The organism is Corynebacterium sp. HMSC072G08, from assembly GCF_001809185.1.
In the GTDB taxonomy this organism is placed as follows: Bacteria; Actinomycetota; Actinomycetes; order Mycobacteriales; family Mycobacteriaceae; genus Corynebacterium; species Corynebacterium phoceense.
In genome coordinates, this window is sequence record NZ_KV796416.1 from 1 (window position 1) to 48906 (window position 48906).

At 63.8% G+C, this 48906-nt stretch carries 55 protein-coding genes and 3 tRNA genes; 25 read left to right on the forward strand and 33 right to left on the reverse strand.

From position 1 onward, the window contains the following. From HMPREF2559_RS04520 to HMPREF2559_RS04540, 5 genes are all read right to left on the reverse strand, one after another. The coding region (locus tag HMPREF2559_RS04520; RefSeq protein WP_070539716.1) for a tartrate dehydrogenase at positions 1-1046 on the reverse strand (1046 nt) is incomplete at its 3' end. Positions 1047-1055: 9 nt separating this feature from the next. Next, complete coding sequence (locus HMPREF2559_RS04525) at positions 1056-1358, reverse strand: DUF202 domain-containing protein (RefSeq protein WP_066485979.1); 303 nt, start codon at positions 1356-1358, stop codon at positions 1056-1058. Then, on the reverse strand, positions 1351-1719 hold the full coding sequence (locus tag HMPREF2559_RS04530) for a YidH family protein (protein WP_066485977.1): 369 nt from the start codon (positions 1717-1719) through the stop codon (positions 1351-1353). Before HMPREF2559_RS04530 ends, HMPREF2559_RS04525 begins: the two co-directional genes overlap by 8 nt. A gap of 118 nt (positions 1720-1837) precedes the next feature. Then, entirely contained in the window at positions 1838-2515 is a 678-nt protein-coding gene (locus HMPREF2559_RS04535) for a potassium channel family protein (RefSeq protein WP_070539677.1), read from the reverse strand. Then, positions 2508-3809: a TrkH family potassium uptake protein gene (locus HMPREF2559_RS04540; protein ID WP_210387028.1), complete on the reverse strand. Its 1302-nt coding sequence runs from the start codon at positions 3807-3809 to the stop codon at positions 2508-2510. The genes HMPREF2559_RS04535 and HMPREF2559_RS04540 overlap by 8 nt, the downstream gene beginning before the upstream one ends. Positions 3810-4113: 304 nt before the next feature. Between HMPREF2559_RS04540 and HMPREF2559_RS04545 the strand changes: the two genes are divergently transcribed. Next, the gene (locus HMPREF2559_RS04545; RefSeq protein ID WP_070539681.1) at positions 4114-4365 is read left to right on the forward strand and encodes a hypothetical protein; all 252 of its coding nucleotides are present in this window, start codon (positions 4114-4116) and stop codon (positions 4363-4365) included. A gap of 563 nt (positions 4366-4928) precedes the next feature. Here the strand turns inward: HMPREF2559_RS04545 and HMPREF2559_RS04550 are convergent. From HMPREF2559_RS04550 to HMPREF2559_RS04565, 5 genes are all read right to left on the reverse strand, one after another. After that, positions 4929-6194: a hypothetical protein gene (locus HMPREF2559_RS04550; protein ID WP_083297774.1), complete on the reverse strand. Its 1266-nt coding sequence runs from the start codon at positions 6192-6194 to the stop codon at positions 4929-4931. A gap of 13 nt (positions 6195-6207) precedes the next feature. Then, a complete protein-coding gene (locus HMPREF2559_RS13485) occupies positions 6208-6435 on the reverse strand; it encodes a helix-turn-helix domain-containing protein (RefSeq protein ID WP_083297775.1) in 228 nt (75 codons plus the stop codon). Positions 6436-6664: 229 nt separating this feature from the next. Next, entirely contained in the window at positions 6665-7090 is a 426-nt protein-coding gene (locus HMPREF2559_RS04555; RefSeq protein ID WP_070539685.1) for a hypothetical protein, read from the reverse strand. After that, a complete protein-coding gene (locus tag HMPREF2559_RS04560; RefSeq protein WP_070539688.1) occupies positions 7083-8366 on the reverse strand; it encodes a tyrosine-type recombinase/integrase in 1284 nt (427 codons plus the stop codon). Before HMPREF2559_RS04560 ends, HMPREF2559_RS04555 begins: the two co-directional genes overlap by 8 nt. A 169-nt stretch (positions 8367-8535) precedes the next feature. Then, positions 8536-8624: transfer RNA gene (locus tag HMPREF2559_RS04565), tRNA-Ser, on the reverse strand. A 138-nt stretch (positions 8625-8762) separates the two neighbouring features. Here HMPREF2559_RS04565 and HMPREF2559_RS04570 point away from each other — a divergent pair. The 3 genes from HMPREF2559_RS04570 to HMPREF2559_RS04580 are packed head-to-tail and all read left to right on the forward strand — an operon-like array spanning position 8763 to position 11970. After that, positions 8763-10430, forward strand: a complete 1668-nt coding sequence (locus tag HMPREF2559_RS04570) for an alpha-keto acid decarboxylase family protein (RefSeq protein WP_066513225.1) — start codon at positions 8763-8765, stop codon at positions 10428-10430. A gap of 34 nt (positions 10431-10464) precedes the next feature. Then, the gene (gene hisC / locus HMPREF2559_RS04575; protein ID WP_066485951.1) at positions 10465-11481 is read left to right on the forward strand and encodes a histidinol-phosphate transaminase; all 1017 of its coding nucleotides are present in this window, start codon (positions 10465-10467) and stop codon (positions 11479-11481) included. A 51-nt stretch (positions 11482-11532) separates the two neighbouring features. Continuing rightward, positions 11533-11970: a phage holin family protein gene (locus HMPREF2559_RS04580; protein ID WP_066485946.1), complete on the forward strand. Its 438-nt coding sequence runs from the start codon at positions 11533-11535 to the stop codon at positions 11968-11970. Here the strand turns inward: HMPREF2559_RS04580 and HMPREF2559_RS04585 are convergent. Further along, positions 11967-12224 carry a MoaD/ThiS family protein gene (locus HMPREF2559_RS04585; protein WP_066485938.1) on the reverse strand — a complete coding sequence of 86 codons (258 nt, stop codon included), beginning with the start codon at positions 12222-12224 and terminating at the stop codon, positions 11967-11969. The two genes, HMPREF2559_RS04580 and HMPREF2559_RS04585, sit on opposite strands and share 4 nt — an antisense overlap. A gap of 107 nt (positions 12225-12331) precedes the next feature. On the opposite strand from HMPREF2559_RS04585, the gene glp reads away from it, so the two are divergent. From glp to HMPREF2559_RS12960, 5 genes are read left to right on the forward strand one after another with little or no spacing between them, the layout of a single operon-like run. Continuing rightward, on the forward strand, positions 12332-13495 hold the full coding sequence (gene glp / locus HMPREF2559_RS04590; protein ID WP_070539690.1) for a molybdopterin molybdotransferase MoeA: 1164 nt from the start codon (positions 12332-12334) through the stop codon (positions 13493-13495). Further along, positions 13495-13965, forward strand: a complete 471-nt coding sequence (locus HMPREF2559_RS04595) for a MogA/MoaB family molybdenum cofactor biosynthesis protein (protein ID WP_070539692.1) — start codon at positions 13495-13497, stop codon at positions 13963-13965. Before glp ends, HMPREF2559_RS04595 begins: the two co-directional genes overlap by 1 nt. Beyond that, positions 13955-14413, forward strand: coding sequence for a molybdenum cofactor biosynthesis protein MoaE (locus HMPREF2559_RS04600; protein WP_070539694.1), 459 nt, complete (start codon positions 13955-13957; stop codon positions 14411-14413). The genes HMPREF2559_RS04595 and HMPREF2559_RS04600 overlap by 11 nt, the downstream gene beginning before the upstream one ends. Continuing rightward, positions 14410-15411 (forward strand): ThiF family adenylyltransferase, encoded by a 1002-nt coding sequence (locus HMPREF2559_RS04605; protein WP_070539696.1) that lies wholly within the window; start codon positions 14410-14412, stop codon positions 15409-15411. The genes HMPREF2559_RS04600 and HMPREF2559_RS04605 overlap by 4 nt, the downstream gene beginning before the upstream one ends. Before the next feature lie 55 nt (positions 15412-15466). After that, entirely contained in the window at positions 15467-15604 is a 138-nt protein-coding gene (locus HMPREF2559_RS12960) for a hypothetical protein (RefSeq protein ID WP_168162231.1), read from the forward strand. A gap of 47 nt (positions 15605-15651) precedes the next feature. Here HMPREF2559_RS12960 and HMPREF2559_RS04610 read toward each other — a convergent pair whose 3' ends face one another. The 4 genes from HMPREF2559_RS04610 to HMPREF2559_RS04625 all read right to left on the reverse strand — a co-directional run bounded on the left by HMPREF2559_RS04610 (position 15652) and on the right by HMPREF2559_RS04625 (position 17440). Next, entirely contained in the window at positions 15652-16593 is a 942-nt protein-coding gene (locus tag HMPREF2559_RS04610) for a cation diffusion facilitator family transporter (RefSeq protein ID WP_070539698.1), read from the reverse strand. 2 nt (positions 16594-16595) lie between these two features. After that, positions 16596-16985: an ArsR/SmtB family transcription factor gene (locus HMPREF2559_RS04615; RefSeq protein WP_066513237.1), complete on the reverse strand. Its 390-nt coding sequence runs from the start codon at positions 16983-16985 to the stop codon at positions 16596-16598. A 140-nt stretch (positions 16986-17125) separates the two neighbouring features. Next, positions 17126-17199 (reverse strand) — tRNA-Cys (locus HMPREF2559_RS04620). Between the two features lie 153 nt (positions 17200-17352). Next, positions 17353-17440 (reverse strand) — tRNA-Ser (locus HMPREF2559_RS04625). A gap of 430 nt (positions 17441-17870) precedes the next feature. Here HMPREF2559_RS04625 and HMPREF2559_RS04635 point away from each other — a divergent pair. Then, a complete protein-coding gene (locus HMPREF2559_RS04635; protein WP_070539700.1) occupies positions 17871-18833 on the forward strand; it encodes an NAD(P)H-quinone oxidoreductase in 963 nt (320 codons plus the stop codon). Positions 18834-18844: 11 nt separating this feature from the next. Here HMPREF2559_RS04635 and HMPREF2559_RS04640 read toward each other — a convergent pair whose 3' ends face one another. Beyond that, positions 18845-20092, reverse strand: a complete 1248-nt coding sequence (locus HMPREF2559_RS04640; RefSeq protein WP_066485898.1) for an aminotransferase class V-fold PLP-dependent enzyme — start codon at positions 20090-20092, stop codon at positions 18845-18847. A gap of 173 nt (positions 20093-20265) precedes the next feature. Between HMPREF2559_RS04640 and HMPREF2559_RS04645 the strand changes: the two genes are divergently transcribed. The 5 genes from HMPREF2559_RS04645 (at position 20266) to HMPREF2559_RS04665 (ending at position 24241) form a co-directional block, all read left to right on the forward strand. Beyond that, positions 20266-21114, forward strand: a complete 849-nt coding sequence (locus HMPREF2559_RS04645; protein ID WP_231724999.1) for a galactan export ABC transporter permease subunit Wzm/RfbD — start codon at positions 20266-20268, stop codon at positions 21112-21114. A gap of 12 nt (positions 21115-21126) precedes the next feature. Beyond that, the gene (locus HMPREF2559_RS04650; protein ID WP_066485888.1) at positions 21127-21939 is read left to right on the forward strand and encodes a galactan export ABC transporter ATP-binding subunit Wzt/RfbE; all 813 of its coding nucleotides are present in this window, start codon (positions 21127-21129) and stop codon (positions 21937-21939) included. Positions 21940-22241: 302 nt separating this feature from the next. Then, positions 22242-22625 (forward strand): hypothetical protein, encoded by a 384-nt coding sequence (locus HMPREF2559_RS04655; protein WP_066485886.1) that lies wholly within the window; start codon positions 22242-22244, stop codon positions 22623-22625. 111 nt (positions 22626-22736) lie between these two features. Next, positions 22737-23186: a hypothetical protein gene (locus tag HMPREF2559_RS04660; RefSeq protein WP_070539703.1), complete on the forward strand. Its 450-nt coding sequence runs from the start codon at positions 22737-22739 to the stop codon at positions 23184-23186. A gap of 131 nt (positions 23187-23317) precedes the next feature. Then, positions 23318-24241 carry a galactofuranosyltransferase GlfT1 gene (locus HMPREF2559_RS04665; protein WP_181734619.1) on the forward strand — a complete coding sequence of 308 codons (924 nt, stop codon included), beginning with the start codon at positions 23318-23320 and terminating at the stop codon, positions 24239-24241. A gap of 64 nt (positions 24242-24305) precedes the next feature. Here the strand turns inward: HMPREF2559_RS04665 and HMPREF2559_RS04670 are convergent, their stop codons facing one another. The 6 genes from HMPREF2559_RS04670 to HMPREF2559_RS04695 all read right to left on the reverse strand — a co-directional run bounded on the left by HMPREF2559_RS04670 (position 24306) and on the right by HMPREF2559_RS04695 (position 32733). After that, on the reverse strand, positions 24306-27713 hold the full coding sequence (locus HMPREF2559_RS04670; RefSeq protein WP_066486073.1) for an arabinosyltransferase domain-containing protein: 3408 nt from the start codon (positions 27711-27713) through the stop codon (positions 24306-24308). A gap of 87 nt (positions 27714-27800) precedes the next feature. Further along, positions 27801-28025, reverse strand: a complete 225-nt coding sequence (locus HMPREF2559_RS04675; RefSeq protein WP_066485878.1) for a hypothetical protein — start codon at positions 28023-28025, stop codon at positions 27801-27803. 9 nt (positions 28026-28034) lie between these two features. Next, a complete protein-coding gene (locus HMPREF2559_RS04680; protein WP_083297776.1) occupies positions 28035-30026 on the reverse strand; it encodes a galactan 5-O-arabinofuranosyltransferase in 1992 nt (663 codons plus the stop codon). A 98-nt stretch (positions 30027-30124) separates the two neighbouring features. Beyond that, entirely contained in the window at positions 30125-30886 is a 762-nt protein-coding gene (locus HMPREF2559_RS04685) for a decaprenylphospho-beta-D-erythro-pentofuranosid-2-ulose 2-reductase (protein WP_066485875.1), read from the reverse strand. Between the two features lie 29 nt (positions 30887-30915). Then, the gene (locus tag HMPREF2559_RS04690) at positions 30916-32331 is read right to left on the reverse strand and encodes a decaprenylphosphoryl-beta-D-ribose oxidase (RefSeq protein ID WP_070539704.1); all 1416 of its coding nucleotides are present in this window, start codon (positions 32329-32331) and stop codon (positions 30916-30918) included. Positions 32332-32454: 123 nt separating this feature from the next. Beyond that, positions 32455-32733: a hypothetical protein gene (locus HMPREF2559_RS04695; RefSeq protein WP_066485863.1), complete on the reverse strand. Its 279-nt coding sequence runs from the start codon at positions 32731-32733 to the stop codon at positions 32455-32457. Positions 32734-32752: 19 nt separating this feature from the next. Here HMPREF2559_RS04695 and HMPREF2559_RS04700 point away from each other — a divergent pair, with 19 nt between their 5' ends. Genes HMPREF2559_RS04700 through HMPREF2559_RS04715 form a run of 4 tightly spaced genes read left to right on the forward strand, consistent with a single transcriptional unit; the run spans position 32753 to position 35143 of the window. Beyond that, the gene (locus HMPREF2559_RS04700; protein ID WP_066485861.1) at positions 32753-33217 is read left to right on the forward strand and encodes a hypothetical protein; all 465 of its coding nucleotides are present in this window, start codon (positions 32753-32755) and stop codon (positions 33215-33217) included. A gap of 52 nt (positions 33218-33269) precedes the next feature. After that, positions 33270-34145: a plasmid pRiA4b ORF-3 family protein gene (locus tag HMPREF2559_RS04705; RefSeq protein WP_066485859.1), complete on the forward strand. Its 876-nt coding sequence runs from the start codon at positions 33270-33272 to the stop codon at positions 34143-34145. A 35-nt stretch (positions 34146-34180) separates the two neighbouring features. Continuing rightward, a complete protein-coding gene (locus HMPREF2559_RS04710; protein WP_371325675.1) occupies positions 34181-34669 on the forward strand; it encodes a GtrA family protein in 489 nt (162 codons plus the stop codon). A gap of 15 nt (positions 34670-34684) precedes the next feature. Further along, on the forward strand, positions 34685-35143 hold the full coding sequence (locus HMPREF2559_RS04715) for a GtrA family protein (protein WP_066485857.1): 459 nt from the start codon (positions 34685-34687) through the stop codon (positions 35141-35143). 128 nt (positions 35144-35271) lie between these two features. Here HMPREF2559_RS04715 and HMPREF2559_RS04720 read toward each other — a convergent pair whose 3' ends face one another. Then, positions 35272-36138, reverse strand: coding sequence for an alpha/beta hydrolase (locus tag HMPREF2559_RS04720; protein WP_066485855.1), 867 nt, complete (start codon positions 36136-36138; stop codon positions 35272-35274). Positions 36139-36177: 39 nt separating this feature from the next. Here HMPREF2559_RS04720 and HMPREF2559_RS04725 point away from each other — a divergent pair, with 39 nt between their 5' ends. Continuing rightward, positions 36178-36711: a CG0192 family protein gene (locus HMPREF2559_RS04725; protein ID WP_066485852.1), complete on the forward strand. Its 534-nt coding sequence runs from the start codon at positions 36178-36180 to the stop codon at positions 36709-36711. Here the strand turns inward: HMPREF2559_RS04725 and HMPREF2559_RS04730 are convergent. Next, complete coding sequence (locus HMPREF2559_RS04730; RefSeq protein ID WP_083297777.1) at positions 36708-38255, reverse strand: CotH kinase family protein; 1548 nt, start codon at positions 38253-38255, stop codon at positions 36708-36710. The genes HMPREF2559_RS04725 and HMPREF2559_RS04730 overlap by 4 nt on opposite strands. Before the next feature lie 537 nt (positions 38256-38792). Next, positions 38793-40724, reverse strand: coding sequence for a M13 family metallopeptidase (locus HMPREF2559_RS04735; RefSeq protein WP_070539706.1), 1932 nt, complete (start codon positions 40722-40724; stop codon positions 38793-38795). A gap of 32 nt (positions 40725-40756) precedes the next feature. Between HMPREF2559_RS04735 and HMPREF2559_RS04740 the strand changes: the two genes are divergently transcribed. The 5 genes from HMPREF2559_RS04740 to HMPREF2559_RS04760 are packed head-to-tail and all read left to right on the forward strand — an operon-like array spanning position 40757 to position 44104. Next, positions 40757-41353: a hypothetical protein gene (locus HMPREF2559_RS04740; protein ID WP_070539708.1), complete on the forward strand. Its 597-nt coding sequence runs from the start codon at positions 40757-40759 to the stop codon at positions 41351-41353. Then, on the forward strand, positions 41350-42195 hold the full coding sequence (locus HMPREF2559_RS04745) for a PrsW family intramembrane metalloprotease (protein WP_070539710.1): 846 nt from the start codon (positions 41350-41352) through the stop codon (positions 42193-42195). Before HMPREF2559_RS04740 ends, HMPREF2559_RS04745 begins: the two co-directional genes overlap by 4 nt. A gap of 10 nt (positions 42196-42205) precedes the next feature. After that, positions 42206-42922 (forward strand): acetolactate decarboxylase, encoded by a 717-nt coding sequence (gene budA, locus HMPREF2559_RS04750; RefSeq protein WP_066485834.1) that lies wholly within the window; start codon positions 42206-42208, stop codon positions 42920-42922. Positions 42923-42964: 42 nt separating this feature from the next. After that, on the forward strand, positions 42965-43837 hold the full coding sequence (locus HMPREF2559_RS04755) for a shikimate 5-dehydrogenase (protein WP_083297778.1): 873 nt from the start codon (positions 42965-42967) through the stop codon (positions 43835-43837). A gap of 15 nt (positions 43838-43852) precedes the next feature. Then, positions 43853-44104, forward strand: a complete 252-nt coding sequence (locus HMPREF2559_RS04760) for a hypothetical protein (RefSeq protein ID WP_066485831.1) — start codon at positions 43853-43855, stop codon at positions 44102-44104. On the opposite strand, the gene HMPREF2559_RS04765 is transcribed toward HMPREF2559_RS04760, so the two are convergent. From HMPREF2559_RS04765 to HMPREF2559_RS04800, 8 genes are all read right to left on the reverse strand, one after another. After that, on the reverse strand, positions 44101-44988 hold the full coding sequence (locus HMPREF2559_RS04765) for a hypothetical protein (protein WP_070539712.1): 888 nt from the start codon (positions 44986-44988) through the stop codon (positions 44101-44103). The genes HMPREF2559_RS04760 and HMPREF2559_RS04765 overlap by 4 nt on opposite strands. 10 nt (positions 44989-44998) lie before the next feature. After that, complete coding sequence (locus HMPREF2559_RS04770) at positions 44999-45391, reverse strand: MGMT family protein (protein ID WP_309473694.1); 393 nt, start codon at positions 45389-45391, stop codon at positions 44999-45001. Continuing rightward, positions 45381-46211, reverse strand: coding sequence for a VOC family protein (locus HMPREF2559_RS04775; RefSeq protein WP_066485816.1), 831 nt, complete (start codon positions 46209-46211; stop codon positions 45381-45383). The genes HMPREF2559_RS04770 and HMPREF2559_RS04775 overlap by 11 nt, the downstream gene beginning before the upstream one ends. Next, a complete protein-coding gene (locus tag HMPREF2559_RS04780; protein ID WP_066485813.1) occupies positions 46211-46498 on the reverse strand; it encodes an RNA-binding S4 domain-containing protein in 288 nt (95 codons plus the stop codon). Before HMPREF2559_RS04780 ends, HMPREF2559_RS04775 begins: the two co-directional genes overlap by 1 nt. A gap of 122 nt (positions 46499-46620) precedes the next feature. Continuing rightward, positions 46621-46950: a YbjQ family protein gene (locus HMPREF2559_RS04785; protein ID WP_066485805.1), complete on the reverse strand. Its 330-nt coding sequence runs from the start codon at positions 46948-46950 to the stop codon at positions 46621-46623. Further along, positions 46947-47162: a hypothetical protein gene (locus HMPREF2559_RS04790; RefSeq protein WP_066485799.1), complete on the reverse strand. Its 216-nt coding sequence runs from the start codon at positions 47160-47162 to the stop codon at positions 46947-46949. Before HMPREF2559_RS04790 ends, HMPREF2559_RS04785 begins: the two co-directional genes overlap by 4 nt. After that, a complete protein-coding gene (locus HMPREF2559_RS04795; RefSeq protein WP_066485791.1) occupies positions 47162-47884 on the reverse strand; it encodes an SDR family oxidoreductase in 723 nt (240 codons plus the stop codon). The genes HMPREF2559_RS04790 and HMPREF2559_RS04795 overlap by 1 nt, the downstream gene beginning before the upstream one ends. Positions 47885-47962: 78 nt before the next feature. After that, on the reverse strand, positions 47963-48655 hold the full coding sequence (locus HMPREF2559_RS04800) for an alpha-ketoglutarate-dependent dioxygenase AlkB family protein (protein WP_066485782.1): 693 nt from the start codon (positions 48653-48655) through the stop codon (positions 47963-47965). Between the last annotated feature and the right edge of the window lie 251 nt (positions 48656-48906).

Genomic DNA, 48906 nt, shown 5'->3' on the forward strand with positions numbered 1-48906 from the left:
AAATCAATGCACTCTAAAACCGGAAGAGCCCCCATATCGGGCGTCAAACCCTGGCCCTCGGCGAGGACGGACTCGAAGGCCGCGATGACGGCATCGGCAGCCTCGCGCTCGCCGAGGTGATCGAGCATCATCGCGCCGGCCCAAATCTGGCCGATGGGATTGGCAATCCCCTGGCCAGCGATGTCTGGGGCCGATCCGTGGACGGGCTCGAAGAGGGAGGGGAACTCGCCCGTGGGATTGATATTGCCTGACGGCGCGATGCCAATGGTGCCGGTGCAGGCCGGGCCGAGATCGGACAAAATGTCACCGAAGAGGTTGGAGGCGACCACCACGTCGAAGCGGTCCGGGTGCATGACGAACTGGGCCGTGAGGATGTCGATGTGATATTTATCCACGCTTATTTCCGGGTAATTCTCCGCCATGGCTTCAACGCGGGAATCCCAATACGGCATGGTGATGGCAATGCCATTCGATTTCGTCGCGGACGTGAGATGCTTGGCGTCGCGACGCTGCGCGAGATCGAAGGCGTATTTCAAGACGCGGTCGACGCCAGTGCGGGTCATGACAGTTTCCTGGATGACGGTCTCGCGATCCGTGTCCGGGAACATCGTGCCGCCCACGGAGGAGTATTCGCCTTCGGTGTTCTCGCGCACGACCCAGAAATCGATATCGCCGGGCTCACGGCCTGCGAGCGGCGAGGGCACGCCGGCGAGTAGCTTCACCGGACGCAGATTGATGTACTGATCGAACTCGCGGCGGAACTGGAGGAGCGAACCCCAGAGGCTCACATGATCAGGGACGACATCCGGCCAGCCTACGGCACCGAAGTAGATGGCGTCACAACCACCCAGCTGCGCCTTCCAATCGTCCGGCAACATCTTTCCGGTGCGCTGGTAGTACTCCGCCGAGGACCAATCGAACTCGGTGAACTCGATCTCCAGGTCGAATTTTTCAGCCGCCGCGCGCAGGACGCGCAGGCCTTCGGGCATAACTTCGGTGCCGATTCCATCACCGGCGATAACAGCAATCGTGTACATGCGCCCCATTGTGCCCGCTTACAGCGAGACCAGGCCAAGCAGTGCCAACCCCACCGTCAACCCCGCGAGCCCCGCCAAGGTTCCCGCCCCCGGCAGACCCTCACCCGCCGCGAGTCGGCGGTCCACGGCACCGGCGCGCGCCCGCGCAGCGAGATACAGGCCGCCCGCGGCAATGGCGACGAGGACGAGCGCCCACGAGACCGCGAACCCCGCCGCGCGCAGCGTAAGCAGCAGCGCGCCGACCGCCGCGAGCGCCGTGCGCTGCCACGACAGGCGGGTGCGCTCCGGTTGCAGGCCAGCATCAAAGAGCGCGCTAGGCACGGGTTTCTCCGTACAGCAGGATGCCCGCGATGACGAGGACGGCGAGGATCAACACCGGTAGCGCGAAGCTGCCCGGCAGCGGTGTTCCCTCACGCATGGCACGCTCGCAACGCGCCCAGTGCAACCACGCGGCTACCGGCAGCACGAGCGCCGCGATGAGCATGACGACGCTCACCGCGCCGGTCACGCGGTCCGGCAAGTCGAGCTCGAAGGCGCGCAACGCCACGCCGCCAGCAATGAACGCGAGCGCCGTGCGCGTCCACGCGAGGAACGTCCGTTCATTGGCCAGGCTAAAGCGCGGGTCCGGCTCCTCGCCACGCCCGTAGACGGCGCGCGGGAAACGCTTGTCAGGGTTGCTCATGCCCCGCAGTCTAACGCGGCAGACAGGCGTGCGCCCCGCAGGCCATCGATCGACCGCAGGGCGCACAGGAAGCGGTATCCCCACCACTGGCCGGTCGAGTTGTAGCCGGCGCCGCAGCTTATCCTTCCGTGAACTTCTCCAACGCCGCCGGCGAGCCCGCCGCCACGATGAGGTCGTTCGCCGTGAGCTCGCGGCCATCAGTAAGCGGCAGCCACCGCCCCAGCGTGCGCACGGAGACCAGCTGCACCTTGTACTCGCGCAGCACCTTGGCCAGGTCGAGCGGCGTGCCCTGCACGCACGCGGGCGGCACGAGCTTGGTCACGCCGTAGTCCTGCGCGATCTCCGCAAAATCCTCGAAGCGGCCGGACAGGAGGTGCGCGATGCGCCGACCGGTATCGCGTTCTGGGCGGATGACGTGATGGACACCGATTTTGAGCAGGATGCGCGCGTGCGCCTCCGAGTCTGCCTTCGCCCACACGTCGCGCACGCCCAGCTCCACCAAATTCGAGGCCGTCAAGATAGAGGCCTCCACGTCCGAGCCGATGGCGACAACGGCCCGCTCGACCTCGTCGATGCCGAGCTGCGTGAGCACGGCGGCATCGGAAGTATCTGCCTGGACGGTCTGCGTGAGCTCGGGCGCCATCTCGCGCACCAACTTGTCCGAAGCGTCGATGCCGAGCACCTCCACGCCATGGTCCATGAGCTCGCGGGCCAACGCGTGGCCGAAGCGGCCGAGGCCCACGACCACGACGGGTGCGATGTCGATGGTCTTCCGGGAACCAAAAATATTAACCAATGAAGGGCCTTTCCTCGGGGTAGCTAAAGCGCTGCGTGACCGCGCGCGCGGCGAGCGCCGCGATGAGTGTGGTGGGGCCGACGCGGCCCAGATACATAATGAAACACAGGATAATTTGGGACGGCGCACTCAGCGACGCGGTAATGCCGGTGGACAAGCCCACCGTCGCAAACGCGGAGGTCACCTCCAGCATGACCTGGTCCGCGGTGAACTGCGGGTCGAAGGCGCGCAACAGGCCCACGCCCACCGCAATGACGGCGATTCCGAAGAATGCCAGCACCAGCGCTTGGCGCACCGCCGCAGTGGGGATGCGCCGGTGTCCGATGGCGACGTCATCACGGCCGCGAAATTCCGCCACCATCGCCGCAAGGAGCACACACGCCGTCGTGACCTTGATGCCGCCGGCCGTACCCGCCGAGCCGCCGCCGATGTACATAAGGACATCCGTCCCCATGAGCGTCACCGGGTGCGCCTGGCCATAATCAATCGCATTGAAGCCCGCCGTGCGCGGCGAGACCGCCATGAAGAAAGCATTGAGCAGCCGCTGCCCCGCCGGCATCCCCGCCAGGACGCCCCGGCTTTCCGATGCCCACATGAACGCCGTCCCCCCCACGACCAGCACCGCAGATGCCCACAAGGTCATGCGCGCGGTCACCGATGCATGGTGGACGCGTGCGCGCACCGTAAGCCGCGCGCGGACGCGGCGCAGGAACTCCGCGTGAACCGGATAGCCGAGACCGCCGCCGATGATCGCCGCCGCCAGCGGCAGCAGAATCCACGGGTCCGCGGCAAAACCCACGAGATTATCCGAGTACGTGGAAAAACCCGCGTTATTGAATGCGGAGACCGCGTGAAACGTGCCTTCCCACACCGCCTGCGGCCCGGTCCAGCCGTAGTGCACCATGCCGCGCACACCCACGACGAGCGCCACGGCCGCCTCCGCCGCGAAAGTGAAGAGAAAGGTAAACGTGAGCGTGCGCCGAATGCCGCCTTCGACGATGGGGCGTCCCTCCGCCGCGCCCGCGGCACGCGCCTTGAGGCTCACCCGCCCGGTAAGCAGCATGCCCGACAGCGACGCGAGCGACATGATGCCCAAACCGCCCAGCTGGATGAGCGCCAGGATGACGCACTGGCCGAAATGTGTCCAGTACGAACCGGTGTCCTCAACGATGAGCCCGGTGAGCGACACCGCCGAGGTCGCCGTAAAAAATGCCGGAAGAAACGGCGTCCAGTGCGGCACATGCGCCGAGATGGGCAACATGAGCAACAGCGTGCCCGTCAAGATGAGAGCCATAAACCCGACCGCGGTGAGCCGCGCGGGTCCAAGCCACGAGATTTTCACCAGCCGATCCTAACCCCAGCGCGTTCCCGCCGCCTAGTTATGTGACGCAGTTTCCTCGACGCGCGTGGCGCCTTGGCCCACACATGCGATAACCCCCGGCGAGAACCGGGGGTTGAGTGGCGGAGACGAGAGGATTACGCAACTAAAACCGTGTTTAGGCAGGTCATGGCATGTTTCCGAGGATAGTTAGGGAAGGTAATTCCCTTAACTTTCCCTTCATACCCCCACTTTCACCCCAACCGGAAGGATTATCACCATGACGAACACCACGGCGCGCCGGGAAGTTTCATCGCCCATCATTCTAGTTAGCGACGCGGCGGCGTTCCCCGCGCTCAACTCCGAGACCGTCAACGCCATGATGGAGGAGTTGGGCGCGGCTACCATCGTCACGTTAGACAGCTTGGACGGTGACACGATCTGTGACCTGCCCAACGGCAACTTCATTCGTGACGCGGTGTTGATTGGCTACTTGGCAGGAATCAAGGCAAAGAGCACCGATAGGGCCTAAACCCGGCGCGATATATGGCCGTTTAAGGCGATGGAGGGACGTAGGGCATACCCTTACCCCCTTCAACGCTTTAGACGGCTTCAGCGCTTTTCTGGCCTATCTGTACCACCCATGACAGCCAATGCCTTCACTATCAGAAACTAGGATCCCGTACAGACAGCGGGTTGCCCTATGGGTTCGTGCGCAAAAGTACCAGGGCAGGGGATCGGGGGCAGGGGGTGGTCTCATGGAAATGCCCGCCGCCTTCAGTGGGAAGGTGCGACGGGTAGGGCATGGTGGCGCGCCGGGAAGTGGTGACAGTGCAACCCGGCGCAGGGGATGGTTCCGATTCATGGTTTGAATTTTTTGGAAATTCCGAATTTTGCAATCCCGCCCGGGCAGACTTTGCAGTAACAGGGTGTCCAAGTTGTCCAAGTGTCCAAGCCAAGGTTAGGGGCTGTTTTCCGTGTCCAAGTTGGACAATTGCGGGTTGTACAGGTTGGACGGCGGTTGGACGCACGAAAATACCCGCCCACCTGCACTTGTACGGGTTGGACGGGTTGGACACTGCGGTACGCCGGGAACTATGCCGGGGGACTATCAGGGAAGTTAATTCCCCTTTGTGGATACTTCTTCCCGTTGACGATGGATAGACGTATTACGTCCTGTTCTGCCAGTTCGTCAATCATGGAGTCAAACATCTTTCGTTGGTCATGACGCACGGAGTTCGTGCGGTACTCCGAGAGCGTTTGCAGTTCGTCGCCTTCCCAGCTGTCGTCACTTCCCCACAGGTAGTTAATGAAGTTGCGGTATAGCCGTTTACGCCGGGTCACGTCACGTGCGTCAGCCCTATCTTCTTCCCATTGTGCGTACTCCATAGCCCGTTGAGCTGTCATGTTATTAAAGTGTTGGACAACCCCGGCGCGCACTGTATCCGAGTAGTCCAACAGTGCCCCGGCGCGCTCCCAATCGTTAACCTTTACATTCGTTCGCGAGTCCAACAGGGCGAAACCTGCCGCGATCCTAATGCGCATGAGATTACGGTGGCCGCGTCCATCTTCACTACCTCCATACTTCAATTGCTCGTTCATGATTGCCCGCGTTTCGTTGATAGCTCGTTGCGGGAAGGTAAAGCCCTTCGTTTGAATATCTTTTGGAATCACAATGTCGTCCAGCTCAACAGGTTGTGCTCCATCGTCAAATTCGTCAGGGCGAGTGGGGTCAAGGACTTCAGTCCATAGGAATCTATGTGCAAGACCATCGTCAACCTGTGAGTCCACTAGAACTTGGGCTTTATCCGGTTGAACACCTACCATCAGGCACCCGACGTAACTGTTTGGGGGGACTTCGTCAACGGCTCCACGGTTCGTTGTTCCAAGCCGATTACCTGAAAATACTTTCATTAGCATTTGGCGAGTAGTGGCACCTTGCCGCCCCATAAGCGTTTCAAGGAATCCGATCTCCGAGTCCTGAAATATCACGCCACGATCTATTGGACTACCTTCAGATAGGAAGGCTGTCATAATTCCTTCACCCGATCCCGGCGCGTAGTACAGCGGTTCCCAAGGTTGCCCATTCCAGGTTGCCCTAATGCCTTCCTCGACTAAATTCATGGCCCTGTCTTTGCCGCTACCAGGCTTGGCGTAAAGGGCTAAGAACATGTTGGGGACAGTGTTACCCGCCCCGGCGCTTATCGGCGTTCCAGGGGGCACACAGGCAAGTATTTTGATAAGGCTAGAGACCAGGAAGGGCACGGGTTGAACAAAGTTCTGTCGTGCGTAAGTGTGCATGCGCTTCAAGTGGTCATTGTTGTCAAACAGCTTGGTCTCAAGTTCGATCCACTTCTCCATCGTGAGTACGGACTTACTTTGCACGGGTCTCACCTGCCCAACGGTTCGTCGCGGTGGACTCCATGAAGGAATCAATATCCGATAGTTTCAGGCGTAGGGCACGCGGTGACGGCCTGTAAGCGGGAAGGTGTTGTTGTGCGATCCATCGTCGGATCGTTCGTGGGCTTACCCCCACATAATCGGCGGCTTCATTCAAGGACACGTAGGCCTTGGACGGCGCGGTAATGGTTGCGGTAGACATATTGGTTACTCCCAATCACGCCCATAATTGGGCATGCGTAGATAGGGCCACAATTGGCCCGTGAACTACGAACAGTCGGTTGACTGTATCGGGTAGTGGAGTCTCTACCATCCCCCGTGTTTGCTACTGCACCTCCCGTAGGGTGTCTGGCCTAGCTTCGGTCGAACGGGTTGCACTCACTAGGCAGCACACAATGGATCTTAAACCATTCAACGATGGGTTGCAATAGTTACTTTCTGAGAATGCGGCGTAATCGGTTGACTTCAATCTCATGTATCCCGGCACACACTAGCTTCACAAAGACTTCATGTAGTTCTTCTTTGGTGGCGCTGAACTGTGGGAAGGTGTAAACCGTCATTGCGGTGTCAACAATCCAATTGGGAACATGCCCGCCCCTAGGGTTGTCTTTATGCCACTGTTCAAGTGCCTGTTTACCTTCGTCTGTTAGCTCCGTCGCCCCGGTAATATTCCCAGACTTAGACACCATAGATAGCATGCTAAACCGTTGATAGGCGTTCTGTGGGGAAGGATTATTAACCATGAACCGCCCCAACTTACGACCCTTGTTATCCACGATAAAGACGACTGGCAACGTGCCTTTGCCCCGGCGTACAGCCTTCTCCAGCTCACTATCACGCCATGACCAATTACTCATTGTCACCCTCCAACGTGTTAGCTACCTTCTCCATCAAAGACGTTGTGCGTTCCGCTCGAACACTCATATACGCGTCCATAATCGTGTCGTAATCGTCCTGCCCTAACAACTGCCCAATCTCTTTGAGGTGGGCACCCTGTTCTGCCAAGCGGGTAATCAACCAACGACGGCCCGCGTGCGGGTGAATTGCAGGATTAGCCCCGGCCTTTGCTACCGCGCGTTGAAGGGCAGATCTGTAAGACGTGTCCAAAAGCATGTTGCCCGTTGACGTTGTGGTTAACAGGCGCGCCGGGAAGTTGCCACGTTTACCGTGCATATCAAAGCGCAATACGGTGTCATTATCGCTTACGTACTTCTCCAAGTGGTCAAGGAAGTAGGGAACATCAGTAGCCATGATGGGGATAGTCCTAAACCCGGCCTTTGTCTTTGGTGTCTGAACCATCATGTAGTTATGACCATCGTCTGTTATGCGTTGGGCGTTCTGTTCCACGGTGACAGTCACGGAGGGCATAGACGCGCCTTCACGCAGGGTTACCGTGACGTGGCGTGTCTCCAAGGCCAAGGCTTCACCAATGCGCAACCCGTGGTGCAATATCAGCGACGTAAGCACCCTGTATCGCGCCGGGATAGCGTCCAGGATGTCGGTTATCTCTTTGTCCGTAGGCAGGTACTTCTCTTTGGGGATCGGAACATGGCTAGCGCCACGAACAGATACGGGGTTAGTGGGGATTAGCTCACGTTCAACGGCTTCAGCGCACGCGGCCTTCAGGCGTTTGTAGGCTTGCATACTCACATTCGCGCCCTGCTCCGAGTAGTTGCGACGTAGACCATCCCACCATCGGTGAACATCGGCCTTTGTAAGCTCTACCAGCTTCACGTCTTTGAGGAACGTAACATCAGGATCATTAGCGCCACGGCCATAGGGGGCCGTTATGCGCACCTTCACCACGCGGCGGTAGTTCTGCATGGTGGACGGCTTTAGAGGATTAACCCGGCGCGTTAAACCGTCATGGAAGGTGTTTAACCATTCACCAACGGTAACAGCGGCTGTCTGTTGGGCCTTCTTTCGTTGTGCGGGTGGTGTCCAGGTGTCAAGGTCGATAAGGCGGCGTTCATCGGATAACCAACCATCAGCGTCAATACGCGTAGGGAAGGAATGTCCCGGCGTATGACGGGCACCATCAGGGCCTAGGTAATCGGCGTAGAACCGCTTACCCTTTTTGGCTACCTTGCCAAAGTCGCGCGGTGAACGGCGCTTCTTTTTCGTGGTGGTCATGGTGGTGTCTCCATTCAAGGGAAGGCGGGAAGGTAATTCCCTTAACTTTCCCTTCATTGCGTCATTTTGTGGCTATACCTGTCACTATATGACAAAATGGATTATGCCGTTGACCAGCCCAGACAAAGCAAAACCCCCGGTGAACATTCACCAGGGGAAATGCAAGTTGCGGAGACGAGAGGATTTGAACCTCCGGACCTACGCAAGTAAGTCAACTCCTTAGCAGGGAGCCCCATTCGGCCGCTCTGGCACGTCTCCAGATACTCGAAAGTATCACACGGAGACTTTACCTGAGGGCCGCCCCTGCACACAAAAGAGCGCACACAAAAGACCGCCCCCTTTATGTCAACGCGTCATAATAGACGGCAGCACTCACCGTCTCGAAAGGAGCACTGCATGCAGACAACCGTGGGCGAATTCCTCCTCCGCCGTCTCAAAGACATTGGCATTACCGAAGTCATCGGCGTGCCTGGCGATTTTAACCTGAGCTTTTTGGAACAGCTGCGCGACGCAGAAGGCATCCGTTTCGTGGGCGCCTGCAACGAGCTCAACGCGGCGTATGCGGCGGATGGCTATGCTCGCTCGCGCGGCGTCGGCGCGCTTCTTACCACGTACGGCGTGGGTGAGCTCTCCGCTCTCAACGGCATTGCGGGCTCGCGCGCGGAGCACATCCCGGTCGTCTCCATCGGCGGCGCCCCACCGCAGTACGCCACGGAGTTCCGCTGGAACCTCCACCACTCCCTCGCGGATGGCGACTTCGCGAATATGCTCGAGGCCATCGCGCCGTTCACGGAGGTCGCCGTGCGCGTCTCCCCCATGAACGCCGTTGAGGAAATCGATCGCGCGCTGCGCACCTGTCTGCGTGAGAAGCGCCCCGTCCACATCCAGCTCCCCTCGGACATCACGCATCTCACCATCGAGGCTCCCGATGCCCCGCTCGACACCTCCCTGCCCGCCTCCGACCCCGAGCGCCTCGAGGCCGCGGCCGCACGCATCCTCGAGGTCCTCGCCCGCGCCGAGCACCCACTCCTCCTTATTGACCAGGACGCGGACCGCCACGGTTTTACCGAGCCCCTCCTGCGCCTGGCGGAGAAGGCACAGATTCCTTTCGCCCAGATGTCCTCCGGCAAGGCCCTCCTGCCCGAGAATCATCCGCTCTTCATCGGCACCTACAACGGCGCGGCCTCGGCGCCCGGCGTCAAGGACCGCGTCGAGCACTCGGACTTCCTGGTGACCACGAACCCGCGCTTCATCGAGGTCAACTCCGGTTCGTTCACGCACGAGCTTGACCACGCGCTCGTGGTTAACCTCGGTGACCAGCACGCCAGCGTTGACGGCGAGTACTTCGTGGGGCTCACCACCCGCGAACTTATCGATGCCCTCATCGACCGCGCCCCCGAGCGTCCCGCCACCCCGCGCGAGCCCGCCCCGACCACGAGCGCCGCCGCGCCTACCGGTCCGCTCACGCAGGCCGAGCTGTGGCCGCGCATGGCACGTTTCCTCCGCGCGGACGACGTGGTCATCGCCGAGGCCGGCACCTCGCATATCGGCCTGAGCGCCCAGCAGCTGCCCGCGAACGTCAAGTACATCAACTCGCCCATCTGGGGCTCCATCGGCTTTACCCTGCCCGCGACGCTCGGCTCTCAGCTTGCTGAGCCGGGCCGCCGCCACGTCCTCTTCATCGGCGACGGTTCCTTCCAGCTCACCGCCCAGGAGCTGTCCACCATCCTGCGCGAGGAACTCAATCCCATCATCGTACTCATGAATAACCGCGGCTACACCATCGAGCGCTACATCCTGGGCATGGAGGACGAGTACAACGACATCCAGAACTGGTCGTACGGCGCGCTGCCGCAGGTCTTCAAGCCGGATACGACGATGAAGTCCTACTCCGCGCAGACCTTCGAGGAACTCGAGGAGGCGCTCGCCGCCATCGAGTCCTCGGATGCCGGCGCGTTCCTCGAGCTGCACCTTCCGCCTGCCGATGCCCCCGCCGGCCTCAAGGCCTTCGGCCCGCTCACCGCCGAATTCGACTACGGCCCGCGCGGACCCCGTAACCCGTAAGCCGTAACCGCACCTAACCACTAGAGTGATAGAAATGATTCGCCCTGACCTTTCCTCCCTCCCCGCCTACGTCCCCGGCAAGCGCCAGGAAGACGCCCTCAAGCTCTCCTCCAACGAGGCCACGCAGCCGCCGCTGCCCGCCGCCGTCGACGCCATGGCCGCAGCTGCCGCCGGCGCGAACCGCTACCCGGACATGGGCGCCGTTGCCATCCGCGAGGCCCTCGCCGAGCACCTCGGCGTCGCCTTCGAGCAGGTTGCCGTGGGCACCGGCTCCTCCGCGCTGTGCCAGCAGCTCGTCCAGGTCACCTGCACCGACGGCGACGAGGTCGTCTTTCCGTGGCGTTCCTTCGAGGCCTACCCCATTTTCGCCCAGGTCCACGGCGCCACCCCGGTCGCCATCCCGCTCAAGGACGAGGGCGTGGATCTGGAGGCCATGGCCGCCGCGATCACCGACCGCACACGCCTGATCTTCATCTGCAACCCGAATAACCCGTCCGGCTCCATCGTGACCCGCGCCGAGTTCGCTGAGTTCATGGCCAAGGTCCCGGCCGAGATCACCGTCGCCCTCGACGAGGCGTACACCGAGTACCTGCGCGCCGAGGACACCCCGCTGGCCACCGAGGAAATCGCGAAGTACCCCAACCTCGTGGGTCTGCGCACCTTCTCCAAGGCCTACGGCCTGGCCGGCCTGCGCATCGGCTACGCCTTCGGCCAGCCGGAGATGATCGAGGCCCTCAACAAGGTGGCGATCCCGTTCTCCGTGAACTCCGTGGCCCAGGCTGGCGCTCTCGCCTCCCTCGCCGCGCAGGATGAGCTGAAGCAGCGCACCGATACCGCCGTCGTCGAGCGCCAGCGCGTCATCGAGGCCACCGGCGCGTACCCCTCCGAGGCCAACTTCGTGTGGCTGCCGGGCGAGACCCCAGAACTCGCCGCCGCGCTCGCCGAGCAGGGCGTGCTCGTGCGTTCCTTCCCCGAAGGCATCCGCATCACGGTGACGACCCCGGAGGAGACCGATCAGCTCCTCGCCGCGTGGAAGGCCGTCCGCGGCTAGTCTGCGCGTTTTCTCAGGCGGTCCGCAGGGACGGCCGGTAGTGTCACACCCATGAAAGCCCTGTGGAACTTCGCACTCAACGTCATCGCCGTCGCCCTCGCCTTATGGGTCGTTGTCTCTTTCGTCCCCGGCATCGACATCGTGCCGCCCGCGCTCACTCCGGGCGAGCCAGGCATCGGGTCGACCAATGAGGCGGGCTCCTCGTCGACGTTCCTCGCCGTCGCGGCCGTCTTCGTTCTCGTCAACGCCGTCATCACGCCGGTGCTGCGGTTCCTCGGCGCACCCCTCACCTGCGCCACACTCGGATTGTTCGCGCTCGTCATCAATGGCGCGGCGCTGCTCATCACGGAGTGGGCATTTAACTCCCTCGATACCTCGCTGGGTCACCTCGACATCGACGGCTGGCTGCCCGCCATCCTCGGCGCGATCGTGCTCGGGCTCGTCTCAGGCGTGGTGAATTTCTTCACAAGCCCGCTGCGGGCGCGCTAGCCGCCGGCGAAGGGCGGGAGGATATCCACGCGCGCGGCGCCGTCGAGGACGGCGTCGCGTTCGGCGTTTTTGCCGTCGATGAGGAAAGTACACCGCTCGAGGACCTGCGCAAGCGTCATGCCCGCCTCGGTGGTGCCGGTATGCGCGGCCGCGAGGGCATCGAGAAGCTCGCCCAGGGAGGCTGCGGGCTCCGCAGACTCCTGGGCGGTACCGGCGGCGGCGCGGGCCGCGGCAAAGTAATGAATCTCAAGCATGCACCCCACTATGCCAGCCGAGAACACGCGAGAAAAAGCCTAGACTTGTAGAAGATGTGTCCCCACCGGGGTTTCACCCACGGATCCCCCTTGTACAAGGAGTTGCCATGCGCACGTACGAAGAACACTTGAGCGCCGTCCGCGCCGTCGTCACCGCACCGAACGTCGTCACGCGTTCCCTGCTGGAGGCCGATGGCATGGTCCTGGCCAAGTCCATCAACGCGACCTACAACTCCCCGCGCTTCGATAACTCCCAGATGGATGGCTACGCCATCACGGACCCGGCTGGCGGCACGCTCACTGTGGGTGCCACGGTCGCCGCGGGTGACACGGCTGCGACACCGCTCAAGGAGGGCATCGCCACCCCGATCATGACCGGCGCCAAGGTGCCGGAGGGCACCAAGGCCATCGTGCCGGTGGAATTCTGCGAGCCGTCCACCTTCGTCGAACAAGGCGGCACCGTCACCATCCCGGCCGTCAAGGAAGGCCAGTACATCCGTAAGGCCGGCTCTGACGTCGAGGAAGGCAAGCTGCTCATCCCCGGCGGCACGCGCCTGCTCCCGGCCGCTATCTCCGCGCTCGCTGGCCAGGGCTACACCGAGGTCGAGGTGTACGCCCCCGCCCGCATCGTCGTCGTCACCGGCGGCGCCGAGATCGGCACCGCCAACCTGGCTGCCGGCCAGATTCCGGACTCCAACGGCCCGATGATCGCCGCGCTGTGCAAGGAGTACGGCATCGAGGTCGTCGCCTACGTACGCACCAACGATGACCCGGGCATCCTGCGCTCCGATCTGGAAGGCGTCGTGCGTCTCTACCAGCCGGACGCCATCGTCACCTCCGGAGGCGTCTCCCACGGCAAATTCGAGGTCGTGCGCCAGGTCTTCGAGGACAACGGCTGGTTCGGCCACGTCGCTCAGCAGCCCGGCGGCCCGCAGGGCCTCGCCCACTTGGGCGATGTTCCGGTCATCTGCCTGCCCGGTAACCCGGTCTCCACGCTTGTGAGCTTCCGTCTCTACGTCGGTCCGGTCCTCGGCCACTCGCGCCCGCCGTATATCTCGCGCATCATGCAGGACGTGGACGGCCTCGAGTCCCGCGACCAGTTCCGCCGCGGTGTGCTCTCCCACTCGCCGGAGGGCATGGGCCAGGCCGAGCTTCTCCCGGGTGCAGGTTCCCACCTCATTTCCCAGGCTATGTCCGCCACCGCCCTTATCCGCATCCCCGCTGGCGCGCACCTCAAGGCCGGCGATCCAGTTGAGGTCTTCCCCATCTAATGGCACGCACCGGAATCGTTATCGTCGCCTCCACCCGCGCCGCCGCGGGCACGTATGAGGACCGCTCCGGCCCCATCGCCGTCGAGTTCCTGCGCGCGCAGGGCCTGGAGTGCGCCGATGCCTCCGTGGTTCCCGACGCAGACATTCGCGCCGCTGTCGACCAGGCTTTCGCCGAGAACCCCGCGGTGATCCTCACCTCGGGTGGCACGGGGCTCAGCCCCGATGACCAGACGGTCGAGGCCCTCGAAGCCCACCTCGAGCGAACCTTGCCGGGAATTGCCCACGCGTTCTACGCGGCATCGGCAAGCGTGCCCACCGCCCCACTCTCGCGCACCGTCGCGGGCACGCGCGGGACGACCTTCGCCATGGCACTGCCCGGCTCGACGGGTGGGGTCAAGGACGGCGTCAAGGTGCTGGAGCCTATCCTGGGACACATCATTGAACAGCTCGAAGGGAAGCATGAGCACTGATCCACAGTACGTAGCAGAGCACACCGGCCTGGTCATCGACGCTTTTATGACGAACGAGACCATCGACACGGCCGCGGCAGTCGCCGCGACCGTAACGCCTGCCATGGGCGCGACCGTCACTTTCGACGGCATCGTGCGCAACCATGACGGCGGGCGCGGCGGCGTCGAACTGCTCACCTACACTGCGCACCCCAGCGCGGACGCGGAAATCAAACGCGTCGCCGCTGAGGTCATCAGCTCCCATCCCCACGCCCGCCTGTGGTGCGCGCACCGCACGGGCGATTTGCGCGTCGGGGACTCAGCCTTTGTGGTTGTCGCCGCCGCCGCGCACCGTGCTGACGCGTTCCATGCCGCCGAGGACTGCGCCAACCGCGTCAAAGCCGAGGTGCCCATCTGGAAAGAGCAACGCCACGCTGACGGCTCCGTCAACTGGGTAGGTCTCGAATGAGCGTCCGCTATGCCCGGCAGGAGGCCCTCTGGGGCGAGGAAGGCCAGGCCAAGCTTGCCCGTGCCACCGTCGCGGTCATCGGCGCCGGGGGTCTCGGCTCCCCCGCGCTGCTTTACCTCGCCGGCGCCGGCGTAGGCCGCGTCCTTCTCTTCGACGATGACGAGGTCTCCCTGTCCAACCTGCAGCGCCAGGTCATCCATGCCACGCCGGACGTGGGACGCCCGAAGACCTCATCCGCGGCCGAAAAAATCGCCGCGCTCAACCCCGCCGTCACAGTCGAGACCTTCGGCCGCCTCGAGTCCGCTACCGCGCTCGAACAGCTGCGTGGCGCGGATGTCATCCTCGATGGCACTGACAACTTCGACGCGCGCTACCTATCCTCCTGGGCCGCCCACGAACTGGGCATTCCCCATATCTGGGCCTCCATCCTGGGCTTCGACGCGCAGCTGTCCGTCTTCTGGTCTGGCCACGGCCCCGTCTACGAAGACGTCTTCCCCGAGGCCCCCGCGCCCGGCTCCGTGCCGTCGTGCTCGCAGGCGGGCGTGCTCGGCCCCGTCGTGGGCATCGTCGGCTCCGCCATGGCCCTCGAGGCCCTCAAAATCATCACCGGCGTCGGCGAGCCCCTCGTGGGCAAGCTCGGCTACTTCGACGCCCTGTCCGGCACGTGGGAGTACATCCCGTTGGTCACCTCGGGCACCGTACCCACCCAGCCTGACGATGCCCCCGAAGTCCGCGCCGTTCCCCTCGGCACCCGTCTGATCGACGTGCGCACCGCCGAGGAACGCGAGCACTCCGTCATCCCCGGCGCGGAGCACTTCCTGCTCGACCGCATCGTCGACGGCGAGAACCCCGACCTCGACCCCGACGAATACGCGGTCATCCACTGCGCCTCCGGCATCCGCTCCGCCCAGGCCGTGGCCCTCCTGCGCGAGCGCGGCTTCACCAACGTCGTCTCGCTGCGCGGCGGAATCAACGCCTGGCTAGAACAGAATTCTTAGTGGCCAACACCGTTATCTACCGGTAGCGTCGCTAGCGCGCGAAAGGAATACCGCGATGACCACCTCCGCAGCACCGCTCGTCGTAACCGCCCGCACGTGGTACGGCAGTGGGGACCTCATTATCGATGAGGACAACGCCACGAGTACCCCACGCCTCGAGGACGCTGAATATCGATCCCCACATACACACTAGGCAGCACTAGGCGCCCCCGCCCGGTACGAGCCCGGGGGGCGCTGCGTTCAGTAGTGCTTGCTGACTTCCGGTTCATGTTCGGCAATGTGCTCGGTCTCGATCTGGAAGGTCGAGTGATGAACGGAGACCTCGAAGTGTCCTGCAACGCAGTCTTTGATCTCTTGGAGCATCTGGGCGGCATGACCGTCGGTAAAGCACTCGTCGTCGACGACGACGTGGGCGGTCAGGGTCGGTAAGCCGGTCGCCACAGTGGAGGCGTGCAGATCATGGACATCCTGAACGTGGTCGAGTTCGAGGATGTGTGAGCGGACTTTGTCGAGGTCGAGGCCCTTAGGAGTGAACTCCATGAGGACGCCGATAGTCTCACGCATCAGCTTGAACGCGCGAGGCACGATCAGGCTGGCGATGAACAGTCCGGCGATGGCGTCGGCCTGCGTGAACCCGGTCGTGGCGATCACGATCGCCGCGATGATCACTCCGAGTGAGCCGAGGGCGTCGTTGAGGACTTCGAGGAACGCGGCACGCATGTTGAAGTTCGAACCGCGGCTGGAGGCGAGGACGGTGATGGCGATGGTGTTCGCGACCAGGCCGATAATGCCGAAGATCAGCAGTTCGCTTGCGGGCACCTCCGGCGGCTCGAACAGTCGCCGGATGCCTTCGATGGCGGCGTACGTGCCCAGCACCAGCAGCAGTGCCGACTGCCCGAGGGCTGCGATCACCTCGATACGCCGGAACCCCCAGGTGCGCTTGGCGTTAGCGGGTTTGAGCATCAGCGTCCCGGCAATCAGTGCAACCAGCAGGCCGAAGGCATCGGTGATGGCATGGGCGGTGTCGGTCAGCAGTGCGAGGCTGCCGGTGATGACCGAGCCGATGGCCTGGGCAACGACGATCATCGCGGTGATCGAGAATGCGATCCAGAGTTTCTTGCGGAAATCTCCAGGGTGCCCGTTCTCGCTGGCGGCGGGGCCGTGATTGTGTCCTGCCCCCATATCTACTTCTTCTCCGTATCTGTCGCGTGGTGGATATGTGGGAGTCGCAGGTGCGTGCAGTGCAGGGCCTGCGTGCCGGTGGCATCGAGGAGGCATTCAGCAGCGGCGATGAGGGTACGCAGGAGCTCGGGCTGTGTCAGCGAGTACCAGGTGGAGCGCCCTTCCGGGCGCATCGTCACCAGGCCGCACTCAACGAGAAAGCCGACATGTTTGCTCACCGTAGACTGGGCCAGGCCCATGTGCTCGACCAGATCGCGGACCCGGTGCTCACCCGAGGCGAGGTGCTGCACGATCGCCAACCTCGTCGGTTCTGCAAATGCTTGGAATAGGTGGGCGTATGCTGCCGTCGCCACCTCGTCGAGGGTTGCCCCGTCCTGTTGCTTCATAGCCATATGGCGATTATATCGCCCGATGACGATATTATCGAGTGTGATCTGTCGCTCGATGCGAAATGAAGCTCAGAGGTCTCGGCGTGCCTGAGGGTGGACTGCCAGCCGCCTGCGACGCGTGCCCTATTGGACTCAGCGGAAAGTGGAGGTGCCTACGGGACTCGAACCCGTGTCAAAGGTTTTGCAGACCGCTGCCTATCCTCTCGGCCAAGGCACCAAGTCGCCGGAACGGGAAGAAAATTCCCTTAACTTTCCCTTCATTACGTCATTTTGTGGCTATACCTGTCCCCAAATGACAAAATGGATTATGCCGTTGACCAGCCTAGACAAAGCAAAACCCCCGGTGGATAGCCACCAGGGGAAATGATATTGGCGGAGACGGAGGGATTTGAACCCTCGGTGAGTTTCCCCACGCTGGTTTTCAAGACCAGTGCATTCGGCCGCTCTGCCACGTCTCCTCGTCACAACTGCAGTCGCAAGCGACCACAGAACGTAACTGCTTTAGCCTACTAAACCGTGGGCCGCGATTCACACTCGCCTCGCAATTCCGAAAATCGGTCCTCCCACGTGGCCCGCACGAGTCGGGCGCCAGTGACCTGGGCCAGAGGCGTATCAGAATGTCTTTTGTTCACGATGCGCGTGAGCTCCTCGTAAGAGGCGACGCCCACAGTCTCGCGGTACACGCGCAGACACGAGGCATCATCGTCTGCATCGAACACGACAGGCTCCGCGGTCGCCCACATCACCAAGTGCGGAGTCACCATCGTTGACTCCTTTCTCGCTAGCTGCGTGAATGTGTACGTACCCACGGTCTAAAAGAATCCCCAGTCCAAGTCAGCGCCCCGAAAGCCCGGCGCGCGGCGGGAAGAAAACGCTAGTTTGGGGTGCATGCACGCAATCATTCAGAAAGACGTAGAAGATCCCCGCTCACTCGAACTGGGCGAAGTGGATACGCCAGAGCTCAAGCCCGGGGAGGTACTCGTCGAGGTCAAGGCCGCCGGCGTCAACCGCGCGGACCTCCTCCAGGCGCGCGGGGCGTACCCGCCGCCTAAGGGCGAGTCGCAGATTATCGGTCTCGAGGCCGCTGGCGTCATCGTTGACGCAGGCGATACCGACCGCCAGGTCGGCGAGGAAGTCGGCGCGCTGCTCGCCGGCGGCGGTTATGCCGAGTTCGTCGCCGTGCCGGAAGGCCAGCTGCTGCCTATCCCCAAGGGCTTCACGCTGGAAGAGACCGCCGCCGTCATCGAGGTGGCCTGCACTGTATGGTCGAATATCGTCATGGCCGCAGGCCTCAAGGAAGGCCAGACGATTCTCATCCACGGCGGTGGCGGCGGCATCGGCACCTTCGCTATCCAGGTCGCCAAGGCTCTCGGCGCGACGGTGGCTGTTACCGCAGGCTCGGCGGAAAAGCTCGAGCGCTGCCGCGAGCTCGGCGCGGATATCCTCATCAATTACAAGGAGCAGGACTTCGCTGAAGAGCTCAAGAACCAGTGCGACGTCGTCCTCGACATCATTGGCGCGAAGTACCTGAAGCAGAACCTCAAGGCGCTCGCCGTGGACGGCCACATGGTCATCATCGGTATGCAGGGCGGCACGAAAGGCGAGATTAACCTCGGCGTCGTCCTCAACAAGCGGCTCACCATTCAGGGCACGACGGTGCGTGGCCGCAACCACGCGGACAAGGCCGCCATCGTTGCCGAGACGGTGAAGAACGTCTGGCCCATGCTCGAGGATGGCCGCGTCAAGCATGCACTCCACACGACGTTCCCGCTTGCTCGTGCCGCCCGCGCCCACGAGGCCCTCGACTCCGGTGAGGTCACGGGCACCCTGGTGCTCACGAACGCCGACTAGGCCGGGGAGACTTACGCCAGCGAGGCGACGACGCGGGTGAGCTGCTCGATGTCGTTGTGCGTGTTAAACGGACCGAGCGCTACGGTGACGGCGCCGCCGAGTTCGTCGATGCCCATGTCGCGCAGCAGGGGCGTGGCCGGGGCGAGCGTCGTGACAAGCCGGTTGTCGAAGAGACGACGGTGGACGGTCTCGGCCGGCACGCCGCGCACGGCGAAGGATAGGCGCGGGAGGCGGTCATCGGAAGCCTCGGCGGCGGCCTCGCCGGTAGCGCCGAGGATGTGGACCTGGCTCAGCGTGCCGAGATAGATATAGAGGTCTGCGCGGAGATCGTCGAGGTAGGCCTCGAGGGACTCCATCGAGCCGCGCAGGCGCACGCGGCGGGAACCACGGTCGCCGCCGGCGAGGGTCGCCATATGGTCGACGAGCGGACCGACGCCGCCAGCGAGGCCCGCGGAGACGGGGGTCTCGAGCTTCGCGGCGGTGTGCGCTGTCTGGCCGGGGCTGAGAGCGTCGAGGCGGCGGAACATCGCGGTGTCACGGAAGACGAGCGCGGCGATCTGCGGGCCACCGAGCTGCGCCAGGTCAATGGCAAGGATGTCCGCGCCGAGGTCATCCATGTCGATGGGACGGTACGGGGCGAGCGCGGTGACGTCGAGAAGCGTCCAGGCGCGGGAGCGGGAGCGGACGGTCTCGATGATGTCATGGACGGGTGCCACGGTGCCAAGCAACTCATGCGCGGCGGAAAGGGACACGAGGCGCGTGGAGCCATCGACAAGCTCCGCGTACTGGAAGGCGGGCAGCTCGCCGGTGCCGAGATCCGGCTGGGCCCAGCGCACGGTCGAGCCATGCGGACCGTGGGCGAAGGCGGCGTAGAGCGCCGGCGGGTCAAGCTTGGAGAGCACCACCGAGGACTGGCGGCGCAGGAGCGGGCCGAGGGCGCGGGCGAGCGACTGGTAGAGCACGGGCAGGGAGGGGCCGAGCACGACGGCATCGGCACGCGCGCCCACGAGATCGGCGACGGCCATGCGGGCGGCCTGAAGGTGCTTCTCGCCCTCAAGCATGCCGGCGACAGGGGCTGCGGAATGGGCGCCCACGGGGGCATCTGCAGGCAAGACGGCATTCGCGGTGCGGAAGGCTCGGGCGACGCCGGAGGCAACCTTCTCCGCAATCTGCGGCGCGGCGTGCGCGTTGAGGTACGTCCAGCCGTCAGCGAGTCCCGTATATAAACCACGAACACTCGCCGCGTCATAGGCAACCATGGCAACTCTTCCCTTCCGCGCTGACAACTTCCCCACTCTATACCGTTCGCACCAGAATGTGTTTCTTGCAGCTCATCGCCTTTTCACGGCGGGCCACTCCCACTGGGGACCTCGGAGACGATAGGGTATGCCACGTGCATGACAATAACCAACTGCGCGCCGATATCGCCCGCATGACTGCCGTCACCGACCAAGGAGAGATTCCTCCTTCGCAGTCGATGACCTTCAAGGCAGCCTTCGCCGATCTCATTGAGGGTGCGCGCCAACGCGAGCTCTGGTTCAAGCTCGGCGTCCAAGACATCAAGCAGCGCTACCGCCGCTCCGTCCTGGGACCTTTCTGGATCACCATCGCCACCGGCGTCATGGCCGCCGCGCTGGGCCTGCTCTACTCCTTGCTGTTCAAGATCCCGCTGAGTACGTTCCTGCCCCACGTCACCGTGGGCCTTATCATGTGGAACTTCATCTCGGGCGCCATCAAGGAAGGCGCCACCGTCTTCATCGACAACGAGGGCCTTATTAAACAGCTCCCCGCGCCGCTCTCGGTCCACGTCTACCGCCTCGTGTGGCGCCAGACCCTCTTCTTGGGCCACAACCTCATTATTTGGCTCATCCTCCTCGCCATCTTCCCGCGCCACCTGGGCTGGGAGTTCTGGCTGTTCCTTCCAGCTCTCGCCTTGTTGCTGGTCAATGGCGTGTGGGTGTCCATGTTCTTCGGCATCGTGGCCACGCGCTTCCGCGACGTCGCGCCCTTGCTCGACTCGCTCACGCAGCTGCTCTTCTACGTCACGCCGATTGTGTGGATGACCTCGACGCTGAAGGACAACGCCTCCGTGTCCTCGCGCGCGCGTCTGGCGGAGCTTAACCCGCTGTACCACTACATGGAGATCGTCCGCGCCCCCATGATTGGCCAGCCTGTCGCGGCCTACCACTGGTGGATCGTGATCGCCTGCACCATCGGCGGCGTGCTGCTCGCCGCCCTCGCCATGCGCCAATGGCGCTTCCGCGTTAGCTACTGGGTATAAGGACTTCTCACCATGGTTTCCATCGATACGTATAACGCCTGCGTCGACTTCCCCATCTTTGACGCGAAGTCCCGCTCCCTGAAGAAAGCCATGCTCTCCACCGCCGGTGGCGCGATTGGTAAGAATGCCTCCAACACCGTCGTGGTCGAGGCCCTCAAGGACATCAACCTGCACCTGCGTGAGGGCGACCGCGTGGGGCTTGTCGGCCATAATGGCGCCGGCAAGTCCACGCTGCTGCGTCTGCTCTCCGGCATCTATGAGCCCACCCGCGGCACCGCGGACGTGCGCGGGCGCATCGCGCCGGTCTTCGACCTGGGCGTGGGCATGGACCCGGAGGTCTCCGGCTACGACAACATCATCATCCGCGGCCTCTTCCTGGGCCAGACCATCAAGCAGATGAAGTCCAAGATGGATGAGATCGCGGAGTTCTCTGAGCTCGGCGACTATCTGGCGATGCCGCTGCGCACCTACTCCAACGGCATGCGCGTGCGCCTAGCGCTCGGCGTCGTCACCTCCATCGAGCCGGAAATCCTCCTGCTCGACGAGGGCATTGGTGCTGTCGATGCCGCGTTTATGGCCAAGGCCCGCGTCAAGCTCCAGGAAATGGTGAAGAAGTCCGGCATCCTCGTCTTCGCGTCGCACTCCAATGACTTCCTCGCCCAGCTATGCAATACCGCCCTGTGGGTCGATCACGGCGAGATCAAGGAAGTCGGCGAAGTGGCCGACGTTGTCGAAGCCTACGAGGGCCCCGGCGCCGGCGACTATGTGCGCGACCTCCTTAAGCGCTTTAACGAAGAAGAAGATGAAGAAAAAGATAAGGACTAAGAGCTTTCCGCTTACCCCTTCTTCGCCCCGCAGCTCCGTTTTAAGGAAGTCTGCGGGGCCTTCTTTTTGCAGGTAACAGCGTGAACATACTTAGCGTGACCTTGCCTTTTCGCCATTTGTGCCACGGCCATCTTTTACCCCCGGATTAAGTTAATTCATACCTCATCCACCTGGGATTATACTTTCTCCGAGAAAAGAGTTAACGAACACACAGGAATGGTCTAAGCTTGAGACCAGTTCCGCAGGGAGGTGTCCCTACGAGCATGTCTATCTTTCCATTCCCTCTTACAAGGAGATTCTCCATGAAGCGTTTCGCTGCTGGCGCCGTTGCCGTCGCTACCGCTCTGTCCCTGTCCACCGGTGTTGCCTCCGCCGCTACCCCGATTGACACCGACACTGCTGAAAACCTTGGTGCCCTTATCGGTGCTGGCATCAAGAATGGCGTCTCCGCCCCGCACGAGGGTTCTGCCGACGCAAGCTCTGATGCCCACAAAGACAACGAGGGCTCTGCAAAGGCATTCGTGAATTTCTACGGTTCCTCCTACAAGAATGACCTCAACAACGACTACCCGGCAGGCACCACCGCTGACATCCTCTGGGGCGTCGGCATCGCCGCTGCTGTCCTGGCTGCTGGCGCCGCTGCCGTCAATGCCGGTGTTATCCCGGGTGTTTCCCTTCCGTTCTAATTCTCGATAGTTTCGAGGATTAATTTCCGGAATTCAAGGCCTTGCTTGGTTACCATGCCAAGCAAGGTCTTTGTTCTTTTCAACTATCTTCTCTTTCAAGGATTGACGACCATGAAGCGTTTCACTGCGGGTGTTCTGGCTGTGGCCACCGCCCTGACCCTGTCCACCGGCGTCGCGGGAGCTGCCGACGGCAAGACCTCGTCGGAGGTCACTGATGGTGAGGTAGGAGCCGCCATCACCAAGGCCGTAGCCAAGGAGGCTTTCGGCGGCGACGGGTTTGGGTCTTCTATCGATGTAGCTGCAGACGTTATCTCTTCCAAGGCGGAGAAGGGCGAGATCGGCAGCTCCGATATCGAGAATCTCAAGAATGCGGCTGACCGTGGCTCATCAGACGAGTTCCTCGTGTCGACCATCAAGTCGGACGTGGCGAACGACTGGAAGATTGGGCAGACGCTCGACATCATCCTCGGCGTGACGATTGCGGCTATCTCCACACTTCTGGTCGGCGGCGCGGCGGTGGGCGCGGATGCCGCGGGCATCATCGACATCCCGGGGCTCTAACCACCGGCACACATCCAAATATGAATGAGTTGGCCAAAAAATTGAAAAATCGGCACGACTCATTCACGTTATGAGCGCGACGTCGGCTGGCGCGGGGTGTCTAGAGGGGGCATCGAAAAGCTGGTGGCAGAATGGAAGCCATGACTGTTAAGACCCTTTCCGCGGCGGGAACAACTGCCGCTGTCATCGTCACTCACCAGCGCGTGGAGCTGCTGCGCGCGTCGTTAGAGCAGGTCGTAGGGCAAACTCACCCGGTGGAATGGGTCATCGTCGTCGACAATGGCAATGAGGCTGCGGTGCGTGAACTCGTGGAGTCCATGGCGGGCGAACGCGCGGTATACATCGGGTCGAAGACGAACCTGGGCGGCGCGGGCGGCTTCGCGCTGGGCTTCTTGAAGGCGCTGGCGCTGGGTGCGGATGCCATCTGGTGCGCGGATGACGATGGCCGTCCGGCGGACTTCGGCGTGCTGGAGGAGCTCTACCGCGTGGCGGAGGCGAACTCCTTGCACGAGGTCTCCCCGGCCGTGTGCAATATCAACGAGCCGGAGCGCCTCGCGTTCCCGCTGCGCCAGGGCCTCGTGTGGCGGCGCCGGATGGATGAGCTGGAGGGGGACTTCCTGCCGGGGATCGCGTCGCTGTTTAATGGCGCGCTCATCTCGGCGGAGGCCATGACGATCATCGGCGTGCCGGACTATCGCCTCTTCATTCGCGGCGACGAGGTCGAGTACCACCGCCGCCTGGTCAACTCGGGACTCGAGTTTGGCACGGCGCTCACGTGCGCGTACTTGCACCCGGACGGCTCGGACGAGTTCAAGCCGATTCTGGGCGGCAAGATGCACACGCAGTACCCAGAGGGCGAGTTCAAGCGCTTCTTTACCTACCGCAACCGCGGCTACCTGTTGTGGCAGCGTGGCATGCGCAAGCTCCTGCCGCAGGAATTCGCACGCTTTGGTTGGTTCTTCCTCGTCCAGCAGCACGACCCGAAGGGCTTTATGGAGTGGCTCGCGCTGCATAACCGGGGGCGCAAGGAAGACTTCCGTAGGCCGGGGCAGTAGCCGCCCGGGTGAAGTGAAAACAACGAAAGCCGCCGGATGTCCGGCGGCTTTCGGCATTGAAGGGCTACTTTTCAGAGCCCTCCGGACGAATCTTCATCTCAGATTCCTTCCACAGACCCGAGCGTGTGATGATCTCGTGGTCGATGGAGGCGAGGTCGGGGGCCTCGCCGGCGGAGTTGGTGCGCAGCTCGTACTTCTTGATGGAGCCCCAGTCGCGGGCCCAGTCGTGGTTGAGGTAGGCCGGGATCTCGTAGTCGTAGTTCACGGCCTCCGCGGTAGCCATGGCGCCGCCGCCAGAGAAGGACTGGAAGTCCGTGAGCGAGGTCTGCGCCGCCGCGTCCGGAAGGATGCGGTACTCGGGGATCTCGGTCACGCCGGCGTAGTGGTCGAAGGTGCGCTGGCAGGGGAACTGCAGGGCCGTGGACCAGTCGAGAAGGCCCGGGGTATCGGAGCCGATGACATTATTGAGGGTGTCCAGGGTGGGTACGCGCGGCGGCGTGATGGCCAGCCAGTCTTCCTCATCGAGGGAGTCATCCGTAGCGACGAGGCGCACGACGTTCGCCTCGGCGGGGAGCTGGTCGAGTGCCATGCGGAGGTTACGCCACTTCGGGGTGGCGCCGACATCGGACAGTTCGGCCTCGCCGATGTCCTTGATGGAGCCGCCGTCCTGCGTGCCGTACTGGAGCGTGAGCTCCATGCCGTCCTGCTCAATGCCATTGACATCGTGGTGGTAGATGTTGCCGGCGGCGGAAACGACGAGGAGCGGGGCGGCGTCGGTTGCTTCAGGCAGCTTAAACCACTGGGACTTGAGGCTGGCGGTGCCTTCCTGGTCCTCAGAGTACGAGCCGGTGATGGGGACCTTGGTGTAGTCCAGGTCGAAGGGCAGCGCGATGTGGGAGCCGTTGACGCCCGCCTGATCACGCTCGCCGGAGGTAGCCTGCTTCTCCTGCTCGCTGCGGTGGGCGGACTCGCTCTCCGTCTTCGTGGAGGCCGTACCGTCCGTCTCGCCGTTCTGCTCGTTCTCGTCAACCGCGCCGCCCAGGGAGCGGTCGGCGCCGGAGGACGCGTTGGTCGTATCCGTGCTCTGCGACGTGGACAAGCCGCCGATAGCACCCACGGAGGCGGAGTTCTGATACTCAGGTTCGATGGAGGACGGCACGTTATCCGGGGCAAAGCCCGTGGAGTTCGGGTCGTTGAGGGACTCGCCCAGAGTGCCGGCAATCGGCTCGAGGAAGGAGTCGTTCGTATTGGTCTCCACCAAAGTGGCATCGGCGAGCGAGCACGTGTTACCCGCAAGCGAGGCAAGATTGCCCTTGCCCACGGAGTAGGCGTCGCCCTGGGAGACGTAGGCCTTAGCGAAGGAGGCCATGGAGAAGGCCACGACGCCAATACACGCGATGGCAATGGGAGCAGACATGACGCCGGCCCAGCGGGTCACGCGGTCAGACTCGGCGGCGCGGAAGTCCTCGTCGCTCGTGCCCGCGGCAATCGCCTTGGTGCGGCGCGACTCGCGACGGAAGGACTGAATGATGCCGATAGCGAGGATGACCAAGCCGATGGCGAGCACCACCGTGTTCGCCTCAATGGCCTTGAGTTGGACGGTGCGGTCCCACCACGGAATGCCGAAGGAGGAGACGTACCACCAGGCGTTCCAGCCAGCCAGGGAGATGGCAAGGAGGAAGGTCACGGCGGCCAGGGCGAAGGTGCGTGCGCGGGAGGAGCGCAGGGCGATCTGGGAGAGCACGACCGCGCCCAGGGCGGCGACGACGCCGGCGACACCGGCGTAGATGCCGAAGTGGTGCGTCCACTTCGTCGGCGTGAACATGAGGAAGAACATGCTCAGCGCGATGATGAGCAACAGGCGCGCGGTGGGGCCAGCCTCAGCGCCCACGACGCGGCGGTTCTTAATGAACGCGTAGACGATCAGCGCCAGGCAGAAGAGCATGGTGAACATCGCGAAGCGGCGCGTGAGCGAGCCGTCCACGGACTCCTGGAAGAGCGTGGTGTAGCGAACGTACTCGGAGTACCACGGCAGCGCGGGGCCGACCTGGGAGCGCACGGAGGTGGACTCAAGGACGGTCGCGAGCGTTTGGTCGTGGAAGACCGCCACCATAATCGCGGTGCCGGAGGCGAGGAACGTGGAGACGAGCGGGACCCAGCCCAGCCCAGTGGCCTTGGCGCGCTCACCGAGGAAGGCAAAGAGCTGCGGCAGGCAGACCAGGAAGATGCCCACGGCGAACAGACCCGTGGGGCCGACGGCCAGCGTGATCGTCGCGATGATGGTGCCGATAGCCGCTGGCAGGAGGCGGCGCGTAGCGATGGAGCGCTCGAAGGACGCCCACGTCAGCATGACGCCCAAGGCGACCATAGGCTCCGGACGGATGCCGTTGTTATACGGCAACCAGAAAGCCAGGAACATAAACGCCGCGGTCCAGTGGGCGACGCGGCGGCCGTTAACGAGCTCGCCAAAGCGCGGGAGGATTTCGCGCGACAGCACGAACCAGATTATGAGCGCGGCGACGAGCGATGGCAGGCGCATGAAGACCGAGGAGGTCGACACGTGCGTGAGCGCGGCGAGTAGGTCGTAGTACGGGGAACCGAAGGGGGCCTCAGGCACGCCGTACCAGCGGTAGTAGTTCGCCATGTAGTCCGCGTGACCGCTCACGCGCGCCATGGTGAGGATGAAGCCGTCGTCCGAGGTATTCGAACCGAAGATGTGCCAGAACGCGAGGATGGCGGCGACCACGCCATCGAGCGGACGGACCTGCTTCCACGTCTCCGGCATAAAGCCGAAGCGCTTGCCGTCGAGGCGGTCAATACGCCACAGGCAGAACAAGGAGATGAGGACCATGAGCAGGCCGAACCACATGGCAATGGTCTTCACCGTGGACGGCGAGGAAGTAAAGCGGGAGTTGACCTCCACGTCGACACGCATGTCGCTGAGCGCTGCGCGAGCCTCCGGCGTGTTATCAATCTCGGTGTAGGTACCGGTGACCTGCGGACGCTCGTCGTCTTCGGTCTCTTCTTCGTGCTTGCCCACGTCAACGCGCACGGAGTCGCCATCCGCCGCGATATGCAGCACGGCATCGTCAGGCAGAGCCGCGACCTCGCTCTTGTCGAGGGAGAGGATGACCGTGTCGAGGGAGGCGACCGTGAGGCCCCGCTCCTCGTCGTAGCGGACGAACATACCGCGGTTGGTCGCCTTCTCCGACTCGGGCGGCACCGTGCCGTAGAGCAGCGACTGTCCCTCACGCAGGTACTGCGTCGCTGCGATGGGGATTTCCGCATCAATCTTCTCCGGCGCCACCGAGATGAGCGGCGAGTTGATCGAATTGAGCGAGTCATTTTGCGGCCAGTGCACGCTGGACTGCACCTGGTTGACCGGCAACAACGGCAGGGCCACAAAGGCCAGGAAGCCAAGAATGCCGGAGACGAGAGCAGTCCACTTCAACCATGCCGGCGCGGTCTCCATGCGCACGGGCTGCGAAGCAACGCTCGATGCTGGGCTTTCGGTCGATAAAGTCACCCAGATAGTCTAAACCACCTCGCACGGTTCGCCTTATCTCTGCGCAGGTGATCCCGGCCCCAGCACCCGAGCTGCGTGGGCCAGCTCCTCCTCTGCCGCCCGCAGTTCCGCCTCCATCTGCGTGTTCGCGGGAGCGCGGTCGAAGCAGGCCTCCGCCGTGAGTAGGCCCGCCGCGCGGTCGATGCGGAAGGTCAGCCGGAAGTCCGGCAGCCACGCCGTCCACGCGCCCGCGATGGCGTGTTCCAGCGGGTCTGTCACGACTGTCTACTACTGGGTGCGCACGGCGACGACGAACGGGCCGACCTGCTTGACGTCCCAGCCCTCGGCGAAGACCTCCGGGTTGTAGAAGATCGCGCGGTAGCGCACGTTGGGCTGGTTCGGGTAGATATCCTCCGCGAGGTGGATCTTATAGCCGTCCGTCTCCGCACCGTCCTCGGCGACCTCGCCGCGGAAGATGATGGCGGACGGACCCTGCCACTTGGCGCTATCGAGCGTCTCGCGGAATTGCTCGGGGGTCTGATCCCAGGACTCGCGCGCCCACGTTTCCATCTGTGCGCTGCGCTCGCGGAACTGTCCCAGCGGGTTGGCGTAGTGCGCGGTAAAGGCGTTGAAGCCGTGGTACGGGTAGTACGCCATAAACAGCTTCTCGTCAGTCATGATGACCGTGCCGTTCGGCGTATAGCCGTGGTCCACGATGAAGTCATTTATCTCCCCGTACTTCGAGGCCGAGTCCGGGGTGAATTGGTCCGCGCGCTCGCCATTGCCGTCCGTATCCGCGTACGCGTGGTCAATGGCGTCTTCGTTGAGGCGCGGAATCTGCTGCACGTAGTAGATACCTGACAGCAGCATGACCACCACGAAGGCCGTGGTAATCGCGCGGTTTGTCGGCACGTCAAAGCGCGCCGGATACAGGGAGTGAATGCCCACCAGCCGTACCTCCGCCAGACCCAGGATGCCGGCGGTGGCCATGAAGAGCACGACGATGATTTCCAGGCGGAAGCTGAGCAGCGTCGTACCGGCGAGCGTCACCACCATCGAGGCGACGATCCATGCGTAGATTCCGCCGAGCGCGAAAGCAAGCGCCCGCACCTCGGCATCGGCAAGCCGGAGCGCCAGGAAAATGACACCGATGAGGCACAGCGCACCGATGACGCTGGGCGAGAGGAACGGCACGGGCAGCTGCGTGCCCTCGCTGGGCAGGTAATGCTGCGCGGCAGACTCGAGCGGGACGCCGCTGCGCAACGCCGACATGACGTAGGGACCCCACGCGACGGCGGCGATGGCCAACGAGGCCACGCCGATGATGACGAGCCGGACAATCGGCAGCCACCGGCGTTCATAAACCGCGGTGATAATGGCGAGCAGGGAAACCACCGTGAGCGCAATGGCACCGGTGAACAACGTGTAGAAGGTCGCCGAGATGCCCAGGAAGAGGGCAAGGCCCGCCGTCGCGGACCACGAGCCATGGAAGGCACGCTGCGCGAGCAACGCCGCCGCCGGCGCGCCCATCGCAATGACCGCGGAGTACGGCTCTTCCGCGCCGAGCGTGAGCGTGACCGCCGTGGTCATCACAGCAATGGCCGTCGCCACAGGCAGCGAGCCCACGAGGTGCTGCCAGATCGGCACGAGGATGGAGCCTGCCACCGCGAGCGAGATGAGTGCCCACGGCTGGAAAACCTCCCAGCCCGGTAAGCCCAACACGGCCGCGAGCCGGCCGCCCAGCCAGAACCAGCCCATGGGATAGAACGTGGGCATGTCCAGGTAGTTCATGTCGGCGTAGCCGCCCTGCTCCGTCGTGCGCGTGAGGAACTGTGTGCGGAAGACCTGATCGACCTGAATGCCGTCGAGCCACAGCTTGGTGGCCGAAAGCGGAATTCCTACCGCAGCGATGACGATGAACGCCGGTGCCATGTAGGAGAAGAAATACGTGAGCGCCACGCGCCACTGCGGCCGGCGGCGTTTACCGTAGTACTCATCCGAAATCCACCATGCGAGCAGCCCCGCCACAATGACAAGGGTGAGCACCATACCCGCCGTCGCGAGCGCGCGCGTGACCATGGAGGTACTAAACGCCGGCAGGTGCGTGCGCTTGAACACCATCCACGCCACGAGCGTCACCGCAAAGGCGCCCACACCGGCGCTCGAGAGCCCTAAGAGCGTGGAGCGCAGGGAGAGCAGATCGGACGCATAGTTTTCGGTGCGCATCTGGGGACGCAGAATGGTACCCCGGCGGCGCGGCTGAGCGGCGGCAGTAGTCATGGCTTCCAGTGAACCACATTCCCCACCGGGATCCGGGATCGCGAAACCCCCGCGACCACGTCACAGTCGACGAGCGGGCGCGGGGGTTGCGGGTCGTTCTAGAACGGCAGCTTGCGGAAGATGGGCTGCGGGATGAACTTAAACGCCAGGGAGACGTACTCGAACAGCGGGTGCACGAAGATGGACTCCTTGTTGTGCACGACTGCGTCGTACGTGGCCTTGGCAACGTCCGCGACGTTGACGGTGAGCGGTGCCTCGCCTGCGGCGGCAGACATCTTGGTGCGCACCTGGCCCGGGCGCACGACGAGCACCTTGGCACCGGACTCGCGCAGCGCCTCGCCGAGGTTGACGAAGAAGCCGTCGACGCCCGCCTTGGACGCGCCGTAGACGAAGTTGGAGCGACGCACGCGCTGGCCTGCAACGGAGGACAGGGCGACGATGGTGCCGTGGCCCTGCTTCTTCAGCTTCTGTCCCAACAGCACGCCCACGGACACGGGCGCCGTGAAGTTGGTCTGTGCGGAGGCAACAGCCTGCGCCTGGTCCTGCCACAGCGCTTCCTGGTCGCCCAGGGTGCCGAAGGCGATGATCGCAACATCCACGTCGCCGTGCGCAAACGCGGCGTCGATGACGGCCGGATGGGAGTCGAAGTCCGTGGCGTCGAAATCGACAACCTCGACCTGTGCGCCCTGGGCCTCGAGCTGTGCGCGGGCCGCGTCGATACGCGGGGAATCCTTGCGCGCGGCAAGCGTGACGTGCGGGGTGCCGCCGTGGGAGAGGAACTCGGAGACGATGCCCAGACCGATCTCGGAGGTACCGCCCAGAAGCAGGATGTTTTGTGCCTGGCCTACTGCATTCAGCATGTTCTTTTCAGGTCCTTTCGGGGTGGTTTCTAGTGCAGCTCGAGACGGCGGGACATGTCAGATGCGAAGACGCCGGTCGGGTCGATCTCGTTGCGGGTCTTCAGCCAGCCCTCCATGCCCGGGTACATCTTGTGGAAGTTCTCGGCGGAGGTACGCGACTCCTTGGCCAGGTACAGGCGGCCACCGAACTCCATGACGCGACGGTCAAGGTCGTCGAGGAAGGCACCCAGGCCCGGCTTGATGGGGAAGTCCACGCAGACGTTCCAGCCCGGCATGGGGTAGGACAGCGGAGCCTTGTTCCCCGGGCCGAAGAGCTTGAACACGTTGAGCGCCGAGTAGTGGCCCGAACGCTGCATGTCGCGAATGATGTCCTTGAACGGCTCGACGGCCTCGGTGGGCACGACGAACTGGTACTGCAGGAAACCATTGGAACCGTAGCCACGGTTCCACTCACCGATGAGGTCGAGCGGCTGGTAGAACTGCGTGAGGTTCTTCACCTTGTTCCGGGCCGGAGCACCCATCATGTAGTAGGCCTCGCCAATCGCCATGAGCGACAGCTTGTTCATCGTAAAGTTCGGGAAGATATCCGGCACCGTCATCAGCTGCGGCGCGTTGAACTTGAGCGGGTCCTTGGCCAGCTTCGGCGCGAGCTCCTCAAGCTGTGCCAGCGTGGCGAGCGAACCACGGGAGATGGTCGAGCGGCCCAGCTTCGGCTCCGGGGAGATGACGTCGAACCATGCGGACGAGTAGGTGTAGTTCACCTCAGAGCCGTCCGAGTGGAAGGCCACGGTCTCATCCAGGTTGTTCGTGCGGTCCGTATCCGCGATGAAGTAGGCGGTCTCCGTCTTCGTCATGCGAATGCGGGCGCGCAGGATGATACCGGTAAGGCCCATGCCACCCACGGTGGCCCAGAACAGCGTGCCGTCCGGATCATCTGCAGAGCCTTCCGGCTCCAGGTGGAGGACGCGGCCGTCGGCCACGAGCAGCTTCATGGAGACAACGTGGTTGCCGAAGGAGCCGGCGGAGTGGTGGTTCTTGCCGTGAATATCGGGGCCAATGGCGCCGCCGATGGTGACCTGGCGGGTGCCCGGCAGAACCGGAACCCACAAGCCGTACGGCAGGGCAGCCTTCATGAGCTGGTCCAGGGTGACGCCGCCGTCGACGTCGACGATGGCGGATTCAGGGTCAATGGAGTGAATCTTGTTGAGCGGCTGCATGTCGATCACGAGGCCGCCGGCGTTTTGTGCCGGGTCGCCGTAGGAACGACCCATGCCGCGGGCGATGACGCCGCGCTTGAGGTGCTCGGGCTTGTCGGAGTTGTCGTCCGCCACCTGGGCGACGGCCGCCTGGATGACCTCAACGTCTGCGGTGGACAGGACGTGAGCGGAGGTGCGGGCAGTACGTCCCCAACCATGCAGGGACTGTTCGGTGGTGTGTAGTTCCATCTCTTACTCTTTGCTCGACGGATAATGCTCCATCCAGCCTACCCACGTGTGAGCCCGCATGACACGCAGGACCCAAGTGATATACGGAACAAACCGGGCATTCTCATGCCCGATCAAAAACCTTTAATACAAATCCATGAGGTCACGGATTTCCTTGGGCAGTTCCTCCTGCGTCTCAATCACGGGGCCGTCATACTCCCGCAGAATGTCGTACACGCGCTGGCGCGAGGTCGAGTCCATGATGGGCAGTTCCTGCGCCATGAGTCGCGTCATAAAGTCGCTGAGCGGCGCCGTCGTATTCTGTGTTGCCTGGTAGGAGCCATTGCGACGGTCGTCCTCCGTGCGCTCGTCCTGGGCCGCCTGCTGCGCCGGCGTCATATGCTCATGCTTATCGGAATACATGCCGTCTAGACTATCCCGCATGACCGCTCCGCAAAATAAGCCCGATAATTATGCCCTCGACGACACGCTTGCCGGCCGCATCGCGCAGGCCGCCGCTGTGGGAATTCTCACCGCGCTGCCGGACTACCTCAAGTCCAAGGTCGGTCTCACGGTCGGCTACCTCACCGGGTTCACCGCCTTCGGCAGCCTCGTCGCCTTCGCTAACGCCCAGAACGAGGACGAGCGCGATGACGCACCGCTTACGGTCGAGCCGGCATCCCCACTCAAGACGTACGGCGCATTCCTTGTCCTCCTCGCTCTACTCGCCGTCGGCGCGTTCCTCAACGTGAAGATCGCCCGCGGCATCGTCAGCTTCTTGCGCAAGCGCGGCGCCACCAAGCCCTGGAGCCTCACCGGCGCGCTGCTCGCAGCACTCACCTTCGCCGTCTCGGAGGCGGAGGCCCGCGGCCTCGACAAGCAGTCGTTCAACGACACGTCCCGCTAACTCAGCTCGGCGCCCACGGCGCGGGACCGTCAAAGTGGTTAGGCTGGGGCCCATGTCCTCCCCCATCATCGATCTCGAGCAGGCCCGCGCGCGACGCCAGCCTGCCGAGTCGACCATCATCGTCCAGGTCGCCCACGTGCGCACGGACGCGGAGGTCCACCGCCAGATTGGCATCAACGACGCGCTCACGTTCGAGGAGTTCCACGAGGTTCTCGCCACGTGCTTCGCGCTCCCCAACGAAGACGCGCCCTGGCATTTCTTTGAGCACGACGCCGCCCGCGGCGCGCGTATCGATCCCACCCACCGCGTGCGCGACTTCCTGCGCCGCCCGGGCCAACACATCGACTACGTCTGGGGCCTGTGGGACTTCACCATCACCGTCGCGGAGGTCTACCTGCGCGACGCTGACACCCCGCGCGCGCTGTGCGTCGGCGGTTCCGGTTCTTTCGATGTCCCCTTCGATATCACGGCGATTAATGCTCAGCTCACCGGCGATAAAACCATCAACGCCGTCCTCGAGCAAGTCCGCCCCGAGGTCCGCGACGCCGTCGTGCGTTCCCGGCTCTTCGACTTCGTGCCGCTCCTCCAGGCGCTCGATCTCACCCGCGAGGTGAGCCTTCCCGCCGCCACGCTGCACGCGCTGGCGAGCCTGCCCCGCGAGGTCACGCTCGAGGGCCGCGACGCTTTCTGGTCCACCGCCCTGGCGCTTACCTGCATGGGCGACAAGCAACTCACGGAGTCCGTCCTCACCACCACGCTCGAGGCCCTCGGCTGGGTCGACGACTCCGGCGCGCCCTTGCTTGCCGATGCCGCCCTTAACCTCTGCGCCGATTCCCTCGCCGTCCTCACGCAGGTCCGCGCCACCGGTCCCGAGGCCCTCGCCCCAGTCGACCGACTCGACCTCTTCCGCGCGCTTCTTCGTCGTTAACCATTCCGCAGGCCCGCGGCAGGTAGGCTATCAGCGTGGAAAATACCGCGCAGACCCCCAACCCGCAGCAGCCCGACGCGCACGATGCCACCCTGAGCACGGACGACGTCGTCAACGCGACGCCCAATAATTCGCTGCGCACCCAGCTCGTCCGCTTCGTGTCCGTGGGCGTGTTTACGGCCATTCTCGACTTTGGCCTCACCCTCATCCTCACGCACCTGGGCCTCCACCGCTCCGCGGCGAAGGCCATCGGCTGGATCTTCGGCACCATCGCGGCCTACCTCGCCAACGCCCGCTGGACCTTCGGGGCGCAGGTCTCCGGCCGCACTGCCACCGCAGTCGGCCTGCTCTACGCCTCGACCTTCGCGGTGCAGAACTTCCTCTACTGGGCCACGAACGCCCCGCTCATCGCGATGGGCTTCGAGGGCGCCGTCAAGGACACCATCTCGTTTGTCATCGCCCAGGCCGTCGCGACGATCACAAACTTCGTCATCCAGCGCGTCTTCATCTTCAAGGGCAAGTAAGACGGGACCACCGCCATGGATTCCGCCGCCGATCGCCTTTCGCGCTCCAACTCCCTGCAGGCACAGGGCACGAAGTTCGCCATCACCGGCGGCATCTCCGGCGTCATCGACGTCGGGATCACCTGGCTGCTCCAGATCGGCCTCGACCTCCTCGGCGACACCGCGGCCCGCACCGTCGGTTTTATCGTGGGCACGCTCACCGCGTACCTGCTCAACCGCCGCTGGACCTTCAACGCGAAGGCCTCCACCCGCCGCTTCCTCGCCGTTGCCGCAACGTACGCACTCACCTACGCAGTCAACATCGCGCTATACAAGTGGTGCTTCGAGTTCCTCGACAACGATCTTGCCTGGCCCAGCTCCTGGGCCCTCGTGGTCGCCTATGTCATCGCCCAAGGCACCGCGACGCTCATCAACTTTTGCGTGCAGCGCTGGGTCATCTTCCGCTCGACGCGGAAGAACTTCGTCGTCGATTAAGACTAAGGGTCGCTCCCGGGCCGCCGCGCGCCGATGAATCTTTCCATCGTAGGCAGCAAGCGCCCATAATCGGATCGACAAGCGCGGAGATCAGCGTGGCTTCACGCGCCGTGTCGCGCTTGCCTGCGTTACTCTGCGACTTTCTTGAGGAACTCCGCCGTGTCCTTAATGCGCTGACGCGCCACGGCCGGCGTAGAAATACGGTGCCGCGCCACGTAGTCTGCGGTCTGCGCGCCCGGCAGCTCCACGCGCCCGGCGATTTCATCTTCCGTCGCGGTCTGGATGAGCGTGTTGGGGAGGGCATCGGGAAGCTCATAACCCGCACGCAGCTCATCCGGCAGGTTGCCGAGTGCTGCGAAGTCGGGGAACGTGAGCAGGTACGCGTCGGCCTTGACCAGCGCCGCGAGCGCGCCGCCGGAGGAATAACCCCACACGGTCACGTGTCCGGGCAGCGCATCGATGGCCGCCTGCACGACCTTCACCATGTCATCCACGGTGTGTTCCGGCGCCAGCGGGTAATCAATGTCCACGATGGTCGTTCCGGACAGCTGCGCGGCCGCCGCGACCTCGGGGCGCCACTGCATCTCGAGCGCCTGACCGTCGCCGCGCCACCAGCCGCCCGAATGCAGCGACACGGCGTACGTGCCGTTCGGATCGCTCGGGGTAAAGACGCGGCCGTGCTCGTTATCGCTCACGGTCACGCCGTCCGTAAACGCCGTGCCCGGCATGGAGTGGTCCACCGCCGTCCCCAACACCATCATGGAGGCCTGGACAATGCGATCCGGCAGCTTCGCGCAGTAATTATCCGCCTCCGGCGAGCCGCCACCGGCCCACGGCGGACGGAAGTCCGGCAGCTCATAGTGCGCATCGATGTACGATCCCAGCTGCTCGAGCTGTTCATTCTCGCTGAGCTGGCGGTCCTGGCCGCCAATCTCCCAAGACTGGCCTTCGGCCAGTTCGGCGTGCGGTACTTCCTGCGGTTGCTTGTCAGTCATGGGCCCAGACTACCTCCCCGGCGCGCTAAGCTGGCCGGCATGACTGAAGCGACCGTGCACCCCGAAGCCACCCTCTCGCCCACCAAGGACGAGCTGTGCGCCGAGTTTTCCACCATCACCGAGCGTCTCGGTTCGTATCGCGCGGTGGATCCGGACGGCGAGGTGGGCATCGAGGTCATCATCGGCCGCACCTTCTCCGGCGAGCTGGGCCAGCTCTTCCTCTCCTATCGCGCCGCGGATAACGCCACCAAGAAGGAAATCGCACGCATGGATCACTCCGTGCTCGGCGAGCGCTCCGTCGCCTTCGGCGCCGATGACCGCGTGGCAAAGGCTGAGTTCAAGAGGATCGTCGAAGAATCGGACGTATCCGCGGGCTTCGTCGACCGCGAGGACAACGACATCCCCCAGCGTTTTACCGCCTATGGCACCGGCGGCGAGGGCGAGTTCTTTTGCTATTCCACCCTCATCGACGAGCCAAAGGCCCCCGGTCAATTACGCGTCATTGATCACGAAACCGGCGCCGACTACCTCGCTGGTGCCGTCGTTCCGCGCGCCTCGCGACGCAAGGCCTAGGCCTTCTGAGTGGCCAGATAGTCCTTGCGCTGCGTGATGAATTCCTGCAGCTTGTCTGCGGCCGAGTCGATGTCTGACTGTGGCGTCCCGTCCGTCGCCGGAACCTGCGAGCGCAGGTTCTCCAGCGTCTTTTCAGCGAATCCCGAGCCATAGATCTGCTCGTAGAGGTCCCAGTACGCCTGGTCATAGACGGCCTTGAACTTCTCGGACGCCAAGAAGCGCGTCTTGAGCTCGTTGCCGCTCATCATGCCGCCCTGCTGCTCCTGAATGTCTGCGGTCTGGGTGGCTGCGGCGTCTGCGGTGGTGGAGGTGGCGGCATCGGAAGGCTGGGCCTGCTGGCGGCGGCCGCCACCCATGGATGCGGACTCGTCCGGGGACTGCTCCGCATTATTCTGCATCGACATGTCGAGGTCCCACGACACGACGGAGACCTTCTTCGTCTCGTTGTCGTACCAGAGGTAATAATTCTTGCCGGGGCCGGCCATGTCATCGCTGTTGACGAGCAGGTTCTGGGTGGCGAGGTACTTCGCGAAGGAGTCGACGTCGACGTAATCCTCGAGGTGCGCGTCGAATTCGGTGTCGTCGGCGGAGTCCATCCACTTGAGCAGATCCACGATGGGCTGTTCCTTCTCCACGTCGTCATCCTTGGACTCGATCTTGAACTGATCCTCGTAGGTTTCCGGGTCATCGCCCTGGTAGGTAAAGGAGCTTTCGGAGTCCGCCTTGTAGAGGATGCCGTCACCAAGGCGGGCCGCGTAGTATTCGTCCGGGTTCTCCAGTGCGATGCGTGTAAGCGTCTCGCCGCCATTGACCGAATACGTGAGGTACGTGTAGCGCTGCGAGGCCTGACCGGTTTCGGCGGTGGCCGAGAGCGCCGTCGCCTCGTTGAGCGACGGAATGCCCGAGCGCAGCGAGAACTGGGACATGCCTTGGTAGACGCGGCCGTCCTCATACTTGTCGAAGCTGATGAGCAACGGCCAGGTGGTCACGTCGCTTTCGTCGATGCTGGAGCCGGACATGCCGCCGCCTTGCGGGGCCCCGCCAGGGCCACCCTGACCACTGTCGGGCGGGGTGGGCTTCTCGCCGTCCGTGGGCATCTGCATTCCTGCGGGAGCCTGACCGTCGGCATTCTCACCAGGCGCTTGTCCGCCGCCCGGCATACCGGAGTTGCCGCCGAGAGTGCGCAGGGAGGAGTTGCCCTTGAGACGCACACCGACATTCTCGATGGTCGTGCCGTCAATCGTGATGTTGGCCTTCACCCAGGTCTTTTCGTCGCCGCTTTGGTAGTCCTCAAGCATGGTGTCGATGGCGTCCTGGTCAATATCGAGGGAAACCTCGTGGGACTGCGACAGATCAAAAAGGTCGGGGTTGTCCGCGCCGACGTCGGTGGTGTCGTCAAGGAGATCGGCGAGCTGCGTGGTCTGCACGGACGTGGCGGATGCGGTGCTGGTCGTGTCGTTCGCGCTGCACGCGGCCAGGGAAATGGCGGTGGCACCGGCGACGATGCCGGCGATGATCTTTGTGCGCAAGGTCAAGCGCTGCATGGGAGTCCTCTTATACGTGATGTTCGGGTATGAGACTTATTTAAGGACACCCACCTGCACGCACCGCGCGGATTTCTGGGCAGGGTCGTGAGAGTTCGAGCCTGGTTTCCTGGAAGCCAGCTGAGCAGTTCCTGTTCCTGCCGAAAATTCCTCGTTTCAATGGGGGCCGGTTCAGGTGGTGAATGCAATGCGACTGGAAGGAGCATTGCATTCACCCCGAGGATTTGAAATCTCCTAGAGAGAAGTACCTGGCGGCCTACCTCCACGCCCCGCCCGCTGCCCGAGATCCGCACGGCGTTGTGGGTGGGGTGTCAAAAAGAATCCTGACACCTCACCCTCGCGTTTCCCAATGACTGGGTGCGCATCGGCGTGACGACGGTCGCGTTCGTCTACGCGCTAGCATCGGCGCGCAGCTCGAAATCAAGCAGCACGACATCAAGCAACAAGAAGAAATAGCCACAACGCCCGAATAAGAAGCGAAAAATTGAAAATTCTCGACCTTATTCGGGCGTTGTGGCTATCGGACGCCGAAGCGAGCTACCAGATGGTGACGCGGTCCTCGGGCGCGACGTAGGTGGGGGCATCGGAAGGCACGTCGAAGGCCTCGTAGTACTCCGCGACATTGGCGACAATGAGGTTGCAGCGGAACTCGGCCGGCGAGTGCGGGTCGATGGCGAGGTACTGGGCGGCCATCTCCGGGCGGATGGCAGTGCGCCACACACGGGCCCAGGCGAAGAAGAGGCGCTGGAGGCCGTTCCACTCCTGCTCGGCGAGAGCGGGCTCGGCGCCTTCAGCGGTGAAGGGCCGGACCTGACCGAGCGGGTCTAGATCGTGATCGGCGCAGTACTTCTTGTACGCCACGACGGCAATACCCAGGCCGCCGAGGTCGCCAATGTTCTCGCCCAGGGTGAAGGCGCCGTTCACGCCGGAAGACTCGATACCGGCTTCCTTGAGCACGGTGGGCACCTGGCCCTGATACTGATCCACGAGCTTGGCGGTGAGCTTCTCAAACGCGGCACGGTCCTCGTCAGTCCACCAGGAGGTGAGGTTGCCGTCGCCGTCGTACTGGGAGCCCTGGTCGTCGAAGCCGTGGCCGATCTCGTGGCCGATGACGGCACCGATGGCGCCAAAGTTCTCCGCGACGTCGCCGCCCTCAGCGGACGCGGTGAAGAACGGCGGGCGCAGGATGCCAGCGGGGAACGTGATGTCGTTGGCCACCGGGTTGTAGAAGGCGTTGACGGTCTGCGGGGTGGCGAACCACTCCGTGCGGTCGGCCGGCTTGCCCATCTTGGCCAGCTCATAGTCGTGCGAGAAGGCGGAGCCGCGGCGGTCGTTTTCGACGGCGTCGTCCGTGGGCTCCAGGCCCTCGTACGAGCGCCACTTATCCGGGTAACCGATCTTCGCGTTGAACTTGCCCAGCTTCTCCAGGGCGCGCTCGCGGGTCTCGGCGGTCATCCACGGCAGCTCGGAAATACGGGAACGGTAGGCGTCGAGCAGGTAAGAGACCAGCTCAAGCATCTCTTCCTTGTACGAGGCCGGGAAGTGCTTGTCCACGTAAGCCTTGCCAATCTCCTGGCCCACGTAGCCGGCCTGACCAAGGGCACGCTTCCAGCGATCGCGCTGCTCGGTGGCACCGGTGAGCGTCGTGCCGTAGAAAGCGAAGTTGGCCTTAGAAATCTCCTCGGTGAGCAGGGCCGCGCGGCCGCGCAGGCTGTGCCATGTTGCCCACAGCTGCCAGTCCGCAATGCGGTCTGCGGTAAACAGCGAATCCAGGTGCGTGAGGAAGGACGGCTGTGCGACAACGACGCGGGACTCAGGGAACCGGGCGCCGCGCAGGATCTCTTGCACGTGCTCGGGCAGATCAGTGAACTCGGTCGGGTTATAGGTCTTCACAGCGTCGCGGGAGGCGACGACGTCCCAATGACCAGCCGCGATGGAGGTCTCAAGTGCGACGATGCGGGTGGCGGCGGCATCGGCAGGCAAACCAAAGATGCGGCCGGAATCGAGGAAGCCAAGCATGCGCTCCACGTGCGCGCGGTAGGCCTTGAGGGTCTCCGCGTGGGCCTCCTCGCGGTAGTAGGCCTCATCCGGCAGGCCGAGGCCCGACTGGATAAGCGTCGCAATCGCATCAGTGCCGCCCGGGTCCTTCTCAATGTAGGCAGCCACTGGGCTACCAATCCCGAGTCGGTCCAGCTCACCCAACACGCGCGCGAGCTCCTGTGTATCCGCCACGGCGAGGCGGTCGAGGTCCGCGTCGAGCGGAGCCACGCCCGCGGCGTTGAGCGCGTCGACATCCATAAACGCGGCGTAGAACTTCCCGGCGCGGCCGGTATCGTTCTTCACAATCTCGTGCTCCATCTCCTCCGCGTCATCGCGCAGCTTATGGAACGTACCGTCCACCGCGCGGTCCGCGGGGATCTCGTGCGTGGCCAGCCAGGGCCCATTCAGAAACTGGTAAAGGTCATTCATGCCGCCCAAGCTTAATAGCTAAGGTGGACGCCATGTCCGCTCCCGCTTTCTCCTATCGTCTCCAGCCCCCGCGCATGGGGGCAGGGCTCACTGCGGTGCTGCTGAGCGCCGCGGTCCTGCTCTTTGCGCCCACGGTCTATTGGCTCACGCTTCCAGACCAACTCCGCCCGGCGGAGCCACTGGTCATTGGAGACGTCGCCGTGCCCATGGAGTGCACGCCCACGGCCGGATTGCTGCCTTCTGAGGGCTGGTATTGCGGGGATACGACCGTCACGGTCACGGAGACTCCCGGCGTCGCGGACGCAGAGCTCGCCGCCCGGCGCGCCCTGCGCACTATCGCGTTCGGCACGGACCCTGCTGGCCCCGTCGCAGTCTCCGGCTCGACCCTCGTGCTTGCCGATGCCCCCACCGGCGCCGCAGCCCTCATCCTCCCCGCCCCAAACGAGGCCCCAGAAGAGAACACGGCCTTCGTCGTCACCTTTGAGGGCGCGGACGCGGCCTCTGTCCTGGCTCCCACGTGGCAGGCGGCGACCGGCGAGGCGTTGCCGGCGACGATCACGGACGAGCTCGCGCACATCGACTCCCACGACGGCTTTGAGCCGGCGCTTCCGCAGGCGGTGAACGTATGAGTCGCGCCGCCCGCGGGGTCCTCTGGGCTGGTCTGGGCCTGGGCATTGTGGTCTTGGCCCTCTTCGTGTTTCCTATTTTCTTTGTGCTGCCGGGGCTCGCGCTGGCGGGCTCGGCCCTCGCCGCCCTCTACACCGCGATAGTCCTGTGGCTGCTCCACCTCACCCGGCCGGCGTGGCCGGGCGGGCGCGCGTGGGTCGTCGCCGCGCTGCTCTGGGGCTCGGGAACGTCCTTCGGCGTCGTCTCCGCTGCAGGGCTGGGGTGGTTCGACATCATCGACCACTGGCGCTGGGATCCCCTCATCGCCTCCTTCGGCGGCACCTACCCGGAAGAACCGGCGAAGGCCCTGGGCGTGTTCCTTCTGCTCCTGTCCTTCCGTGAGCTGCGCCGCCCGTGGCATGGGTTCCTTGCCGGCGCCGTCGTGGGCCTGGGCTTCGAGACCACCGAGAATCTCCTGTACTCGTTTATGGGAGCGCTCATGGATCCGGTCTCGGACTGGGGCGGCTTCTGGGCCATGTGGGGCCTGCGCGTTATCGCTGGGCCCTGCCTCCACGTCGTCTTCACGGCCATCGCCGGCTGGGGTGTGGGCTGGGCGCTCTACGCCGCCGAGTGGTCGCGCCTGCGCCGCGTGGGCGTTGCCGCGGGTTTCCTCGCCTTCGCCTTCGCGGGCCACTTCCTGTGGAACATCACGCTCGACACGGACGCGTGGTGGGTCTACGCCCCCATGGTGTGTTCCGCACTTCTTACTTATCCCACAGTTTTCCTGCTCGTGCACCGCGCGCGGCGTCTCGCAGCGGCGGATCCGGGCTACGTGGCCGTGAAGGAGTTGCGGACCCGCGTCTAAGCTGGAACGCATGCACCACACGCGCCACGCCATCTTCCAAACCAGCCTCATCACCTCTCTCGCCCAGGGCGTCTACGAGGACGAGATGATGTTGTCCGAGCTCCTCGGTCACGGCTCCTTTGGCATTGGCACCTTCAACGGCCTCGACGGCGAGATGGTCATCCTCGATGGGCGCTGCTACCGCCTGCGCTCCGATGGCTCCGTCACCGAACCCCCGCTCGACGAGCGCACGCCCTATGCCGTGGTCACCAACTTCGTGCCCTCTATCCGCGAGGAACTCACCGGCCCGCTCACGCGTGAGGAATTCTCCAAGGTCGTAGACGGATTCATTCCCAGCTCCAACTACATGTACGCCCTGCGCGTTACCGGCCGTTTTAGCTGGGCCAGCGCGCGCACCGTGGAACGCCAGGAGCAGCCCTACCGCCCCATGGTCGAAGCCACGGACGGCGAGGAGGTCGTGCGGCTCGACAATTTCACGGGCACCATCGCCGGGTTCCGCACGCCGCTCTACGAGGCCGCCATCTCCGTGGCCGGCTGCCACGCCCACGTCATCAACGACGAGCGCACCTGGGGCGGCCACCTCGTGGACTTCGTCCTCGAGGAAGGCACCGTCGAGCTGTGCCTGTGCACGGATCTGCAGCTGCGCCTGCCGCTCACGGACGAATTCAGCGCCGCCGATCTGGGCCGCGACATGTCCGAAGAAATCAAGCAGGTCGAGCACCACTAAGCTCCGCGAGGCGCCGTGGGAAGTCTGGTTACACTGGGCGTCATGACTGAAATCCCGGCCGTAGCATCACTCAACACAGACTCGCCGCGTCTCGTCGCCGGCGGCATCACGAAGGACACGCAGCTGTGCCTGTCGCTGTCCGGCCGCCCTGGCAACACGGGCACGCGCTTCCACAATTACTTGTACGACGCGCTCGAGCTCAACTACGTTTACAAAGCGTTCACGACGGACGACATCCAGCAGGCAATCGCCGGCGTGCGTGGCCTGCAGATCCGGGGTGCCGCGATTTCCATGCCGTGGAAGGAAGACGTCATCGCCCTCGTCGACGAGATGGATCCGTCCGCCGAGGTCATCGAGTCCGTCAACACCATCGTCAGCACGGACGGCCATCTGAAGGCCTACAACACGGACTACCTCGCCATCGTCTCCTTGCTGCGTTCCAACCAGCTCGACCCAGCGCTCGAGACCGTCGTCCTCGGCTCCGGCGGTATGGCCAAGGCCACCGTCGCTGCCCTGCGCGACGAGGGCTTCACCCACGTCACCGTCGTCGCCCGTAACACCACCACGGGCCCTGCGCTCGCGGACAAGTACGGCTTCGGGTACGCGCCCCAGCTTGGTTCGCTCACACCACAGCTCATCATCAACTGCACGCCCATCGGCATGGAGGGCGGTCCGGAAGCGGCCGACCTGCCCGTGCCCGACGCCGCAGTCCAAGCGGCCGAGGTCGTCTTCGACGTCGTACCCCGCCCCACCATCACGCCGCTGCTCGCCCGCGCGCAGGAACTCGAGAAAATCATCATCACCGGCGCCGAGGTCATGAGCCTGCAGGCCCTCGAGCAGTTTGTGCTCTACACTGGCATTCGCCCCGAGCCCGAACTCGTCGCGCGCGCCACCGCGTTTAGCCGTGCCGTCTAAGTCAAGGAGAACATCATGCTCGCCTGGTTCAATAACGCAGCCGAAGTAAAGCGCTTGCGCGCCGAAGTGCAGCGCCAAGCCGCCGTCATCGAGGATCTCACGCAGCGTCTCGGCCTCACCGCAGAAGACGTCAACGCCTACGGCGTGAGCGACGCCGAGCGTACGCTCGTCGCGCAGGGCGAACCCATCAAGGCCATCAAGGCCTACCGCGAACGCACCGGCGCAGACCTGCTTACCGGCAAGCGCGCCATCGACTCCGTGAGCTAGCAGGCCTGCGACGACCCAGAGGACCCAGCCTGGGCCAGCACCGCACAGGCCTGCGCCTGGGTCGCGGCGACCTGGTCCTCCGCGTTGCGGATGAACTGGCGCGCCTGGGCACGGAACTGCACGGGGATGCCCGGCAGGATGGAGGCCTCGAGCTGCGAGGGCTGGCGGGTGGCAGGGGCATCGGGAAGCGGTGCGGGAGCCGGAGCACCATCCGGCGTCACACGCACGGCGCGCAGGACGTCGAAGGTGAGGTCCGCGGCCGAGCCATAGGTATTCGCCGCGATGACAAAGCCGTTGCCCAGCGAGACGGTCGCATTGACGTCACGTGCGTCGGACCAGCCGAACTTCGTGCCGATAATCCCCGGAATTCGGGACGTGCCGTAGTCCTGTTTGTAGCCATCCGCAGCGACGGGCGCGGCGGTGCGCATGCCGGTGACGATGGGCTGCGCCACCGGGTCGCCGACCATAATCGAGGTAAAGCGCGCGAGATCCTCCGTAGAGGTCGTGGTGTTGCCCCAGTAGCCGCGGTAGTGGGTCTCGTTCAGGCCGAACTGGCGAATGACCTCCGGAATCGCCTGCGGGTACTTGCGGTCCAGGTCGGACGCGGTGGCGTCTTCGCTGTAGCGGATCATGTTCTCCACGCGGGCCTTATCTTCCGGCGCTCCGTGGTGGAGCACCCAGTAGCCCAGATAGAGCTTGACCAGCGAGAGCGCCGGGCGCGACTCGTGCGAGTTCGCAGTGGAGACGACCACGCCATTGTTGTAGCGCAGCGTGACCTGCGTGCGGGCGGCAACGGCGGCGGGATCGAGGATGGTGGCGGCGACGGCCGGGGCGGAGCCCAGCACGAGGGAGGCGACGAGAACAGGAAGAGCCCGTTTGAGCATGCCGAAAACCTTAGTCCTCTTTCCCGTGAAACAGCGCGCGCAGGTCCCGCGCGTCCAGCCCATGCGCCCGCATGTCCGCCTTTCCGGACGCTAGCCTTCCGATGCCCTCGTCCTCCCAGCGCGGCCAGACCCGCTCCGGGTCGTGCGGAGAACCGTCCGCACGCAGCACGCGCCACCAGGGAAGATCCGCGCCGTGCACGCGCATGACCCAGCCGACGTAACGCGCACCGACGCCCGTGGCCTTGCCGATCTCCCCGTAGGTTGTAACGTTGCCCGGGGGAATGCTTTGCACAAGCGCCTGCACGCGCTCGACGTTGGCTTTCGCCTTCTCCGAGCGCGGCGGCACGCCTTCCACCCAGGCCCCCTTCTGAGAGGTCCTTTTAGAGGTCTTTTTAGAGGTCAAGCAGATCGTCCGACTCGCGCGGGTCTTCCTCCGGCGCATCCTCAACCTCGGTGAGCGTTACGGTCGCACCCGTCGAGTCCGCGAGCAGCACCATGCGGCCAAACGGCGAATCCCACGGCTCGCGGATAATCTCGCCGCCAAGCTCCACGGCCTTCTTCGCGGCGGCCTCCACATCGCGCACGCCCAGATACGTCTGCCAGAAGCTCGGGACCTGCGGCGGGAACTGGCCCTGCGCGTTCCAGAAGCCCGCGAATGGCGCGCCGTCTTCCTCGGCGGTGGCGTAGACGATGCCGTCCATCTCCGGGCCGGTCTGCGTGCGAATCTCCCAGTCGAAGAGCTCGCCGTAGAAGTCCAACGCCTGCTGGAAGTTCGCCGTGGCCGTGAGCTCATGCCACACCGGGGTACCCGGCTCGCCGCCCGCGACGAACTGGTCCGCACCGCCCGGCTGGATGAGCCCAAACATGCCGCCAGCTGTGTCGACGGCGAGCGCCATATGACCCAGCTCTACCGGCTGCGCCGGAACGAGCACGCGCCCGCCCAGCTTTTCCACCTTCGCCAAATCCTCATCGATATTCCGCGACAAGAAGTACGTCACCCACGTATCCGGCATGCTGCCTTCCTCGGGCTGCGGAATCATGCCGGCGATGGGCAGGCCCTGAATGCGGGCCATTCGATATCCGCGTGCGTCGAGGTTTCCCGAGCCTGCGAGGGAAACCTCCCACCCCAAGACTTCTTCGTAGAAACGCGCCGACTTGCGCGTATCCGCCGTGGTGAGGTCAATCCAGTAGGGCATGCCCACTTCAGCTTCGAATGCGGGCATTACATGTTCCTCCACTTTTCGGGATCAAAATCGTCATCGGCCGTGGCCTCGTCGAAGTAGTCATCGTCCTCGTCGTCCTGCGCGATGACGCGCGCGCACGCGTCGCCGATGCACACCTCGTCGCCCACGTGCACCGCATGGCCACGTGCGGTCTGCGGCTCGCCGTTGACGGTCACCGCACCTTCGGCGATGAGTTCTTTGGCCTCGCCGCCCGTGGCCACGAGGCTGGCCAGCTTAATGAACTGGCCGAGTTTGATGGACTCGCCTTTGATTGAGACTTCTAGCATGCGTGCCAGTCTAGCGGCCCGCGCCGCACACCCCCGCGGCTGCCAAAAATCTTCTTCTCACGCCTGCCACGACAGGGTTTTCGGCAACCAGCGTGCCTCAACCCGCTGTGGGCGGCGCATGCTTAGTTCAGCGGGCGCAGCTTCACGGCCGTGCCGGTGGCCGTGACCATGAGCATGTCGTTGTTGGCGCCCATGGGCGAGTAGTCGAAAGCGATGCCCACGACGGCATCGGCACCGAGCTCCGCGCCGCGGTTCCACAGCTCGTTGAGCGCGGACTCACGGGCCTTGACAGCCTCGTCCTCGTAACCCGCGGAGCGTCCGCCGGTAAAGGAGCGCAGGGACGCGCCCAGGTCCTTGAGGAAATTGATGCCGGTGACGGTCTCGCCCGCAATCACCCGAATGTATGAAGTGATTTCGTGGCCTTCAACGTTATTCGTGGTCGTAAAAATCATGCCCTCAGACTACCGAATCCCTCCCCCACCATGACGGCTCCGAGCACGACAAAGATCACACCCGCCACGACGTCGATGTGGGCGCTCCACCGCGCGATCCACCGCATCATGGACCGCGGGGCGACGCGCATGACCTGCACGATGTCGGGCCCGGGCACGACGAGGACGGCCACCCACACTCCCAAGCGGGCGGCCAGCGTAGACAGCGGCACTAGCTCTGCGTGCGCGGCTTGAGCGTCATGACGTCGATGTTGAAGTGCGCGGGCAGCGAGGCCACCCAGCGCACAGCCTCCGCGATGTCCTCAGCGGTGAGGTTGACCTCGCCGTCGTAGACCGCGGCGGCTTTGCCCGCGTCACCGCGGAAGCGGTTGAGCGAGAACTCCTCCGTGGCCACGCGGCCCGGATCCAGCTCTGTGACGCGGACGTTGTGGTTCTCGATGCGCAGCGCGCGCGAAATGACGCGCACGCCGTGCTTCGCGTTGTTGTACGCGGAGCCGCCCTCGTAGACATTCCAGCCCGCAACGGAGCCCATGTTGATAATGAGACCGGAGTTCTCCGGGGCCGCCTCGAGCTTGGACAGCAGCGCCTGCGTCACGCGCACGGTGCCCAGGACATTCGTGTCGAACATCCACTGCCAGTCCTCAATCTTCGTCTCCGCGAGCGGCTCAAGCCCCTTCGCACCGCCGGCGTTATTGACCAGCAGATCGACACGCGGGAGCACCTCGGCCAGCGCGTCCACGGACTTCTGATCCGTCACGTCGAGCTGCACCGCCGTGCCACCGATGTCCTCGGCGAGCTTCTCTAGGCGATCCATGCGACGCGCCGCGACGACCACGTGCCAGCCATCGCTGGCCAGCGCGCGAGCCGAAGCTTCACCGATACCGGAGGACGCCCCCGTGACGACCGCTACCTTCTTATCTGCCGGGATTGCCATGGTTCAGGGTCCTTTCGCTGCGTGTACATGAGATCTTTTCCCACATGGTACGCGGTTATCCGTAGCCAGACCGATGAATTATTCGGGAGTCCGCGGCGCCGCATCCACCTGCCGAATGGTGATGTTGATCCGCCCTTCGCGCAGGCCACAGCCTTCCGGCAGCGTCCCGTCGTCCACGCGCACGATGCCGTGGTACGCAAAGCGTTTCGGCCCACCAAAGACGATGAGGTCGCCCGAGCACGCCATGATGTCATCCCACGGCTTGTTACGGTTGTCCGTGTTTCCCATCCGAAACAGCGCCTCGTCGCCGATGGACAGTGAAATCACGGGTGCTTCGGACTCCTCGAAGTCGTCGACGTGCATGCCCATCGCCGAGCCCGGCGGGTAGTAATTGATAAGCGCCATCTGCGGGACGTAGCCCTCGACCCAGGGTTCGAGCTCCGCGCTTACCGATGCCGCCGCCCGCAACGCCGCAGGAGCCAGCCCCGCCAGCGACTCGGGCATGGGCGGCACCTGCGTGCCCTCAATATTGTTGACATAGCGGTAGCTCGCGTAGTGCCAGAAACGCCCCACATGCAGCTGAAACACGCTCATCTGCCCGGACTTGAGCTGCGGCTTGTACATGCCCATCGGCGTGCCTGCGTAAGCCCGCGCCGTCTCGCGAAACTCCTCCACGAGCGCGCGCTGCTGGTCGATATCCAGCCACCCCGGCAGGTGCGCCACGCCCGGCGCGACCTTCACCGCAGGGCGCGGGAGCGAATCAAAAAGCATGGATCCATCCAATCACTTTTTGGGATTTGACGTTTCCCGTTACGCACCACCACGACGCGACGATTGATCGTGGGAATTTATCGCGTAGAATTACCAGTATTGCAAGGGTCCTTCCAGCCACGTTGCTGGGTCGGGAGTCTTGCCCCGCGGAGCTCCTGCAGTTCATAACGAACCGCAGGAGCTCTTGCAATTCATTCATCCAGAAAGACGATTCCCTTTTCGGGGCTAAGTAGCAAAATGTGTGTCCGCTA

Bases quoted from the DNA above. Each gene is read 5' to 3' on its own strand.
- glp (WP_070539690.1), top strand. From the start codon at position 12,332: ATGCGCACGTACGAAGAACACTTGAGCGCCGTCCGCGCCGTCGTCACC.
- HMPREF2559_RS04585 (WP_066485938.1), bottom strand. From the start codon at position 12,224: ATGCTTGAGATTCATTACTTTGCCGCGGCCCGCGCCGCCGCCGGTACC.
- HMPREF2559_RS04725 (WP_066485852.1), top strand. From the start codon at position 36,178: ATGACTGAAGCGACCGTGCACCCCGAAGCCACCCTCTCGCCCACCAAG.
- HMPREF2559_RS04635 (WP_070539700.1), top strand. From the start codon at position 17,871: ATGCACGCAATCATTCAGAAAGACGTAGAAGATCCCCGCTCACTCGAA.
- HMPREF2559_RS04540 (WP_210387028.1), bottom strand. From the start codon at position 3,809: ATGGCTCTCATCTTGACGGGCACGCTGTTGCTCATGTTGCCCATCTCG.
- HMPREF2559_RS04745 (WP_070539710.1), top strand. From the start codon at position 41,350: ATGAGTCGCGCCGCCCGCGGGGTCCTCTGGGCTGGTCTGGGCCTGGGC.
- HMPREF2559_RS04550 (WP_083297774.1), bottom strand. From the start codon at position 6,194: ATGGAGAAGTGGATCGAACTTGAGACCAAGCTGTTTGACAACAATGAC.
- HMPREF2559_RS04530 (WP_066485977.1), bottom strand. From the start codon at position 1,719: ATGAGCAACCCTGACAAGCGTTTCCCGCGCGCCGTCTACGGGCGTGGC.
- HMPREF2559_RS04760 (WP_066485831.1), top strand. From the start codon at position 43,853: ATGCTCGCCTGGTTCAATAACGCAGCCGAAGTAAAGCGCTTGCGCGCC.
- HMPREF2559_RS04720 (WP_066485855.1), bottom strand. From the start codon at position 36,138: ATGACTGACAAGCAACCGCAGGAAGTACCGCACGCCGAACTGGCCGAA.
- HMPREF2559_RS13485 (WP_083297775.1), bottom strand. From the start codon at position 6,435: ATGTCTACCGCAACCATTACCGCGCCGTCCAAGGCCTACGTGTCCTTG.
- HMPREF2559_RS04690 (WP_070539704.1), bottom strand. From the start codon at position 32,331: ATGGAACTACACACCACCGAACAGTCCCTGCATGGTTGGGGACGTACT.
- HMPREF2559_RS04595 (WP_070539692.1), top strand. From the start codon at position 13,495: ATGGCACGCACCGGAATCGTTATCGTCGCCTCCACCCGCGCCGCCGCG.
- HMPREF2559_RS04560 (WP_070539688.1), bottom strand. From the start codon at position 8,366: ATGACCACCACGAAAAAGAAGCGCCGTTCACCGCGCGACTTTGGCAAG.
- HMPREF2559_RS12960 (WP_168162231.1), top strand. From the start codon at position 15,467: ATGACCACCTCCGCAGCACCGCTCGTCGTAACCGCCCGCACGTGGTAC.
- HMPREF2559_RS04670 (WP_066486073.1), bottom strand. From the start codon at position 27,713: ATGGAGACCGCGCCGGCATGGTTGAAGTGGACTGCTCTCGTCTCCGGC.
- HMPREF2559_RS04780 (WP_066485813.1), bottom strand. From the start codon at position 46,498: ATGCTAGAAGTCTCAATCAAAGGCGAGTCCATCAAACTCGGCCAGTTC.
- HMPREF2559_RS04640 (WP_066485898.1), bottom strand. From the start codon at position 20,092: ATGGTTGCCTATGACGCGGCGAGTGTTCGTGGTTTATATACGGGACTC.
- HMPREF2559_RS04660 (WP_070539703.1), top strand. From the start codon at position 22,737: ATGAAGCGTTTCACTGCGGGTGTTCTGGCTGTGGCCACCGCCCTGACC.
- HMPREF2559_RS04785 (WP_066485805.1), bottom strand. From the start codon at position 46,950: ATGATTTTTACGACCACGAATAACGTTGAAGGCCACGAAATCACTTCA.
- budA (WP_066485834.1), top strand. From the start codon at position 42,206: ATGCACCACACGCGCCACGCCATCTTCCAAACCAGCCTCATCACCTCT.
- HMPREF2559_RS04645 (WP_231724999.1), top strand. From the start codon at position 20,266: ATGACTGCCGTCACCGACCAAGGAGAGATTCCTCCTTCGCAGTCGATG.
- HMPREF2559_RS04650 (WP_066485888.1), top strand. From the start codon at position 21,127: ATGGTTTCCATCGATACGTATAACGCCTGCGTCGACTTCCCCATCTTT.
- HMPREF2559_RS04740 (WP_070539708.1), top strand. From the start codon at position 40,757: ATGTCCGCTCCCGCTTTCTCCTATCGTCTCCAGCCCCCGCGCATGGGG.
- HMPREF2559_RS04615 (WP_066513237.1), bottom strand. From the start codon at position 16,985: ATGGCTATGAAGCAACAGGACGGGGCAACCCTCGACGAGGTGGCGACG.
- HMPREF2559_RS04765 (WP_070539712.1), bottom strand. From the start codon at position 44,988: ATGCTCAAACGGGCTCTTCCTGTTCTCGTCGCCTCCCTCGTGCTGGGC.
- HMPREF2559_RS04715 (WP_066485857.1), top strand. From the start codon at position 34,685: ATGGATTCCGCCGCCGATCGCCTTTCGCGCTCCAACTCCCTGCAGGCA.
- HMPREF2559_RS04705 (WP_066485859.1), top strand. From the start codon at position 33,270: ATGTCCTCCCCCATCATCGATCTCGAGCAGGCCCGCGCGCGACGCCAG.
- HMPREF2559_RS04680 (WP_083297776.1), bottom strand. From the start codon at position 30,026: ATGACTACTGCCGCCGCTCAGCCGCGCCGCCGGGGTACCATTCTGCGT.
- HMPREF2559_RS04545 (WP_070539681.1), top strand. From the start codon at position 4,114: ATGACGAACACCACGGCGCGCCGGGAAGTTTCATCGCCCATCATTCTA.
- HMPREF2559_RS04755 (WP_083297778.1), top strand. From the start codon at position 42,965: ATGACTGAAATCCCGGCCGTAGCATCACTCAACACAGACTCGCCGCGT.
- HMPREF2559_RS04600 (WP_070539694.1), top strand. From the start codon at position 13,955: ATGAGCACTGATCCACAGTACGTAGCAGAGCACACCGGCCTGGTCATC.
- HMPREF2559_RS04580 (WP_066485946.1), top strand. From the start codon at position 11,533: ATGAAAGCCCTGTGGAACTTCGCACTCAACGTCATCGCCGTCGCCCTC.
- HMPREF2559_RS04730 (WP_083297777.1), bottom strand. From the start codon at position 38,255: ATGCAGCGCTTGACCTTGCGCACAAAGATCATCGCCGGCATCGTCGCC.
- HMPREF2559_RS04610 (WP_070539698.1), bottom strand. From the start codon at position 16,593: ATGGGGGCAGGACACAATCACGGCCCCGCCGCCAGCGAGAACGGGCAC.
- hisC (WP_066485951.1), top strand. From the start codon at position 10,465: ATGATTCGCCCTGACCTTTCCTCCCTCCCCGCCTACGTCCCCGGCAAG.
- HMPREF2559_RS04665 (WP_181734619.1), top strand. From the start codon at position 23,318: ATGGAAGCCATGACTGTTAAGACCCTTTCCGCGGCGGGAACAACTGCC.
- HMPREF2559_RS04700 (WP_066485861.1), top strand. From the start codon at position 32,753: ATGACCGCTCCGCAAAATAAGCCCGATAATTATGCCCTCGACGACACG.
- HMPREF2559_RS04555 (WP_070539685.1), bottom strand. From the start codon at position 7,090: ATGAGTAATTGGTCATGGCGTGATAGTGAGCTGGAGAAGGCTGTACGC.
- HMPREF2559_RS04685 (WP_066485875.1), bottom strand. From the start codon at position 30,886: ATGCTGAATGCAGTAGGCCAGGCACAAAACATCCTGCTTCTGGGCGGT.
- HMPREF2559_RS04800 (WP_066485782.1), bottom strand. From the start codon at position 48,655: ATGCTTTTTGATTCGCTCCCGCGCCCTGCGGTGAAGGTCGCGCCGGGC.
- HMPREF2559_RS04695 (WP_066485863.1), bottom strand. From the start codon at position 32,733: ATGTATTCCGATAAGCATGAGCATATGACGCCGGCGCAGCAGGCGGCC.
- HMPREF2559_RS04735 (WP_070539706.1), bottom strand. From the start codon at position 40,724: ATGAATGACCTTTACCAGTTTCTGAATGGGCCCTGGCTGGCCACGCAC.
- HMPREF2559_RS04570 (WP_066513225.1), top strand. From the start codon at position 8,763: ATGCAGACAACCGTGGGCGAATTCCTCCTCCGCCGTCTCAAAGACATT.
- HMPREF2559_RS04655 (WP_066485886.1), top strand. From the start codon at position 22,242: ATGAAGCGTTTCGCTGCTGGCGCCGTTGCCGTCGCTACCGCTCTGTCC.
- HMPREF2559_RS04795 (WP_066485791.1), bottom strand. From the start codon at position 47,884: ATGGCAATCCCGGCAGATAAGAAGGTAGCGGTCGTCACGGGGGCGTCC.
- HMPREF2559_RS04605 (WP_070539696.1), top strand. From the start codon at position 14,410: ATGAGCGTCCGCTATGCCCGGCAGGAGGCCCTCTGGGGCGAGGAAGGC.
- HMPREF2559_RS04775 (WP_066485816.1), bottom strand. From the start codon at position 46,211: ATGCCCGCATTCGAAGCTGAAGTGGGCATGCCCTACTGGATTGACCTC.